The sequence below is a fragment of the Acidimicrobiales bacterium genome (genome assembly GCA_040219515.1).
Lineage (GTDB): Bacteria > Actinomycetota > Acidimicrobiia > Acidimicrobiales > Aldehydirespiratoraceae > JAJRXC01.
The window spans coordinates 1-57,671 of sequence record JAVJSI010000007.1; the positions used below are offsets into that span (position 1 = coordinate 1).

Annotated in this window: 53 protein-coding genes and 1 tRNA gene (1 of these 54 running past the window's edge); 27 read left to right on the top strand and 27 right to left on the bottom strand. The window is 68.6% G+C overall.

What is annotated here, in order from left to right:
• Positions 1 to 184: 184 nt before the first annotated feature.
• Together RIB98_04475 and RIB98_04480 are read left to right on the top strand one after the other, a co-directional pair.
• The gene (locus tag RIB98_04475) at positions 185 to 1,258 is read left to right on the top strand and encodes a saccharopine dehydrogenase C-terminal domain-containing protein (GenBank protein ID MEQ8840213.1); all 1,074 of its coding nucleotides are present in this window, start codon (positions 185 to 187) and stop codon (positions 1,256 to 1,258) included.
• Positions 1,255 to 2,241: an NAD(P)-dependent oxidoreductase gene (locus tag RIB98_04480; protein ID MEQ8840214.1), complete on the top strand. Its 987-nt coding sequence runs from the start codon at positions 1,255 to 1,257 to the stop codon at positions 2,239 to 2,241. The genes RIB98_04475 and RIB98_04480 overlap by 4 nt, the downstream gene beginning before the upstream one ends.
• A 9-nt stretch (positions 2,242 to 2,250) precedes the next feature.
• Here the strand turns inward: RIB98_04480 and RIB98_04485 are convergent, their stop codons facing one another.
• The 10 genes from RIB98_04485 to RIB98_04530 all read right to left on the bottom strand — a co-directional run bounded on the left by RIB98_04485 (position 2,251) and on the right by RIB98_04530 (position 15,386).
• Positions 2,251 to 3,486: a cytochrome P450 gene (locus tag RIB98_04485; protein ID MEQ8840215.1), complete on the bottom strand. Its 1,236-nt coding sequence runs from the start codon at positions 3,484 to 3,486 to the stop codon at positions 2,251 to 2,253.
• A gap of 37 nt (positions 3,487 to 3,523) precedes the next feature.
• Positions 3,524 to 4,072 (bottom strand): hypothetical protein, encoded by a 549-nt coding sequence (locus RIB98_04490; protein ID MEQ8840216.1) that lies wholly within the window; start codon positions 4,070 to 4,072, stop codon positions 3,524 to 3,526.
• Between the two features lie 50 nt (positions 4,073 to 4,122).
• Positions 4,123 to 5,694 (bottom strand): Ppx/GppA phosphatase family protein, encoded by a 1,572-nt coding sequence (locus RIB98_04495; GenBank protein MEQ8840217.1) that lies wholly within the window; start codon positions 5,692 to 5,694, stop codon positions 4,123 to 4,125.
• A gap of 92 nt (positions 5,695 to 5,786) precedes the next feature.
• Entirely contained in the window at positions 5,787 to 6,764 is a 978-nt protein-coding gene (locus RIB98_04500; GenBank protein ID MEQ8840218.1) for an NADPH:quinone oxidoreductase family protein, read from the bottom strand.
• Between the two features lie 21 nt (positions 6,765 to 6,785).
• A complete protein-coding gene (locus RIB98_04505) occupies positions 6,786 to 8,531 on the bottom strand; it encodes an amidohydrolase family protein (GenBank protein ID MEQ8840219.1) in 1,746 nt (581 codons plus the stop codon).
• 43 nt (positions 8,532 to 8,574) lie between these two features.
• On the bottom strand, positions 8,575 to 9,633 hold the full coding sequence (locus RIB98_04510) for an alpha/beta hydrolase (protein MEQ8840220.1): 1,059 nt from the start codon (positions 9,631 to 9,633) through the stop codon (positions 8,575 to 8,577).
• A complete protein-coding gene (locus tag RIB98_04515; protein ID MEQ8840221.1) occupies positions 9,606 to 9,995 on the bottom strand; it encodes a hypothetical protein in 390 nt (129 codons plus the stop codon). The genes RIB98_04510 and RIB98_04515 overlap by 28 nt, the downstream gene beginning before the upstream one ends.
• Positions 9,996 to 10,032: 37 nt before the next feature.
• The gene (locus RIB98_04520; protein MEQ8840222.1) at positions 10,033 to 10,887 is read right to left on the bottom strand and encodes a TauD/TfdA family dioxygenase; all 855 of its coding nucleotides are present in this window, start codon (positions 10,885 to 10,887) and stop codon (positions 10,033 to 10,035) included.
• Positions 10,888 to 10,954: 67 nt separating this feature from the next.
• On the bottom strand, positions 10,955 to 14,053 hold the full coding sequence (locus RIB98_04525) for an AAA family ATPase (GenBank protein MEQ8840223.1): 3,099 nt from the start codon (positions 14,051 to 14,053) through the stop codon (positions 10,955 to 10,957).
• A 55-nt stretch (positions 14,054 to 14,108) separates the two neighbouring features.
• Positions 14,109 to 15,386 carry a hypothetical protein gene (locus tag RIB98_04530; GenBank protein ID MEQ8840224.1) on the bottom strand — a complete coding sequence of 426 codons (1,278 nt, stop codon included), beginning with the start codon at positions 15,384 to 15,386 and terminating at the stop codon, positions 14,109 to 14,111.
• 140 nt (positions 15,387 to 15,526) lie between these two features.
• Here RIB98_04530 and RIB98_04535 point away from each other — a divergent pair, with 140 nt between their 5' ends.
• Positions 15,527 to 18,139, top strand: coding sequence for a hypothetical protein (locus tag RIB98_04535; GenBank protein ID MEQ8840225.1), 2,613 nt, complete (start codon positions 15,527 to 15,529; stop codon positions 18,137 to 18,139).
• Between the two features lie 72 nt (positions 18,140 to 18,211).
• Positions 18,212 to 18,547, top strand: a complete 336-nt coding sequence (locus RIB98_04540; protein ID MEQ8840226.1) for a site-2 protease family protein — start codon at positions 18,212 to 18,214, stop codon at positions 18,545 to 18,547.
• 34 nt (positions 18,548 to 18,581) lie between these two features.
• Here the strand turns inward: RIB98_04540 and RIB98_04545 are convergent, their stop codons facing one another.
• Positions 18,582 to 19,364 carry a DM13 domain-containing protein gene (locus RIB98_04545; GenBank protein MEQ8840227.1) on the bottom strand — a complete coding sequence of 261 codons (783 nt, stop codon included), beginning with the start codon at positions 19,362 to 19,364 and terminating at the stop codon, positions 18,582 to 18,584.
• 55 nt (positions 19,365 to 19,419) lie between these two features.
• Complete coding sequence (locus tag RIB98_04550; protein MEQ8840228.1) at positions 19,420 to 19,548, bottom strand: type II toxin-antitoxin system VapC family toxin; 129 nt, start codon at positions 19,546 to 19,548, stop codon at positions 19,420 to 19,422.
• 36 nt (positions 19,549 to 19,584) lie between these two features.
• On the opposite strand from RIB98_04550, the gene RIB98_04555 reads away from it, so the two are divergent.
• The 3 genes from RIB98_04555 to RIB98_04565 all read left to right on the top strand — a co-directional run bounded on the left by RIB98_04555 (position 19,585) and on the right by RIB98_04565 (position 23,009).
• Complete coding sequence (locus RIB98_04555; protein MEQ8840229.1) at positions 19,585 to 21,036, top strand: sulfatase-like hydrolase/transferase; 1,452 nt, start codon at positions 19,585 to 19,587, stop codon at positions 21,034 to 21,036.
• Between the two features lie 128 nt (positions 21,037 to 21,164).
• Positions 21,165 to 21,710, top strand: coding sequence for a hypothetical protein (locus RIB98_04560; GenBank protein ID MEQ8840230.1), 546 nt, complete (start codon positions 21,165 to 21,167; stop codon positions 21,708 to 21,710).
• A 165-nt stretch (positions 21,711 to 21,875) separates the two neighbouring features.
• On the top strand, positions 21,876 to 23,009 hold the full coding sequence (locus RIB98_04565; protein MEQ8840231.1) for a GGDEF domain-containing protein: 1,134 nt from the start codon (positions 21,876 to 21,878) through the stop codon (positions 23,007 to 23,009).
• On the opposite strand, the gene RIB98_04570 is transcribed toward RIB98_04565, so the two are convergent.
• The 6 genes from RIB98_04570 to RIB98_04595 form a co-directional block, all read right to left on the bottom strand.
• Positions 22,906 to 23,238, bottom strand: coding sequence for a zinc-binding dehydrogenase (locus RIB98_04570; GenBank protein MEQ8840232.1), 333 nt, complete (start codon positions 23,236 to 23,238; stop codon positions 22,906 to 22,908). The genes RIB98_04565 and RIB98_04570 overlap by 104 nt on opposite strands.
• A gap of 83 nt (positions 23,239 to 23,321) precedes the next feature.
• Positions 23,322 to 23,663, bottom strand: a complete 342-nt coding sequence (locus RIB98_04575) for a PRC-barrel domain-containing protein (GenBank protein MEQ8840233.1) — start codon at positions 23,661 to 23,663, stop codon at positions 23,322 to 23,324.
• 69 nt (positions 23,664 to 23,732) lie between these two features.
• Positions 23,733 to 24,458, bottom strand: coding sequence for an S-layer homology domain-containing protein (locus tag RIB98_04580; protein ID MEQ8840234.1), 726 nt, complete (start codon positions 24,456 to 24,458; stop codon positions 23,733 to 23,735).
• Positions 24,459 to 24,784: 326 nt separating this feature from the next.
• The gene (locus tag RIB98_04585; protein MEQ8840235.1) at positions 24,785 to 25,453 is read right to left on the bottom strand and encodes a protein-L-isoaspartate(D-aspartate) O-methyltransferase; all 669 of its coding nucleotides are present in this window, start codon (positions 25,451 to 25,453) and stop codon (positions 24,785 to 24,787) included.
• 67 nt (positions 25,454 to 25,520) lie between these two features.
• Positions 25,521 to 25,661: a hypothetical protein gene (locus tag RIB98_04590; GenBank protein ID MEQ8840236.1), complete on the bottom strand. Its 141-nt coding sequence runs from the start codon at positions 25,659 to 25,661 to the stop codon at positions 25,521 to 25,523.
• 40 nt (positions 25,662 to 25,701) lie between these two features.
• A complete protein-coding gene (locus RIB98_04595; GenBank protein ID MEQ8840237.1) occupies positions 25,702 to 27,852 on the bottom strand; it encodes an acyl-CoA dehydrogenase in 2,151 nt (716 codons plus the stop codon).
• A gap of 221 nt (positions 27,853 to 28,073) precedes the next feature.
• On the opposite strand from RIB98_04595, the gene RIB98_04600 reads away from it, so the two are divergent.
• Together RIB98_04600 and RIB98_04605 are read left to right on the top strand one after the other, a co-directional pair.
• Entirely contained in the window at positions 28,074 to 28,508 is a 435-nt protein-coding gene (locus tag RIB98_04600) for a universal stress protein (GenBank protein MEQ8840238.1), read from the top strand.
• Positions 28,509 to 28,587: 79 nt separating this feature from the next.
• Entirely contained in the window at positions 28,588 to 29,007 is a 420-nt protein-coding gene (locus RIB98_04605; protein MEQ8840239.1) for a CBS domain-containing protein, read from the top strand.
• Positions 29,008 to 29,039: 32 nt separating this feature from the next.
• Here the strand turns inward: RIB98_04605 and RIB98_04610 are convergent.
• Both RIB98_04610 and RIB98_04615 read right to left on the bottom strand, forming a co-directional pair.
• Positions 29,040 to 29,113: transfer RNA gene (locus RIB98_04610), tRNA-Val, on the bottom strand.
• A gap of 44 nt (positions 29,114 to 29,157) precedes the next feature.
• Positions 29,158 to 29,613 (bottom strand): cupin domain-containing protein, encoded by a 456-nt coding sequence (locus RIB98_04615; GenBank protein ID MEQ8840240.1) that lies wholly within the window; start codon positions 29,611 to 29,613, stop codon positions 29,158 to 29,160.
• Positions 29,614 to 29,701: 88 nt separating this feature from the next.
• Here RIB98_04615 and RIB98_04620 point away from each other — a divergent pair, with 88 nt between their 5' ends.
• The 5 genes from RIB98_04620 (at position 29,702) to RIB98_04640 (ending at position 33,813) form a co-directional block, all read left to right on the top strand.
• On the top strand, positions 29,702 to 30,298 hold the full coding sequence (locus RIB98_04620; protein MEQ8840241.1) for a TetR/AcrR family transcriptional regulator: 597 nt from the start codon (positions 29,702 to 29,704) through the stop codon (positions 30,296 to 30,298).
• Positions 30,299 to 30,403: 105 nt separating this feature from the next.
• On the top strand, positions 30,404 to 31,963 hold the full coding sequence (locus tag RIB98_04625) for an alpha/beta fold hydrolase (protein ID MEQ8840242.1): 1,560 nt from the start codon (positions 30,404 to 30,406) through the stop codon (positions 31,961 to 31,963).
• A 75-nt stretch (positions 31,964 to 32,038) separates the two neighbouring features.
• Complete coding sequence (locus RIB98_04630) at positions 32,039 to 32,551, top strand: hypothetical protein (GenBank protein MEQ8840243.1); 513 nt, start codon at positions 32,039 to 32,041, stop codon at positions 32,549 to 32,551.
• Between the two features lie 66 nt (positions 32,552 to 32,617).
• Entirely contained in the window at positions 32,618 to 33,178 is a 561-nt protein-coding gene (locus RIB98_04635; GenBank protein ID MEQ8840244.1) for a sigma-70 family RNA polymerase sigma factor, read from the top strand.
• Entirely contained in the window at positions 33,175 to 33,813 is a 639-nt protein-coding gene (locus RIB98_04640) for a hypothetical protein (GenBank protein ID MEQ8840245.1), read from the top strand. The genes RIB98_04635 and RIB98_04640 overlap by 4 nt, the downstream gene beginning before the upstream one ends.
• A 31-nt stretch (positions 33,814 to 33,844) precedes the next feature.
• On the opposite strand, the gene RIB98_04645 is transcribed toward RIB98_04640, so the two are convergent.
• Positions 33,845 to 35,251, bottom strand: a complete 1,407-nt coding sequence (locus RIB98_04645) for an amidase family protein (protein MEQ8840246.1) — start codon at positions 35,249 to 35,251, stop codon at positions 33,845 to 33,847.
• A 158-nt stretch (positions 35,252 to 35,409) separates the two neighbouring features.
• Positions 35,410 to 35,814, bottom strand: a complete 405-nt coding sequence (locus RIB98_04650; protein MEQ8840247.1) for a VOC family protein — start codon at positions 35,812 to 35,814, stop codon at positions 35,410 to 35,412.
• 22 nt (positions 35,815 to 35,836) lie between these two features.
• Here RIB98_04650 and RIB98_04655 point away from each other — a divergent pair, with 22 nt between their 5' ends.
• Positions 35,837 to 36,157, top strand: a complete 321-nt coding sequence (locus RIB98_04655) for a hypothetical protein (protein MEQ8840248.1) — start codon at positions 35,837 to 35,839, stop codon at positions 36,155 to 36,157.
• 20 nt (positions 36,158 to 36,177) lie between these two features.
• Positions 36,178 to 36,834, top strand: a complete 657-nt coding sequence (locus tag RIB98_04660) for an HAD family hydrolase (protein MEQ8840249.1) — start codon at positions 36,178 to 36,180, stop codon at positions 36,832 to 36,834.
• Positions 36,835 to 36,847: 13 nt separating this feature from the next.
• Here RIB98_04660 and murF read toward each other — a convergent pair whose 3' ends face one another.
• Positions 36,848 to 38,281 carry a UDP-N-acetylmuramoyl-tripeptide--D-alanyl-D-alanine ligase gene (gene murF / locus RIB98_04665; GenBank protein ID MEQ8840250.1) on the bottom strand — a complete coding sequence of 478 codons (1,434 nt, stop codon included), beginning with the start codon at positions 38,279 to 38,281 and terminating at the stop codon, positions 36,848 to 36,850.
• 33 nt (positions 38,282 to 38,314) lie between these two features.
• Here murF and RIB98_04670 point away from each other — a divergent pair, with 33 nt between their 5' ends.
• The gene (locus RIB98_04670) at positions 38,315 to 39,469 is read left to right on the top strand and encodes a D-alanine--D-alanine ligase family protein (GenBank protein ID MEQ8840251.1); all 1,155 of its coding nucleotides are present in this window, start codon (positions 38,315 to 38,317) and stop codon (positions 39,467 to 39,469) included.
• A gap of 55 nt (positions 39,470 to 39,524) precedes the next feature.
• Here the strand turns inward: RIB98_04670 and RIB98_04675 are convergent, their stop codons facing one another.
• On the bottom strand, positions 39,525 to 40,136 hold the full coding sequence (locus tag RIB98_04675; protein MEQ8840252.1) for a TetR/AcrR family transcriptional regulator: 612 nt from the start codon (positions 40,134 to 40,136) through the stop codon (positions 39,525 to 39,527).
• A gap of 242 nt (positions 40,137 to 40,378) precedes the next feature.
• Here RIB98_04675 and RIB98_04680 point away from each other — a divergent pair, with 242 nt between their 5' ends.
• The 7 genes from RIB98_04680 to RIB98_04710 all read left to right on the top strand — a co-directional run bounded on the left by RIB98_04680 (position 40,379) and on the right by RIB98_04710 (position 50,402).
• A complete protein-coding gene (locus tag RIB98_04680; GenBank protein ID MEQ8840253.1) occupies positions 40,379 to 41,854 on the top strand; it encodes an MFS transporter in 1,476 nt (491 codons plus the stop codon).
• Positions 41,855 to 41,941: 87 nt separating this feature from the next.
• The gene (locus RIB98_04685; GenBank protein MEQ8840254.1) at positions 41,942 to 42,676 is read left to right on the top strand and encodes an alternative oxidase; all 735 of its coding nucleotides are present in this window, start codon (positions 41,942 to 41,944) and stop codon (positions 42,674 to 42,676) included.
• Between the two features lie 51 nt (positions 42,677 to 42,727).
• Entirely contained in the window at positions 42,728 to 45,160 is a 2,433-nt protein-coding gene (locus tag RIB98_04690) for an HAD-IB family hydrolase (GenBank protein ID MEQ8840255.1), read from the top strand.
• Entirely contained in the window at positions 45,150 to 46,766 is a 1,617-nt protein-coding gene (locus RIB98_04695; GenBank protein ID MEQ8840256.1) for a lactate racemase domain-containing protein, read from the top strand. Before RIB98_04690 ends, RIB98_04695 begins: the two co-directional genes overlap by 11 nt.
• The gene (locus tag RIB98_04700) at positions 46,763 to 47,686 is read left to right on the top strand and encodes a lysophospholipid acyltransferase family protein (protein MEQ8840257.1); all 924 of its coding nucleotides are present in this window, start codon (positions 46,763 to 46,765) and stop codon (positions 47,684 to 47,686) included. Before RIB98_04695 ends, RIB98_04700 begins: the two co-directional genes overlap by 4 nt.
• 71 nt (positions 47,687 to 47,757) lie before the next feature.
• On the top strand, positions 47,758 to 49,464 hold the full coding sequence (locus RIB98_04705) for a sulfatase-like hydrolase/transferase (protein ID MEQ8840258.1): 1,707 nt from the start codon (positions 47,758 to 47,760) through the stop codon (positions 49,462 to 49,464).
• Between the two features lie 62 nt (positions 49,465 to 49,526).
• A complete protein-coding gene (locus tag RIB98_04710; protein MEQ8840259.1) occupies positions 49,527 to 50,402 on the top strand; it encodes a TIGR03619 family F420-dependent LLM class oxidoreductase in 876 nt (291 codons plus the stop codon).
• On the opposite strand, the gene RIB98_04715 is transcribed toward RIB98_04710, so the two are convergent.
• Both RIB98_04715 and RIB98_04720 read right to left on the bottom strand, forming a co-directional pair.
• A complete protein-coding gene (locus RIB98_04715; protein MEQ8840260.1) occupies positions 50,399 to 50,914 on the bottom strand; it encodes a hypothetical protein in 516 nt (171 codons plus the stop codon). The genes RIB98_04710 and RIB98_04715 overlap by 4 nt on opposite strands.
• Before the next feature lie 17 nt (positions 50,915 to 50,931).
• Positions 50,932 to 51,663, bottom strand: coding sequence for a GntR family transcriptional regulator (locus RIB98_04720; protein MEQ8840261.1), 732 nt, complete (start codon positions 51,661 to 51,663; stop codon positions 50,932 to 50,934).
• A 44-nt stretch (positions 51,664 to 51,707) separates the two neighbouring features.
• Between RIB98_04720 and RIB98_04725 the strand changes: the two genes are divergently transcribed.
• On the top strand, positions 51,708 to 53,993 hold the full coding sequence (locus tag RIB98_04725) for an aconitate hydratase (GenBank protein ID MEQ8840262.1): 2,286 nt from the start codon (positions 51,708 to 51,710) through the stop codon (positions 53,991 to 53,993).
• 27 nt (positions 53,994 to 54,020) lie between these two features.
• Here the strand turns inward: RIB98_04725 and RIB98_04730 are convergent, their stop codons facing one another.
• Entirely contained in the window at positions 54,021 to 55,598 is a 1,578-nt protein-coding gene (locus tag RIB98_04730) for a hypothetical protein (protein MEQ8840263.1), read from the bottom strand.
• Positions 55,599 to 55,867: 269 nt separating this feature from the next.
• Between RIB98_04730 and RIB98_04735 the strand changes: the two genes are divergently transcribed.
• Entirely contained in the window at positions 55,868 to 56,791 is a 924-nt protein-coding gene (locus RIB98_04735; protein MEQ8840264.1) for a LysR family transcriptional regulator, read from the top strand.
• Positions 56,792 to 56,851: 60 nt separating this feature from the next.
• Positions 56,852 to 57,671, top strand: partial view of a carboxyl transferase domain-containing protein gene (locus tag RIB98_04740; GenBank protein ID MEQ8840265.1) — the 5' portion only. The gene runs 533 nt beyond the window's last position; only the first 820 of its 1,353 coding nucleotides appear in the window; the start codon lies at positions 56,852 to 56,854; its stop codon lies beyond the right edge, outside the window.

Consider the following 57,671-nt stretch of genomic DNA (forward strand, 5'->3'; position numbering starts at 1 on the left):
CCCCGGCTGCGAAATCCCCGCCCGCCACTGCGACATCGACCACACCCACGACTGGGACCACGGCGGCCACACCGTCCACCACAACGGCAAAGCCAAATGCAGCTACCACCACCGCAACCACAAACACGGCGCCGGATAGACGACCGCGCCGCTGGTACCGTCGCCCAAGGCACGGGGGTGACCAGTGAGTGATCTCGAGACAGTGGCGGTGTTGGGACTCGGCAAGGTCGGGCTCCTCGCCGCGCGCCTCCTGCACGACGCCGGGTTCACCGTGGTCGGCCACGACCTGCGGCAGCCGGCCGACGACCAGCCGTTCGCGGTCGGGGTCACCGACGTCGCCGACACCGAGACGCTGGCCACCGCGCTGGGCGGGGCCGATGCGGTGCTGTCGTGTCTGCCGTATCACCGCAACATCGACGTGGCCGACGTGGCCCACCGCCTCGGCATCCACTACTTCGACCTCACCGAGGACGTCCCCACCACCGAGCACATCCGCACGTTGTCCGAGACCCACTCGGCGTTGATGGCGCCGCAGTGCGGGTTGGCCCCGGGGTTCGTCGGCATCGTTGCCGCATCACAGATCGAGCGCTACGAGACGTGCCGTTCGATCCGGATGCGGGTCGGTGCGCTGCCGGCCCACCCGACCGGGTTGCTGGGCTACGCGTTCAACTGGTCGCCCGAAGGAGTGGTCAACGAATATCTGAACGACTGTGAGGTGATCGAGGAGGGTGTACGCAAGACGGTGTCGTCGATGGAATGGCGTGAGCCGATCTATGTGGCCGGCACCCGCCTCGCGGCGTTCACCACGTCGGGCGGGCTCGGCACGATGTGCGAGACCTACCACGGACGGGTCGACAATCTCGACTACAAGACCATGCGCTACCCGGGCCACATGGACCTCATGAACTTCTTCTTCCACGAGCTGCTCATGCGCGAGCGCAGGCAGTTGGCCGGCGAGATCCTGACGAATGCGAAACCGCCGGTCGACGAGGACGTGGTCTACATCCACGTGTCGTCGGAAGGTCTGCTCGACGGACAACTCAAGCGCATCGAGTACGTCCGCGACTTCCGGCCCCGTGACATCGCCGGACAACGGCGCACGGCCATCGCATGGACCACCGCAGGGTCGGTCAGCGCCGTCATCGAGATGGCGCGCGACGGCATCGTCCCCGGGCAGGGGTTCCTGCGCCAGGAGGACATCTCGTTGGAGGCGTTCAAGACCACCCGCACCGGGACGCTCTTCTCCGGGCCGCCATGATCGACGACGCGGCCCCTGGAATGCCGGCAGGAAGCGGCGACGTGTTGTTCTGCACCGACACGTGTTGGCAGGAACACGGCGACGCCATCCGAGCCGTCGCGCCCGACATCGAGACCGTGCTGTTGTCCGGCGATGCACCGGTGAGTGAGGCCGACCGGGAGCGGATCACGGTGGCGTTCTTCTCGCACGATGCCTGGCCCGAGCGGGCCGCCGACTTCATGGGGGTCGCGCTGCGTGCGCCGAACCTGAAGTGGCTGCACTCGATGTCCGCCGGGGTCGACAGCCCGGTGTTCGCCATGTTTCGCGACAACGGGGTGCGCCTCACCAACTCCTCCGGTTCGAGTGCCGCCCCGATCGCCCGCACGGTGATGATGTATCTCCTCGCACTCGCTCGTGACCTGCCACGGATGATGCGTGCGCAGACGCGAGGCGAGTGGGAGTGGGCCCGGTGGACCGAACTCGACGGGCGACGCGTGGCGGTGCTCGGCTACGGGCCGATCGGCCAGGAGGTCGTGCGACTCGCCACGGAGTTCGGAATGGAACCGGTGATCGTGCGCCGGGCCGCCCACGGCGACGAGCCGTGCGAGACCCGAGCGCTGTCGGACCTGACGGATGTGGTGGCCGGCGTCGACGCCGTCGTGGTGGCGCTGCCCCTCACCGACGACACCCGCGGACTGGTCTCCACCGACGTCATCGCCGCCATGGCGCCCCACGCCTTCTTCGTCAACGTCGGCCGGGGCGAACTCGTCGACCAGACGGCCCTGACCGATGCACTGGCCAACGGGAGGTTGGGAGGGGCCGGTCTCGACGTCACCGATCCCGAGCCACTGCCGCCGGACGATCCGCTCTGGTCACTCCCGAACGTCATCATCACGCCGCACAATTCGGGCAGCACCGATGGCACGAGTCGCCGGGCCGCCGAGCGCTTCCTCGTCAACCTCGCCGCCTGGACGACCGACGGGACCCTGGTGTCCGAGGTCTGAGCAGACGAGCTAGACGGGCCCCGGCGCCAGCGGCACCGAGCTGTAGCCGCGCACCGTGGAGGTGTGGACCCACTCGATGCCGGCAGCGTCGACCTCCCAGTCGCCGAGCCGGGTCACCATCGCCTCGAGACCCACCCGGCCCTCGAGTCGGGCCAACGCCGCCCCGATGCAGAAGTGGGCGCCGTAGCCGAAGGACAGGTGGCGGTCGATCCTGCGATGGATGTCGAAACGGTCCCCGTCGGGGAAGTGGCGCGAGTCGCGATTACCGCTGCCGTTGATCAGCAGCAGGTTGGCTCCCTCGGGCACGGTCCCGCCGTGGAACTCGACGTCACGCATGACCCGACGACCCTGCACCGGCGATGGCGCCTCGTAGCGCAGGATCTCCTCGATGGCGTTGTCGATCAGCGACGGGTCGTCACGCAGCTCGCGGCGCTGATCGGGATGATCGGCCAGCAGCACGCTGGCCCAGCCGAGCATGCGGGCCACCGTCTCACTACCGGCCCCTGCGATGAGCGCGACATAGCCCATGATCTCTTCGTTGGTCAGCAGGCGCGTCGAACCGTCGAGCTCCTCGCGTTCGTGGGTGGCGAGCACCGTCAGGAGGTCGTCGGCCGGCTCCTTGCGACGTTGCTCGCAGATCTCGGGGATGAGATCGAACACCGCGCCGCCCAGGTTCTCGCCCTCGACGAGTCGGCCGCTGCCTGCGGTGGTGTCCTCCGTGATCGCGAGCGTGTGGTCGACAGAATCGCGCATCGTGGTCTCGAGTCCCTCGGGGAACCCGAGCAGGGCGAGAATCACCGTGGGCGGCAGGAGGGACGAGAAGCGGGTCACGAAATCGAAGGTGGACAGCCCCTCGACCGGGTCGAGCAGTGCGTCACAAACCCGGCCGATGCGCGCTTCGAGGCCGTCGATGCGCCGGGGAGTGAAGGCCCGGCTCACGAGTTTGCGCAGCAGCGTGTGCTCGGGCGGGTCGCGAAAGATGAACATCGGCATGGGGAATTCGTCGTCGCTCATCAGATCGAGCGTGGTGCCGAACCGCGACGCGTAGGTCTCGGTGTCGAGCAAGCACGTCAGCACGTCGTCGTACCGGGTGAGGGCCCAGAAGCCGTGTCGCTCGTTGTGGAAGAGCGGCGCCTCGTCCCGCATGCGGCGCCAGACATCGTGCGCCCGCTTGTCGATCTCGAAATCGAACGGGTCGTACGCGATCTCCCCCATGGCCGTGTCCCCCATTGGCGCGTCGCTCATGACGCGTTCGTAGCACGGCCTCAGCCGTCAGGGAAGCTCAATCGGTCTCGGCTGGCTCGGTCAGATGCAGCGTCGGCGCCACGCCGGCGCCCTGAGCGAACGCATCTTGTGACAACGGCTTGTCGAGCACCGATCGCACCGCGCTGGCCAACGACGAGTCGTCACCGAGCACCACATCGCTGGACGCCGATGACTGACCGTCGCTCGGCAACACGATGTCGGTGATGTTCGCATGTTGGAGGACATCGAGGATCGCAGTGCCGATCGCCGGGGACGTCGACTGCCAGACCTGCAGGCCGCGTCCGCCGGAAGATGCGCCGGCACGCGCGGCCTCCATGCCCGGCATGTCGTCGAACGCCGAGTCGTTCGCCTCGTGCAGTCCTCCTTCTTCGTCGGGACGCCACGACTCCAGGCTGCGGTCGAAGAGCACGATCGCCCCATCGGAGCCGGCCATCTCGAGGGCGTGGTCGAAGGCGATGCGCGCATCATCGTTCTCGGGCGGCAGCACCAGCACACGGCGGCCGTTGGCGGTCGCCGAAGTGTCGGTCGAGGAGGAACGGGCGTCGGGCGAGCGGGACTCGGTCATGGAGAGGAGCTACCCGGCCTGCCCCCGGTCGAAACCCGCAAGGGGAACGATCAGGCCGCCGACGGCTCGAAGCGGATCTCGCGACCGAGGCTGCCGGCCAGCAGACCTGCTCGCTCCTCGGCAGTGAAGACCTCGAGATCAGCCGTCGTCCCGTCATCGAGTTGCAGCCCGATGTCGACACGCGTGTCGCCGATCTCGGTCGTGACACCCTGCACCACCCGCCGATACGTGCGATCGAGACCGATACCGACACGCAGGAGCCCGGCCAACACACGCACGGTGTGCTGATCCGACTCGGGCAAGGCAGCGAACTCGGCGTGGCGAGGGCGGGGCTCGCTCTTGCGGTGGTAGCGGGCCACCAGGGCGATCAACTCGAGCTCCTGCTCGGTGAAACCCACCAGCTGCTCGGAGTGACGGATCAGGTAGTACGAGTGCTTGTGGTGCGCGGAATGGGCGATGAACCGGCCCACGTTGTGCAGCACGCCGGCCGCCTCGAGGATGGCCCGCTCGGACTCGCCCAACTCGTGCACCGACGCAGTCTGGTCGAACAGCGCCAACGCCAGGTCCGTGGCGTGTTGGGCATGGGCCACGTCCTCGTCGTAGCGATCGGCCACCGCGAACACGCTCTGGCGCCGCAGGTCGGACAGGTGGTGCAGCGCGTCGCCGCCGCCCGTGCGTCGGTTGAGCCGATCGAGCACGACCCCTTCGCGCAGCGCGTTGGGCGAGACGACCATCTCCTGGATCTCGAAGGCCTTGAACAGCTGACGCAGCAGCAGTGCACCGGCGACGATCACATCCACACGGGCCTCGTCGAGACCGGACATTCCGATGCGATCCTCGGGCCGGGGATGGGCGAGCAGCTCCGCCACCACGGCCTTGACGCCGGCGCGGGTCAACACCAGGTTGTCGACCGTTCGCACCGAACGACCCTCGATCCGCGCCGCCATGGTCGCGATGGTCTCGATGGTGCCCGAGCAACCGATCGCCACCTCGTGACCGCGCGCCGTGACCTCCTTGGCCACGGGCACGAGGAACGAGGTCACGTGGGCCCGCAGCCGCTTCACGCCGTCGTCGGTGACCACACCGTCGGGGACGTAGCCGTCGGTCAGGCGGATGTGCCCGAGCTTGAGCGAGCGCACCAGCAGCGGGGACTGACCTCGCCCCACGACGATCTCGGTCGAACCGCCGCCGATGTCGATCACGAGATGGTTCTCGGCGCCGACGGCGACAGCGCTGATCGCGCCCAGGTGGATCAGCCGCGCCTCCTCGACCCCGGCGATGACCTGGAGGCGCACGCCGGTGCGCTGCCGGACCTGTTCGAGGAAGGCTCCCGGGTTGTCCGATTCGCGCACTGCGCTCGTGGCGAGCGCCACCACTTCGGCGTCGTGGCCTTCGGCGATGCGGGCGAATCGGTCGATGGCTTCGATGGCTCGCTCGACTGCGTCGGGGTCGAGCGTCTTCATGTCGCCCTTGCCCGAACCGAGCCGGACCTTCTCGCGATCGCGGGCGATCACGTCGAGTGGGCCGTGCACCGTGGGTCGGGCGATGACCATGTGAACGGAATTGGTCCCGACGTCGATCGCGGCAAGGGGCCGACCAGCAGCGGGAATCGAATCCGACACAGGCTGGACCCTATGCGAATCAGCGGGGAAACAGCGCTGCCGTCCGGTCCTGGAGGTGAGCAGGCGGCGGTCCACGGGCGGCGAGCGGTCACTCAGGTCGCCATCACCTGTTTCCCGATCACCCTGCGGTCGGCGAGGGCCTGGACGGCGCGTGGGAGGTCGTCGAAGACCACGGTGGCGGATACGGGGTTGCGCAGTTGTCCGTTCGCCGCGAGGTCGGAGAGCGATGCATGGATGGCGTCGAGTTCTGTACGGGCGAGACCTCCGGCAAAGACGCCGAGCACACTGGCGTTGGCCACGACGAGCTCGTGCGTGTTCATGGTCGGCCACCGGCCGCTGGCGAACCCCACTGCGAGCAATCGTCCGTTGCGAGCAAGCGCCTTGGCCGCGTTCTCGGCCAGTTCACCGCCGACAGGGTCATAGATCAGATCGATGCCTCGCCCATCGGCGGCCTTGCGTAGGCCCTCGGCGATCGGGCCGTCACGATGGATCACCGTCATGTCCGCGCCCAGGCCGCGGCAGAACGCAGCCCGCTCCTGGTCGCCCACGACTGCGATCACGCGAGTCCCGAGGGCCTTGCCGACTTGCACTGCAGCGATGCCGCTCCCGCCGGCGGCACCGAGAACGGCCAGGGTTTCTCCGGCGGCCGCCCGCCCCCGCTCGACGAGTCCGATCCAGGCAGTGTGATGCGGGATCCAGAACCCGGCCGCCTCGACCTCCGACAGCCCGACCGGCACCGTGAATGCCGTGTCGGCGCGCACGAGACACTCCTCGGCGAACGAGCCGTGACCGGCGTAGAACATCGACACGGCCATTACCCGGGCACCGATGGCGAGGTCCGTCCCCTCGCCCACCGCGGTCACCTCGCCGACGACTTCCTGGCCCGGAGTGAATGGCAGCGCGGGAGTCATCGGATAGCTGCCACGGCACATGAACACGTCAGGGAGACCGATTCCGGCCGCGATCACGCGGACGCGCGCCTGGCCCTTGCCGGGGGTGGGCGGTTCGATCTCCACCCGCCGCAGGACCTCGACCGGCTCACCGATGCCCTCGACCTGCCACGCCTTCATTGCATCAGCTTTTTCATCGCATCAGCTTCCGCTCATCGCGAGGAACCTGCCGTAGGAGCGACTCGTCCCGAGATCCTCGGCCGCCTCCGCTCCGTGCCACGCGAGGTTGCCGTTGACGAAGACGGCCCGCACGGTGTCGTCGTTGCGACGCACCAGCCGCTGGAGACCATCGAAGCCCGTCATCGCCTCCTCGTGTATCGCCTCGACCTCGTCGTCGAGTCGCTCCGGGTCGATGACCACGATGTCGGCCCGATCGCCGACCCGTAGGCGACCGGCATCGATGCGGTGGAAGTCGGCGATGTCGGCGGTCAGCTTGTGGACGGCGGCCTCGATCGACATGAACGGGCGACCGGCGAGCTGTGCGTCACGCACCCGCTTCAGCATGCGCAACGGGTAGTTGTAGAACGCCATGTTGCGGAGATGGGCGCCGGCGTCGGAGAAGCCGATCATCGCTGCCGGATGCGACATGATCCACTCGAGGTGTTCGGCGTCGCCGTTGGCGACCACGCTGTACCAGCGCAGGTCGTTGCCGAAAGCCACCTGGAGATCGAGGAACGTGTCGAGTGGATCCTGGCCGCGAGCGGCGGCAACCTCGGCAAAGGTCCGACCGTCGAGCGATGCGTCGGGGCACGAGACGATACGGGCCTCGCTCAGGTCGCGGTGGTAGGCGCGAGGCGCCACCTTCGAGTTCCACTGCTTGGTGAACATCTTTCGGAACACGGGCGCGTTCATGAGCTGGCGACGAGCGTCGAGGTTCTCCAGATGAAGGGCCTGGGTGCCGGCGCCGAACTCCTCGAACACGGGGTTCTCGATGCCGTCGGTGTAGATGTCGAACGGCGTCGGCAGTGCCTGGAATCGGATGTGCGCGCCGAGGTGCCGGTTGTAGCGGTCGGCCAGGCCGCCCATGAGGCGATAGGCACCCATCGCCGGCGGCGCGTCCATCATGGTGAGCAAGGACGAGCGCAATGCCCGACCGGCCCGAGGCCGACTGAAGTCCAGCAGCGGGCCGATGGTCCAGCGGGTCTGGAGGTTCGGGATCGCCTGGAATACCCCGTCGCGGGCGCGGACGACCTCGGCCAGGGCCCGGTACTCCTTGAACTTGGCGAAGACCGACGGCGTCGGTCGGCTCCGGAACCGCTCGCCGCCCATCTTGTCCCACGGCAACAGATTGACCGAGAGACCGAGCAGCCCGGCGTCCATCGCCTGATCGGTCAGCGCGCTCAACTCGGCCATCTCCTCGTCGTCGGGCCGAACGCTCGCGTCGAGGCTCCTCTCGATGCCCATGACCGACGAGCGGGCGGTGGAGTGGCCGAGCATGCCGATCAGGTTGGGGCCCAAGGCCAACGAGCCGAGATGCTCGACGTACTCCGCCGGATTCGTCCAGTCGACGATCTCCTCCAGCAGCGGGAGCACGGTGTCGCGAGGGATGCCCTCGACCCGGCAGAACGTGTCGGCCATGTCCTCGGGCTCACCGACCACCAGCGACAGCCCGCACGAGCCGATCAACACGGTCGTGACGCCGTGGCGAAGCGACTCCGACAGCGACGGGTCGACCTCGACCTCGGCGTCGTAGTGCGTGTGCAGGTCGATGAACCCCGGCATCACCCAACAGGCTCCGGCGTCGAGCGATTCGGCATCGCCCGGCGCGTCGAGGGCGGGGCCGATCTCGGCGATCGTGCCGTCGGACGACACCAGCACGTCGGCGATCGCCGGCGCCGCCTCGCTGCCGTCGAACACCGTGCCGTTGCGAATGATCGTGGGCCTCATCGGCCGCAACACTAGGCCCGCAGTCGGATCCGTGTACCACGCGTCAAGGACCGGATCCCACCGCCCGGTCGACGAACTGCTCGAGTGAACGCTGGTTGCGGGTGTCACACTCGATGTTGTGACCGCATTCGGCCACGGAGTCGTACCACGATGACGATGCGTCGGAGTTTTCGGCCCAGGCCGAGGCGGCGGCGGCACCCTGGCTGACCGAGTCGACCAGGTCGTCGTCCTCGCCGTAGACCCAGTACGCGGGCGGGAGGTCGCCGTCCAGATAGCCGAACAGGCTGGCCTCGACGAGCTGCTCGGACTCGCACGGGTCACAGCCGAGCAGCGCTTCGGTGAGGCCCTTCGCCCACGGGTGGGGAGATTCGTAGAACGCCACGAGGTCCGTCGGACCCACGGCGGACACGACGCCGGAAACGGTCGACTCGAATTGCGCCTCCGATGCCGTGAGGTCCGTGGGCTCGAACCGGCCAGGGGTCGCGGCGACGATCGACGCGAGGTGACCGCCGGCGGAGGTTCCGAACACGACGATTCGGTCGCCGTCGATCAACCCCTCCTCCTGCGAGTAGACCCGGAGCCATCGAAGTGCCCGCTTCACGTCTTCGACCGATGCAGGAAAGGGGTGCTCGGGAGCAAGGCGATACCCCACCGACACCACGGCGTAGCCGCGCTCGACGAATCGCAACGCCATCGACGGAACGGGCGCCCGCTCACCGCCGACCCAGCCACCCGAATGGAGGTACATCACCACGGGGGCTGACGGCTGCGCCGGGAGGTAGAGGTCGAGTTTCTGCGCGGGGGCGTCCCCGTAGGCCACGTCGCGCATCGTGGTGTGGGCGTCCGGCGCGACATAGTCGGCCGGCAGGACATCGGCGTCCTCCGCCAGCCGCAGATCGCCGGGTCTCGGGTCGGGAACCACGACGACACACGCGTTCACCCCGGGCGCCGCGGTGTCCGAGCATCGGGGACTGTCGGCTCCCCCGAACACGGCGCAGGCACCGGACAGCAACACGACCGACGCAACCGACGCGACCGACAACCGACCACGACGGGACGGACGGCGCCGGTCGCTCACTTCTTCGGCTTCGTGACGGTCCAACCCCGCCGGCGAACCTCGAGGACCAGGGACTTCGTCGAGGCGGTGCGGATGACTCGTTCGGACTCGGTCATCGGTTCGGCCGTCGAGGCCGCGGGGGATGCTGCGGCGCTGGGCTCCTCGGCGACCGTGACCTCGGGGACGTCGCCGGCCGCGGCGGCGGCTTCGTACTCGGCGGTCTGGAGCTGGTCGATGAACTCGGCTGCTTCCTCGGTCGTGAACTTCCCGCCGGCCTGGCGCTGGTTGAACCCCATCGGCCCTCGGGCATCGCGAAAACCGGCATGGCCGGCGTTCTCGAGCAGCTCGAGCAGATCCTTGATCTGTCGACCCGACGCCGGCGGTCCGGCGCTCTGCCCAAATCCCATGCTGCAGTCTGGCCCACCCGGCCCGAACTCGTGCCGCTCAGCCAGTCAGCGCGTCGCGACCCACTCCCACATACGTGTCGGCGGTGGCCAACGCGGCGATGCGATGCACGACACGGCGTTCGCTCGCGTCATTGACCGCGTAGTGCTGGACCGCTTGCTGGTCCCACAGCAGCAGGTCGCCTTGGGTCCACCGATGCCGGAACGCGAACTCGGGCTTTTGCATGTGACGCAGGAGCATGTCGAGAAGCATCTGCGCCTCGAGTGGCTCGATGCCACGGATGAAGCGGGTGTAAACCGTGTTCACGGTCAACCACTTCCGGCCGGTCACCGAGTGCTCCTTCACAACCGGGTGGCTGTGGATCAATCCCTTGCCGAGAGCGTCGGCGACGAGCGGCCCGAGGTCGCGGCCCCGTTGCCAACCGAGCTCGTAGAGCGAGCCGTAGTCATGCACCGCCTCGAGCCCGTCGAGCAGCTCCTGGAACTTCGGTGAGAGTCCTTCATAGGCGAGCGCGGTGCTGACGAACGCGGTGTCGCCGCCCGTCACGGGGATCTGTTTCCCGTGGAGCAGGTTCACCAACGGCGGGTTCTCGAGGAAGGTCTCGTCAGCGTGCCACATGCTCGCCGTGTGACCGGCTTCGGAGTCGATGACCGTGATCTCGGGAACGGTCGGATGGTCGCCGAACTGGTCGGTCTTGTTCTCTTCGAGCGCGCCGAAACGACGGGCCAGCCGAAGGTGCTGTTCGGGCGTCATGTCGGCCGCCTCGACCGACACCACCTGATGAGCGAAGAGGGCGTCGGCGACCCCTTCGATCGTCGCGTCGTCGAGCCCGGCCCGAAAGTCGATCCCCTCGATCCGCGCGCCGATGTTCGTGCCCACCTTCTGGACCTGCATCGCCGACCCCTTCCCGTGTCAGTGCGCAGTCTGGCGGCTCCCACGCCTCTCGACCAGACGGGCGTCGTCAACCCAGCCGGAACGCCGCTGCGGCACCGGGCGAGTAACGGCAGAATCGGCCGGTCACGATCGAGTGGCGAAGATGCTCGGCCACCTCAGGTTCCTGCTCGGCGACACGGTCGATGGCCCGGGTGATGGCCCGCTGCACGTTGATCCGCGCCTTCTCGGTCGGATCGCCCATGTTCCTCGCCCGCCCCCCGAGCCCGAATGCGGCGATCAGTTCCTGCTCGAGGAACTCGATCTCGTCACGAGCGCGTTCGGCGACGCCGGTGTCCGCGTTCTGGACCGCGTCCTCGAGGGTGGTGGTCAGTTCCTGGTAGCGCCGTTGATACGCCGCCCGGGCCCGGGCGTCGAGCTTGGCGCCACTGTGACCCTCGAGGACAACCGCGCGCCCGCCCGCGGTGGCGTAGAGATCGAGCACGTGCCAGTCGACATCGGGGCGTGTGATCAGCGCATCGAGATAGTGCATGCCCGAGGAGTGACGCACCAGACCTGCGCGGTCGCCACGTCCCACCCGCCACACGTCACCCTGACGGACGAAGACTCCGGCACCGTCATCGTCGGCGTTGGTATCGACGCCGTCGGAATCGACGCGGGAGACCTCGTAGTCGCCCACCAGGAGCACGTCAGCGCCCATCTTCAGCCGCGTCCGGATCTCGTCGGCCACGGCCTGGTGCTGTTCGGCCCGTGCGCGGTCATCGAGACGAGCGTGGGCGACGGCGAGGGCGGCGTGGCTGCGCGCCGACCACGGCTCGGCATGCATGCGATCGTGGGTCACCAGGCTGCGCTCGAGTCGACCCACCGCCTCCGCGTTGCGGCCCATTCGCAGACACAGCAGGCCGAGCAGCCGGTCGACGGCGCCGACCCAGGGTGCTGCAGCCGCAGCGGCGCCGACGCACTTCCCGGAGAACGGCTCGAGTGCCGCATGGATTTCGGGAACGAGCGGATGGTCGACGGCCGCCGCCGCCTCGGCCACCATCGCCATGGCGACGGTCCAGAGCAGGCTCGGCGTCTCGTCCGACAGAGAGACGAAGGATTCCTCGATCAGGGTGGACGCGACCTCGCGCTGCCCGCTCATCGCCTTCGCCAACGCGACCGCTCCCCGCAGGGCAGGGTCGGCGATCGCCGGCAGCAACGGCTCGAACTCGGCGAGCGTCTCGGCCAGAAGCCCGGTGTCCCACCGGAACGCGATGCGGACGAAATCGAGCGACGGGGTGTCGACCCCCAGGTAGGCGAGCTCCTTGGCAACGTCGTCGAGGATCTGTTCGGCATCCACGTAGCGACCCTCGAGCGCCGCGACACACGACTGAGCGAGGGCGAGGTGCTCCCGGCCCGCAGCCGAGGTGGGCTCGCCGGCGAGGAGCGCCATGGCCCGCTCGCGATCCCCGGCCGCCAACGCGTCGCACAGCGCCAGGCGTTGCGCCCGGGTCGTGAGCTCGATGTCGGCCACCCGGTCCGCAGCTCGCAGGGCAGCTTCGGAATCGATCCGTCGTTCGGAGAAGCGGTCCGGGAACACCATCAGCGCCCGCCGCCGGGCCAGGTGCGCCTCGGCCAGCACGAGCGGGTCGCCGTAGACCTTCGCCGCGGCGACCGCGCGATCGGCCGACGCGAGGTCCGTCGGCTGCAGGCCCCTGATCTCGGCCGCAGCCACCCGCGCGGTGTCGAGGACGGCTTCGTCGTGGGGGTCGGCGGACTCGCCCAGCCAGGCCGTTGCCAGACGGGCCAGGGCATCGGCATCGAGCACCGAGGGATTCGGCTCTTCCCACCAGCGCAAGCGGCTGTAGCCACGCACCACCTGCCGCCGTATGTCCGGGTCGGGGTCGAACGATAGGTCGACGATGGCGGCGAGGCGCTGCTCGGCCTCGGAAATCCGACCCGCCCGACCGAGCACATCGGCCTCGTCGACCAGCACCCGCGCGAGCGTCGCGTCGTCACCGATGTCGGCGAGGATGGATGCCGCGAGCGCGAAGTGTCCCGCCGCTTCTGGCAGGGCACCGATCGACCGTTCGATCCGACCGGCGTTCCATGCGGCGTCGGCGGCATCAGGCCCGCGGGTCTCCGACGCGGCGCGGCCGAGATGGTGGGCCAACACGATCGGTCCTGCCCCGGTTTCCTTCAGCACCGAGGCCGCACGGGCGTGCAGCTCGAGCCGCCGACCCGGCTCCAGGTCGCCGTAGAGCAGCTCGCGCAGCAGGGCGTGGCGAAACGAGACCTCCGAACCGTCGATCGCGATCACGGCGCCGGTCGGTGCTCCGCCGAGATCGGGATCGACGCCCGACGCGACCATCTGCCGCAGCACGGCGCGGTCGGTGGTGCCCAGTACGGCGAGCGCTTCGAGCCACGGCTGCATGTCGGCACCCATCGCGTCGATCTGCTCACGGAGCAGCGCGACCACATCCGACGGCAACGATGCGGAGCCCTCCGAGGCGAGGGCACCGTGTTCGAGCAGGCGTTGCACGAACATCGGGTTGCCGCCGGTTCGATGGACCATGGCGGCCGCGGTCGCCGAGTCGAGGCTCATCCCAAGCTCCTGGGCCAACTCGACGACGTCGTCGAGGGTGAACCCGTGCAGGACGATTCGCTGGCCGCGTAGGGCATCGGTCGCCTCGGACCCGGGCCGGCTCGATGCGACGATCCATGCCCCGCGTGATGCCGGGCGACGGCTGAGGTAGGCGAGCAACTCGAGCGCGGTCGGATCGGCGGCGTGCATGTCGTCGAGCACCAGCAGAACCGGTCGCTCGTTCGCCGCCTCCTGGAGCCAGAGGGCCACCGACCGGAACACCTCGAGCTTGTCGCGCATGGCCCGCTCGGCTTCGATGCCCGATGCCACCACCGACTGGCCGGGATCGATGCTGCTCAGCGCGTCGTACCAGGGCCACAGCGGCGAGGCCCCCTCCCACTCACCGGCGACGCCCCAGCCGACGCGGATACCGCGAGCGGCAGCCATGTCGGCGAGGGCGTGGAGAACGGTCGACTTCCCGATGCCGCCGGGTCCGGTCACGAGAACGACACCCGATCCACCCGGCGCGTCGAGGTACTTCGCCAGTCGCCGGAGCGGCCCCTCACGACCGATCAGGTGGGTCGCGTCGTGCCCGGTTTCCGCCACGGCAGCGACAGTAGCCTGCCGCTCACTCCCGGTGAACTCGGGGAAGAACGCTGTGTCAGCCCGGTGCGGGTGCCAGAGCCACCCCACCCTGTCCGCTGGTCAGCACGACCTCCCCGGAGCCGAGGTCGATGACGAACAGCCGGATCCCCGGCTCGTCGTACTCATCGAGCCCGCAACACCCGGAGACGACCGCAAAGCCGTCGCCGATGAGCACCGAGTCGATCAGCCAGACGTCGGCAAGTGCACCGACGATCAACTCGGCATGGTCGCCCTCGATCGCGAAGATCCGGTCGCCTCGACTGGCGCCGTCCTCCTGCTGGAACACGTCGTTGCCGAACACACGGACCGGCCCACGAGTGGGTAGGGCGATCCCCTCGTCGAGCAGATCGCCATCCGGCAACGAGTACCGATGCATCGTGTCACCACCCTCGACCACGAGCAGCTCGTCGTCGGTCAGCAGCGGCTCGCGGGTGTCCATCAGCGCCGATGGCGGGACCGAAAAGGCGATCTCGCCACTCGAGCGATCGATGACGTGCACGTCGGCCGCTCCGTCGCGGTAGCCAACGGCGACATTGGTGGCGTTCGCCGTCATGGTGAGAAGCGGCACGGCGTCGTTTGCGGGGAGCAACACACGCCCACGTTCCGAACCACTGATCGGATCCAGCTCGACGACCTCGTCGTCTCCGGTGGGCCGGTCGATCCCGACGAACAGACCGTCGGCGTCGCCGGCGATGGCGAACACCACGCCGTCGGGGACGAGGTCGGCCACCGCAACGGAGTCGATGTCGCCGGTCGTGTAGTCGAAGCGGCTGACGCTGGCGCCGTCTCCGGAGATCGTCCACATCCAGTCGGTGTCGGCAACCAGGCGATTGCCGGCCATGGAGGACCCACCGTCGGCGAACTCGAACCGGGGACCCTCCATCGACGTCTCGTCCAGGGCGTTCGGCGCCAGGTTGTCAGGCACCCGGCCGGGGAGGAGTTCCTCGACGCCGCTCTCCCACCAGATCCGAATTCCGGCGTAGGGCGAATCGGGGTCCGGGTTGTCCGCCGCATCGAGCTCGCTGAGCACATCGCCGGCGATCTCCTCCAGCTCCGGATCGCCAAGATCCAGATCGAGGCCGCTCCCGTCCGTGCCGGTGTCGGAGTCGTTGCCGTCCGCCGCCGTGTCGCCCGCGTCCTGAGCGTCGCTGCCCGGCGCGGTCGCGGAGTCCGATTCCGAGCCGCCGCAGGCCGCCGCAGCCAGGCTCAGAACGAGGAGGACGACTCCCACCCGCCATGCGGGGATCGGCCGTCGGAGGTCGCGCTTGTCATGCATGACCAACGGGCGTTCCATCGAACGGAACATCGTTCACGCTCATGGAACGCCCCGTTGTCATGCGCGCGAACCGAATCACCGGAACCGTCCCCGCGACCGCCCGAGCTCGAGGCCTGGTCACACCGAGGACAGGCCGACGAGCCGGCCACCGAACGCTCGTGGCAGTCGTGGCGCTGATCCTGCTCACCGCGGCAGGCTGCGGTGGGAGCGACAACGGGGCCGAAGAGTCTCCCACCAGCTCGTCGCCGGCCACCGCCGGGGAAGCGAATCCGCGCACCTCGCCGGCGGAGGTGAGCCTGTTCACCGTCGATCGGGTGAGCCCGCCCCGGATCGTCGAGTTCGTGGCCGAGGACGACGGCATCCTGACGACCCTGCTGGACGACGACCGGGACGGGCGCTACGAATCCATCACCACCACCGACGGCGACACGACGCGGGAGGCGCGCGACACCGATGGTGACGGCGTGTTCGACGAGCTGGTGGTCGACAGCGACGGCGACGGGACGCCCGATCAGGTGGCGGACGATGAGGTGGCCGCCGAGATCGAGGCGCCGTTCTCGCGCGTTGCCGCCCTCCTCGAGCAGGTGCCGGGGCCCGACCCGGTTCGCGCGCTGACCGATGTCGACGGCGACGGTCAACCCGACCGTTTCGACCTCGACGAGGACGGCGACGGCATCGTCGAACAGCGCCTGGAGGATCTCGACGGCGACGGGGTCTTCGAGAGCCTCCAGCGAGATGTCGACGGCGACGGGACGTTCGACACCGACGAGAGCACCGAACGCCCGGACGCACCCCAGCCGCAGCTGGTGTCGGTCTCGACGGCATCCGATCGACCAGCGGGCACGGTACTGACGCTCGCTGCGGCGAGCCCGCACCGTCCGGGTCCGCTCGCCCAGACCCGGACGTCCACCCGTCAACGCGACACCGATGGTGACGGGTTCATCGACCAGTGGGAGTGGGACACGAACGGCGACGGACGGGCCGATCAGTTCGAGCGTGATAGCAACGGCGACGGCTTCGTGGATGTCTGGCTCCAGGACACCGACTACGACGGGCGCTTCGAAACCGTCCGGATCGACGAGAACTACGACGGCATCGTGGACACGACGACGACCGACGGCGACACCGAGATCACGGTCATCCCGCCGGGCGGAGAGACCGCTGGGTCGGGCAACGGCACCGATCTCGGCGATTCGAGCGCAGGGACCGACATGTCGGCGACCAACGATTTCGACGACGACGGTGACGGCCTGGTGGACCGTCGAACCCGGGACACGGACGGCGACGGCATCGCCGACCAGACGTTCTACGACACCAATGGCGACGGCGATTTCGACCGACTCGACATCGATGCCGACAACGACGGCGTGCCCGAGCAACGCGTCTACGACACCGACGGCGACGGCATCGGCGACGAGGCCCAGTTCGACACCGACGGCGACGGCAGGTACGAGGTCGTCGAGATCGATGCCGACGGCAACGGCGTCCCCGAGAAACGCGTGTACGACACCGACGGAAACGGCGTCGGCGACACGGCGCAGCTCGACACCGACGGCGACGGCATCTTCGACACCATCGAGATCGATGCCGACGGCAACGGTGTCCCGGAGGAACGGATCCGCGACACCGACGGCGACGGCGTCGGCGACGAACGGCACCTCGACACCGACGGCGACGGCCGAGCGGACACCGTCGAGGTCGACCGCGACGGCAACGGCATCATCGAGCAACGTGCCATCGACACGAACGGCGACGGCGTTGCCGACGAGGTCCTCATCGACGACGACGGCGACGGCATCTTCGACCGCCGGGAGTACGACGCCGACGGCGACGGTCGACCCGAGCAACGCGATCGGGACCGCGACGGCGACGGCAGGTACGAGGAGCAGTACTTCGACGAGGACGGCGACGGGAACTTCGAGCGGCTCGACATCGATGAGGACGGCGACGGTTTCTACGAGCGACGGGTCCGTGACACCGACGGCGACGGCTGGGGCGACACCATGCAGCTCGACACCGACGGCGACGGGCTGTACGACCTGATCGAGATCGACGCGAACCACGATGGTGTCGTTGAGCGGCGCATCTTCGACCGCGACGGCGACGGCAGGGGCGAAGAGGCCCACATCGACACCGACGGCGACGGCCGGTTCGACACGCGTGAGTACGACACGGACGAGGACGGCACCCCCGACCGCCGCGAGACCGATTTCGACGGTGACGGTGTGTGGGACGACGCACCGATCGATGACGAGGACGGCTCCGGCGGGACCACAGGGGGATCCAGCGGCGGCAGCAGCGACGGTGACGAACCGCTCTGCGTCGCCGGCGCGTGGTCGCTCGATACCGAGAGCTACGCCCGTTCACTCGCCACGGCGCTCGAGAACGCCGGGCTCTCGGGTGCCACCCGGGCGCCGACCGGATTCGCCAGCCTTCGGATCGGTGAGCGGGGTGCCGCCACGGTCACCTACGACAACCTGAGGGTCACCCTCGACGCCGATCCCGTCTCCATCGAAGTCTGGTTCAGCTGGGAAGCAACGGGCAACTTCAGGGTCGAGGACGAGTCGACCACCGCTTCCTTCGTCGGCACCGAGGATCCCGAAATCGTGGCGCAGTTCACCCTCGGTGGTCAGCCGTTCGACATGAGCGACATCGACATCGTCGAGGACTACTTCGTCGCCCCGTTCGGCCCCTACACGGTGGAATGCAGCGACACAGAACTGGTCATGACGCCCGACGACCCCGCCTACGTCCAGGTCTGGACGCGCTGATCACAGCCACGGGGCCGAACCGGTCTGTGCTCAGGCCGCCGAGACGTCGGTGCGGGGGAAGTCGGGGTGGCCGTGGCGCTCGTTGCCGGCGACACCCTCGCCGGGGCCGGTCTGTTTTCGTTCGGTTCCCTGAGTCTGCCGCTGGCGGTGTTCAACCTCTTCCCCGCCTTCCCGCTCGACGGGGGTCGCATCTGCCAGGCCTGGATCTGGCGACGAACAGGTGGTCGCAGTGCCGCCACCCGGCGCGCCGCGGGCGCGGGCCGGATAATCGGCGCGGCCATGATCGGACTCGGACTCCTGGAGGCGTCTGCCGGCGGCTTGCTCGGTGGCCTCTCGTTGCTGATGCTCGGCTGGTTCCTCCGCGAGGCGGGGCAGGTGGGAAGCCGGAGGGGCGCGCCCTCGTCGTGATCGTGGCCGGTCGATCCCGACCAGCGCACCGAGATCAGACGCTGATCGTGGCGCCGACGAATTCGACGGTGAAGGCCTCGCACCACACCAGGGCGGTGTACGCGCCGTCGAGCTCGGTGCCGGCCGGCAGGTCGTAGCTCTGATCGCCGACGTTGCCCTTGAGCGCACCGAGATGGACCGAACCGGCGGCCAGCGAGGTCTGGCCGACACCCGGCACGAGGTAGACCTCGAGATCGGGTCCGTTCTGGATGTCGAAGTTTTCGAACCGCAATACGAACGAACCGTCGGGGTTCTCGAAGATCCCGGCGTCGCCCGACCCGGAGTGGCCGGCGAGGCCCACGAACTGGCCGGCGCCGAGCAGCACGGGTCCCGCCGGCGGTTCGGCGGTGGGTGACGGCTCCTCGGTGGCGGTCGGATCCGTGACGGTCGGTTCTGTCGCAGTCGGTGCACTCACGTCGGACTCCGCAGGCGTTGCTGTGGGTGCGGATTCGACAGGATCGGCGAGCTGATCGGCGATCGACGTGGAGAACTCCTCGTCGACGACATCGTCGATGAAGTAGGGCGAGATGAGCCACCAGTTGACGGCCAGGAACGGCACGAGCAGCAGCACGACGCGGGCGAACGGCGGTACCCGCAGCCGCAGCATGACCACGAAGGCGATCGCCGCGAGGACGGTTCCGCCGACCGTGAACAGGACGGCCCGAGCGTTCTCGAACGGGGCCTCGATGATCTCCGGTTCGAGGATCACCAATACGAGCATGAGTGCGGCGATGATCGCAGCGACCGCGATCTCGAGACGAGTGATTCGTTGGACCATGATGCACAAGGGAACGCCGCGGACTCGGCGATCGTTCCCGAGTCCCGGAAAACCGTCAGGCTGCGGTGACGTCGGTGCGGGCGAAGTCGTCACCCAAGAAGAGCAGCGGCTGTCCGAGCTCGCGAGCGAGGGCGTAGGAGAACGTGCGCTTGTCCCGTTCCCTGCCCGGTCCTACATTTCGCACTGCCCGGCAGGACGCACGGCCTCACAGGAGACGCGCATGAGTTCCAGACCCAACGTCGTGATCTTCATGCCCGATCAGCAGCGGGCCGACGCCGTCGGGGCGTTCGGCAACACCGTCGTGCAGACGCCGAACATCGACGCACTGGCCGCCCGCGGCATGCGTTTCGACAACGCGTGGGGGCAGCATTCGGTGTGCGGACCCAGCCGGGTGTCGCTGATGACCGGCTGGTATCCGCACGTGGCCGGTCACCGCACGCTCGACAACCTCCTGACCGAGAACGAACCGAACATGCTCCGTCTCCTGCGCGACGGCGGGTATCAGGTGTGTCTGGCCGGCAACCGCGGCGACGTGTTCGCCGCCGGTGTCACCGAGGCGAGCACCGACGTGTGCGGCTACATCGTCGAACCCGCCGCCAATCTGTTCGAGTCGCTCTCGATGGCCCATCCCGAGGGCCATCGCATGTTCCAGGCCTTCTACTTCGGGCGTCAGGGCGACAAACCTCGGCTCGACGGCGACGAGGCAGCCGTGCAGACCGCCATCGCCTGGATCGACGAGGTCTCGAGCAGGGATCAACCCTTCGCCCTGTGGGTGCCACTCGTGAATCCGCACCCGCCCTTCATGGTGGAGGACCCCTGGTTCTCGCTGCACGACCGGGCCGACGTGCCGCTGCCCATCCCCCGCGACGCAGGTGTGGGCAAACCCGGTTTCATGGCCGAGTACCGCCGTCGCTACGGCTGGGACGAGCTCGACGAAGCCGACTTCCGCGAGATCACGGCCACCTACTACGGCATGGTCAGTCGCACCGACGATCAGCTCGGCCGTGTCGTGCAAGCCGTCGACCGGGCCGGCGAGCTCGACAACACGATCTTCGTCTATCTCACCGATCACGGTGAGTACCTCGGCGACTTCGGCCTGGTCGAGAAGTGGCCGTCGGGCCTCGACCCCTCGCTGGTCAGGAATCCGCTGATCGTCGCCGGCCCCGGCGTGACCGAGGGAAGTGTGTGCTCGGCCGGAGTCGAGCTCATCGACGTGCTGCCCACGCTGCTCGAGGTCGGGGATATCGAGTCGAGCCACACCCACTTCGGTCGCAGCCTCACCCCCCTGTTCGCGAACCCCGGCGCCGAGCATCGGGCCCACGTGTTCAGCGAGGGCGGCTTCAGTCCCCAGGACGTCGACCTCTTCGAGGCGGCCGGGTGGATCTACCAGCACAAGGCCGACATCCAACGGGAGCTGCCGGAGCTGGTCGGCAAGGCCCAGGCCATCCGCAGCCCGCAGTTCACCTACGTCTACCGCCAGTGCGAGTCCGACGAGCTGTATCTGCGCGACACCGATCCGCACGAGATCGTGAACGTCGTCGACGATCCCCGCCACGGCGACATCCTCGCCGAGCTGAAAGGACACCTTCTCGACTGGCTGGTCGCGACGTCCGACGTGATCCCCTGGAACGCCGACCCGCGATTCCCGGAGATCCCCCACGGCTGGCGCTAGCTGTACTCGGACACCGATGGCGAGGACCGAAACACCTTCCGTCGCGAAAGGTGGCAACCTCGGGAACCGCCCGCCCGTGCGATACGTCGTATCGGCGGGCTGAGCGCCCGGCCGAGAGAGGATTCCTGATGACCCGATTCGCCCACACTTCGTTGCTCTGTCTGTCTCTGTTGCTGGTTGCGTCGCTGGCATCGTCCTGTGGCGACGACGGCAACCCCGTCGACGCCGGCGACGACCCGTCGGGAACCGGTGATGTCCCTTCGGACGACGGCGATGATCCGCCGACCGACGAGGGACCGCTCGGCGCCGGCCCCTACCCGATCGCCGACCTGACGATCGAGTACGAGCACGCGTCCGCCGGTGTGACCAGCACCTACCGGATCACCTGCCTCGGCGACACCGCAACGGTCGACGGCGACGATGTCGGCGTCACCGATCAGGCCGCCTGCACGGCGCTGGCCGAATCAGCCGTCCAGGCACGACTCATTGACGGCGTTCCCACCGATCGGCTCTGCACCGAGAACTACGGCGGCGACGACACCGCGACCATCACCGGCCGTATCGACGACGTGGCCGTCGACACCACCGTCGACCGCGCCAACGGTTGCGGCATCGACGAATGGGACAACCTGCTCTCCGACCTCCTCCCGGCTCCGATCGGCGTCCAGGAGTAGTGCCGGCCACAGGTCGTGGCGGCGTACATGGAGGCGAACGCCTCGTTGGTCTCCCACGGGTCGTCGTCGATGAGGTCAAGTTCCGCGCCTCTCGGCCGATACGCGAACCAGATGACCACGATGCCCGCAGCACATGCGGCCGAGAGACGGTCGCGACTCTCGTCGATGAGACGCGTCTCCATCGCGATGTTCGTCGGAGGCGGGATCACGAGCGGCATCGCCGTGTGGACGACGCAACAGACCCCGCAGGCACAGATGGCTCAGAGTTGCTTCGCCGGGATCCTCTTGGTCTGCGGCGTCGGGATCGCGCTCATGCCGGGGGTGACACGCCCTGCCCTGGAGGCGGCGGCGCTCGCCAGCATGACCCTGGTAGGCGTGCTCATCGCGCTGTCCGAACCCCTCGGTACGGCACCGATGTTCTTTCTGTGGCCCGTCGCGCTCCTTGCCAACTTCTCCTCGCCGCGCCTCACGGCTGCGGGATACGGCGTCTCGGTCGCCGCTCTCGCGGCCGGGCTCCTCGTCAATGATGGCGCCACGCTTCGAGTCGACACCTTCATCGGCACCACGACCTCGCTCGGTCTGATGGCATGGCTGATTTCGTCGATGACGACGAAGGAGCGGCAACTTCGGGCTGAACTGGCGTTCGCCGCCGAGACCGACCCGTTGACCGGACTGCTCAACCGCCGAGCCTTCTACCCGCAACTGGGACGACTCATCGACGACGCCGCCTCCGGCGATGGGCGACTCGCGCTGGTGATGTTCGACCTCGACCACTTCAAGGCGATCAACGATCGGTTCGGCCACGCAGTCGGCGATGACGCGCTCCGGCACGCAGCCGAAGCGCTACGGGGCGCAACACGACAGTGTGACCTGATCGCCCGTCTCGGTGGCGAGGAGTTCGCCGTTGCACTCCCGGGCGCCCAAGTCGGCGATGCGTTGCGCTATGCGACACGCGTCGCCGAGGCCATGAACCAGGTACCGAATCCCGTGGAGTGCCTTGCCACCAGCGCCGGCGTCAGTCTGCTCGACGACTCGATCGACTCGACCGATGTCTTCCTCGCCCGCGCCGACGAAGCCCTGTACTCCGCCAAGGTCGCCGGACGTGGCCGACCGGGAACCTGGGGTCCTGCCGGCATCACGATCGGCGAGCCGTTCGTTCCGACGACCCCGCCCGAGCCGTCGACGGAAGGGCACGCTACGGCCGCGGCCGCGCTTCGACGACCGTTCGCCCCATCGTCTCTCGCCGTTCCTGACGTTCCATCGCCTCGGGAAGGTCATCGAAGCCGATCGTCGACGTGACCACCGTGCGCACCGCGCCGGTCCGGATGAGCTCGAGGATCTGCTCGTGGGCCGCGATGCCCTCGGTTCGAGAGGGCCAGTTGAGCCCGGTGGTCAGCTTCGCGACGAGCGGATCGGGGCTGTAGGCCAGGCAGACGCCGCACAGGGAGAAGTTGCCGTAGATCGCCGGTTGAACCGACATGGCGGCGCCGTCGGTGGCGACATCGCCGCCGACCGAGTCGAGCGCCACGTCGACGCCGCGACGTCAGCGACGGATCCGCTGAAACGAGGACTTCGCTCGTGCCGAGAAACCGGGGACCGAGTGCCCGTTCGTCACCAACCGTACGGGTGGTAGTACTCCTGGTACGGAGCCCGGTTCCATTCGGCGAAGCTGCGGTCGAGGGACTCGTCGAGGTCGGGCGCGTCCTTCACCTGGTCCTTCGTGAGGTTGACATAGACCTTCTCGTCGTCGTAGTCGATGCGGTCGACGACTCCTGCCGGCAGGAGTCGTCGCTTGCCGAAGATCCAGAATCCGGTGTCGACCACGAGATGGTCGCGGTCGGTGGTGTTCTCGTCGACCGAGCCGATCGAGCCGTCAGTTGCTTCGACGTCGAAGCCGGTGAGGTCGCGTTGAGGCTGCCCGATCGTCGCTCGGTAGAACCAGAGATTCGTCACTGTCGTACCTTCCTTCCGTGATGTGCTTCCGTGATGTGCTTCCGTGATGTGGTCGGATCGTGTTGCGCTTCAGGACCTGAGCTTGACGTCGGCGGTGAGCACCATGTCATCGAGGCGGAACGTCGACGATCCGTCCTCCGATCGAGCGACCACACTCACCGTGTAGGTGCCGGCCGGCAGCTCCTCGGAGATACGAGTGGCTGAGCGTGCCTCCCAGGACTCGAGCGTCTCCGACCCCATGTCGGTGCTGTCGAAGGCGAAGACCGGAACGCCCAGCGGCGTCAATCCGTCGCGCAGGATGTTGACCTCGCACCAGTCAAACGAGCCGTCGCCGCCGTAGCACGCCGACTCCGCGGAGAAGGTCGCGACGATCACCCCGGTGTGGCCGGCCGGTACGGTGACGGTCGCATCGAGGCCGAGATCGACACTGCTGGTACTGGTGATGTCGACGTCGTCGGTTATCTCGTCGCTGGCGAACATCCCGACGAGGTCGTCGACACTCAGGGCGCCGACGCCGGCTTCCACCCCGGCCAGACCGGGCTCCACGATGTTGTCGTTGTAGCGCTTGAGGAACGTGACAGCTTCGCCACGCGTCACTTCATCGTCCGGTGCGAACAGGTTCGGCGACACGCCAGTGGTGATGTCGTTGGCGGCTGCCCACTCGACGGGTTCAGAGAAGAATCGATCGTCGGCGACGTCGTCGAAAATGTGAGTCGCCACTGCCGTGGCCGGCGCCAGGAGCGCCAACGCGGCGACAACGAGGGCGAGTCGCCACTTGGTGATGGTGATGGTCATGGAGCCTCCTTCGTCGTGCCTGCCCATCTGGCCGCACTCCGCGCCCATACCCGACCCGGCGACACCGTAAACATGGGTGTTCCCCAAACCCCGACCTGATGGCGATCGCTGTTGTCTGCGGCGCGATCACGGGTCGGTCGGCAGCGGCGTGCAGTCGGTCGGTGCGGCGATCCGGCCGGCGAGCGACATGGCTGCAGCCATCCTCCGGACCGTCCCGGCCACCACGATGATGTTGCTCACGTCCATGTCTGCCTCCGGTCGTCCATGGCGAGGGTGCGACCCCCACCGCCGGTGCATCATGCGGAGACTCCTCGTTACGTCCGACCTCACCTCCCACCGGGGTGACCCTCGGCGCCCTCGACCCAGCCATGCTCGCCGATGAGGGGCACGAAGCGCACCGCTCCGAGCTCCTCGTCGATCAGATCGTCGCCTTGCCGTCGAAGGCGAACCAGCCGCTGTTCGCGGTCCTGGCCACCGACGGGGATGACGAGGCGACCACCGTCGACGAGCTGGTCGGTCAGATGTCGGGGAACGTTCGGGCCGCCGGCCGTCACCGAGATCGCGTCGAAGGGCGCCGCGTCGGGCCACCCCAGGGTGCCGTCCCCGACCACGACGTGTACGTTGTCGTAGCCGAGGTCCTCCAGTCTGGCGCGCGCCTTCTCCGCCAGTGGCCGATGCCGCTCTATCGACCAGACCTCGTGGGCGACCCGACCGAGAATTGCCGCGCCGTACCCCGATCCCGTGCCGATCTCGAGCACCCGGTCGCCGTCGCCGATCTCGAGCGCCTCGGTCATGACCGCAACCACATACGGTTGGCTGATGGTCTGACCCTCCTCGATCGGCAACGCCGAGTCGTCGTAGGCGAACTCCACCATCTCGGATGACACGAACTTCTCCCGAGGCACGAAACGAAAGGCGTCGAGGACCGCCTCCCCCGTGATCCCTCTGGCGGCGATGGTGCGTTCGACCATCGTCGAGCGAGCTTCGTCAGTCATGGCTCCCAACTACCCGAGTCGCACCGGATCCAACCGTCGACGCCACGCGTCGTGTCGGAGCGTGGCATCAGCCGCCACCGGCCGTGACGTGATCGACGACCACAGCGTCGCCGCCACCGACGGTAGCGGCCGCGGCCGGGTCGTCCTCGAACAGGTCGGTCGCACGGGTGAGGACCAGACCCTCGGGGAGGTGCGGGGTCTCGTTCATGTCGGTTTGCCTGTTGTGTCGGGGCGAAACGGACGTCGCCTCACTTGATGAGCGGGTCTCGGGGAAGCCCGAGAATTCGCTCACCGATCTGATTTCGCTTGATCTCGGAGGTCCCTCCCGCGATCGACATGCCTCGATGCATGAGGACCATCATGTTGCTCATCTCGCCGGCTCCGTCCATGAAGAGGGAGTCGGCGCCGTTGAGTTCGGTCAGGATCGCGGCGGCCTCGTGGCCGATCTCCGACAGCACCAGCTTGGTCATCGCGCCCTCCGGTCCCGGACCGGCTCCCGACACGGCACGGTTCGCTGCGCGCAGGTTGAGCAGGCCCATGGCCTGATGCTCGGCGATGTAGCGACCCACGCGTGCTGCGCCACCGGCGAGGCGCTCCGGATGGGCGTCGAAGGCGCTGACGAGCGCCTCACCGGGCATCGACATCCCGCCGCCACCACCACCGATGCTGACACTCTCGTTGCCCAACGTGGCGCGTGCGACGGTCCAGCCACCGTCGACGGGACCGACCACGTCGTCGTCGGCGACGAAGACATCGGAGAAGAACACCTCGTTGAACTCCGAGTTGCCGGTGGTCATCTTCAGAGGCCGCACCTCGACCCCCTCGGCGTGCATGTCGATGACCATCGTGGTGATGCCGTCGTGCTTGGGCACGTCGGGATCGGTGCGCACCGTGGCGAACCCCATCCCCGCGACATGCGCGCCCGAAGTCCAGACCTTCTGACCGTTCACCAGCCACCCGCCGTCGACCCGCGTCGCCTTGGTCTTCACGCCGGCGGCATCCGAACCCGCGTCGGGCTCACTGAACAGCTGGCACCAGATGACCTCCTGGCGCAGCGCGGGGAGGACCCAACGGTCGAGCTGGTCCTGCGTGGCGTACTGGATGATCGTGAGGATGTTCCACGCGGTGATGCCGTAGCCGGGTCGTTGGACTCCGGCCTTCTCGAACTCCTGCTCGACCACGAGCTGCTCGACGGCACCCGCTTCGCGACCGTAGGGCTTGGGCCAGTGCGGCATCACGTAGCCGGTCTCGATGAGGCGGTCCCGCTGCTCCTCGGCGCTGAGACCGGCGATGCTCTCGGCGAACGCCCGCACCTCGGCCCGGATCGGCTCGGACTCCGGCGGGAGCTCCACCTGCTTGCCCCGACGCACGCCCCGCCGGGTGAGATCGGTGAGATCGGCGGCGGCGACGTCGGCTTCGAGAAGGGCAAGCAAGGTCGTGGCCCGCCGCATGTAGAGATGGGCGTCGTGTTCCCACGTGATGGCGATGCCGCCGTGCACCTGGGTGTTGAGGTTGGCGCAGAGGTCGGCCGCCGGCGCGGCCAGCGTGGCTGCGACCGCGGCGGTGTACGACAGCTGATCGCCGCCGGTGGCTGCGGCCTTCGCCGCGTCCCACACCGCCGACGTGGCCATCTCGGTGGCCACCACCATGTTGGCGCAATGGTGCTTCACGGCCTGATAGGTGCCGATCACTCGGCCGAACTGCAGCCTTTCCTTCGCGTAGGCCGCCGCGAGTTCGGTGCACTCGCGGGCCATGCCCACGGCCTCGGCCGACAGGATGAGGCGCGACACGTCGATCAGCAGTCGCCCCGCCCCGGCGATGAGCGTCACCGGCGCGCCATCGAGCGTCACCCGGGCCGACCGACGCGACGGATCGAGATTGGCGGGCACATCGACCACGACCCCGGGTCCCGGTTCGACCAGGGCCACGTCGTCACCGGCGACGAAGGCGAACAGCTGACCGAGACCGCCGCCGAGGACGACGGCGGAGCCCGTTGCGGTGCCCCCGTCGACCACGACCGAGCCTCGCGGGGCGACGCCTGCGACCATCGAACCGTCGACGAGGCCAGGGAGCAGCCGTTGCTTGGTGGCGTCGTCGCCGGCCATGTCGATCAGCGCGCTCACGATCACGGTCGGCACGAAGGGGCCGGGCGCGACGGCGCGGCCCATCTCCTCGACCACGACGACCAGCTCCTCCATGCCGAACCCGGACCCGCCGCGTTCCTCGGCGACGTGGAGCCCAAGCCAGCCCAGCCCGGCGAGTTCGTCCCACCAGGCCGGCCGTACCTCCTCCGCTGCGTCCAGCAGCGCCCGGGCCGCGCCGCGGGCGTCTCGGGCCCGCAGGAAATCCGACGCAGTGTCGGCCAGGGCGCGGTGGTCCTCGGTGATCGCGATCGACATGGGTCCTCGGCTTTCTGGGCCCGCGGCGGGCCGGCGGTGACCACGATGCGTCGGGCGAACCTCCTCCGGCAATTCGCCGTTCGCCGCCGAAGCGGACGCAGCGATCCGAGCCCGAGGTTGCAGACCCGAGAGTCGAACCGACGAGTCAGGACCTTGTGCTCTGTTTCGTTCGCAGTCGACGAACGAGTGTGGGTTCACCCGACGAACAAGGGACGTTGCCGATGATGGAGCCGAAGAAGATCCTCGTGCCCTCCGACCTGTCGGAGCGATCCGAGGTCGGCATCGCCTACGCGGGGATGTTGGCCCGACACCTCGGCAGCGAACTCGTGGTCATGGTCAACATCAACCTTCCGGAGCGTGCCATCCTCGAGGAGTCCGCCGGGTCAGAGCCCCTGTCACTCGAAGAAGCCGCTCGGGCCGCACTCCGTCGCGCCGCGGAGAAGAATGCACCGTCGGTCACCTCCTCGTTTGCCGTCGGGTTCCGCGACTTTCCGGCCGAGGGGATCCTCGACGTCGCAACCCACGAGAACGTCGACATGATCGTCATCCCCAGTCACGGGCGGTCGGGCATGACCCGATGGATGCTCGGCAGTGTTGCCGAGAAGATCGTCCGAGGCGCCGACGTGCCCGTCGTCATCGTCCCTGCCCGCGATTGAGCCGGACGCCGGCCGGACGAGTTGGCCCGAAGGACCTTCGACCCTGTCTCCCACCGCAGACCGACGTCAGGCTGGGGCCATGAAACACAAGCCCCAGTTGTCCGACGTCATGACCCGCGAGCCCGAGACCGTCCACCTCGGCCAGCCTCTGTCGGACGCCTACGCCCTGCTCCAGCGCCGCGAGTACCACCACGTCCCGGTGGTCAACGGCGACAAGCCCGTCGGCATGATCTCCTCGACGGACATTCTCAAGCTGGTCTACGACGTGGAGAACAACGACGAGCGCATGCTCCGCACCATGCTCGACCACCAGTTCACCCTCGAGGAGACGATGTCGACCGATCTCGTCACCGTGCGCAACGGCGAGTCGGTTCGCACGGTCGCCAACCACCTCTCGACCGGTGACAACCACTCGGTGCTCGTGCTGAACGACGATGGCGGCCTCGAGGGCATCGTCACCAGCAGCGACCTGATCCGCAACCTGGCCGAACTGCTCTGACGTCGACGACTCGCGGCCCTGAGTTTTTTCGGTGGGCGATGGGGGACTTGAACCCTCGACCTCTGCCGTGTGAAGGCAGCGCTCTAGCCAGCTGAGCTAATCGCCCGGAGCCGACGACGATACCGCCTTTCCATCACCCCTACACCAGGTTCAGCTCATCGGTGGGCCGACGAACTCGGCATCGTACGGCGCGACCGCGGCCACGAGCTTGGGCACGTCGACCTCCTTGGGATCGGGGATGCGGGTCTCGAGCGCCGGGTCGCCGGCTTCCACATGGAACCGCTCGAAACCACCGGGAGTGTTGATCTCGAGGACCTTCGCTCCCTCCGCGCCCGACAGGAACGTGTGGGGCACGTCCCGGGGCAGGAACACGGACTCACCCGCCTTCAGAAGCCGCCCAGGCCCGTCGGCCGAACCGCAGCGGATCTCTCCCTCGAGCACGTGGAGTACCTGGTCCTCGCGGTGATGAACGTGCAGCGGCGGCGACCAATCAGCCGGATACCAGTGCTCCATCATCGACATCGCGCCACCCGTCTCCTCCGCGTCCACGAGCACTCGCATGAATGCCCCTTCGAACCAGACGTCCTTCGTTCCCGTCGTTGCCACGCTTCGGCCCTTCCCTTCAGTTCGTTGTGAGACAAAGGTATACTCATGAGACAGCCGTCGCAAGACACGAATCTCACGGAGGTTGCGCATGGCCCCTCGCACGAACCAGAAGGCCCGCACTCGCCAGGCGATCACCGACGGCTGCGCGGAGCTCCTCGACGAACAGTCACCGACGACGATCGATGACATCGCGGCCCACACCGGCATCTCTCGGGCGACCATCTACCGCTACTTCGCCAGCAGCAGTGACATCGTCTGGCACGTGATGTCCGACCGGGAGATCGAGTCGTCCGAGTCGGTCGCGACCGCGGCAGGACCCGACCCACTCGACCGCATCGTCGCCGCCGAGAAGGCCGTGAACGACTACATCTTCGCCAACCCGACGAGCGTGCGGCAGTTCGAGGCCAGCGTCGTGCAACGCGTGCTCGACGGCACCGCTGATGCCGACGATCGTCCCGCCCGACGGTTGCGCTACATCGACGCCGCACTCGAACCGCTCGTCGGGGAACTCGACGACACCGCCCTGCGCCGCCTCCGCCACGGTCTGGCGCTCGCCCTCGGCACCGAGGCGTTCATCGCGCTCGTCGACACCTGCCGACTCGACGACGACGACGCACGCGCCACCGCCGCCTGGGTCTGCCGCGCCCTCGTCACCCAGGCAATGGCCGACGCTCCGACCCCCTGACCAGCGTTGTCGGGGTCAGACCCCCGTTGCAGTTCCCGTTGCAGTTCTCACGCCGTTCACATTGCCGATGCGCGGGCGAGACACACGGTTCCTACGTTGCGATCCATGATCTCGGCGACGACGTTGGTCAACGGCCAGCTTGCGCACTACGCCACCGGTGGGCGCGGCCTGCCGGTGCTGTTCCTCCACGGCTGGGGGCTCGACCATCGCGCCTACCAGCGCTCGCTGCGAAGGCTGACGGCGCGCAACTGCCGCGTGATCGCCCCGTCGCTGCCCGGTTTCGGCGGCACCGCCGGGCTCCCCCTGCACGACCAGTCACTGCCCGCGTTCGCCCGCTGGGTCGACTCCTTCCTCGACTCGATCGACATCGACGAACCCGTCGTCGTCATGGGCCACAGCTTCGGCGGCGGCATCGCCACGATGTTCGCCCACGACCATCGTCGCCGGGTGCGCCATCTCGTCATCTTGAATTCGGTGGGTGACCCCGATGCGTTCTGGTCGAGTGCCAAACGCCAGGGGCTCGGCGACCTGTGTCGATCGGTGATCGACCCGGTGCTCGGCACCCTCTCCCCCTCCGGCCGAGGGGCCCGTGCTCGCCACGCCCAGCGGCTGTTTCTGAAGAATGCCACCCGCGACCCACTTCGGGTCGCGTCCACCGCCCTCGTCGCCGTCTCGGCCGACCTGCGCGGTGAGATGGCGAACCTCGCGGCGGACGGCCTTCCCGTGACCGTGTTGTGGAGTGACCGTGACGGCGTGATCCCCATGTCTGCGTTCGACACGTTCTGTTCCACTTTCGGCGCTGAGGGACAGGTCGTCCGCGGCGGCCACTCGTGGCTGCTCGCCAGCCCGGACGCGTTGGGCGACGTGCTCGAGAACATGATCCACGTGCGAGCCACCGAGCATCGAGAAGAGACGACGGTCGCCTCGACCGCCGAACTGCGGGCGTTGCTGGCCGGAACGTCCCTGACCGGGCCGGCGGTCTCCCTCCTGATGAGGGGGGTCTCGCCGCTGTGGCTGCTCAGCGCGCCGGCCAGCGTGCTCGCTGCGGACCTGACGCTGTGTCATCCGCGACTGAAACCGGGCGAGGTACGGGCGGCGGTCCAGGCAGGCGGCTCGAGCGAGCATCACCGACTCACGGTGGTTGCAACCGATCGAGCCGGCCTCCTGGCCGACACGCTGGCCGTGCTCACCAACGAAGGCCTCTCGATCGAGTCGGCCTCCGCGATGACCTGGCCGGCATTGAGTCTGGCGCTGCATTCGGTGACCGTTCACGCGAAGGCGCCGGTGGTCCAGGAACGGTGGGATGCCATCGGGGCGCGCCTCCAGGCCGCCGCGGCCGGCCACCCGTCCCGAGCGTCGCTCGAGCCCGACAACTTCCGGCCCACCGGCGACACCGAGGCGGTCATTCTCGGCGAGAGCGGCGACAGCTCCTTCGTGCGGGTGACGGCACCGGACCAGCCCGGGCTGCTGCTCGCCATCTGCCGCTGGTTCGCCGACCACGGCCTGTCGATCGAGGCGGCCGACGTCTCGACCGCCGACGACATGGCCCGCGACACCTTCCTCGTCACCGGCGACTTCGACGTCGACGAGCTCGCCATCCACCTCGGCCGCCCCCACCCGAGCACCTTCGCCCGCCTCACCGCCCGCCTCCCCATCCCCGCCTGACCCGGTTGTGCTCGGCGGAACCGAACGGCGAACGGGACTTCCTGACCAGAAGTCCGCTCCTCGCTAGAGTGCGGGATGGCGCTCCTCGATCCCGGACCGGTTCAGAAATGGCTCGACGAGCAACACGGTGGCGACGAGCTGGTTGCGTTCACCCGCGTCATGACGCCGACCAACCATGAGATCGCCGATGTCGGCCCCGGCGGGGGCAGCGCCGGCGGGGGCAGCGTCGGTAGCACCGAGGCGACGAGGCAGTCGCTCGGTCTCGACCCGCAGAACAAGTCGTGGTTGCTTCATGGGCGAGCGGGGTTGTTGGTGGTCACGGCGACCCACTTCTATCTGCTGCGGCTCGGGGGGCTGAAGGAGAAAATCAAGGAGACGCTCTTCGATACGCCCCGGACCCAGATTCGTGTCACTGCGCTCGACCACACGATCGACCGGATCGATTGGCGGCATTGGCTGATCGAAGGGTTGCCCGATGGCGCGTACCTGCTGGAACCGCAGGTCCTCGGCAAGGGGGGCAAGCCGTCGAAGATCGCACCGGGATCCAACGCATTCCTCGCCCAGCTCGGCGACCAAGCGCAGCCGTAGCAACCCCAGGGGCCGCCCAGGAGTCGGCTCGGGAACCGAACCGGCTCGATGATCGTCGGAGAGTCGATGGACAGTCCGGGACACACCGATGTGGCACGCCGCGCCGCGTTCGAACGCGCCCTCGAGGAGATCTACGAACCGGTGCAGCGATACCTCCGTCGCCGTTGCGAGCCGCACGACGCCGACGAAGTCCTGAACGACACGTTGCTCACCATCTGGCGTCGACTCGACGACGTGCCCGCCGACCGTCGCCTGCCGTGGACGTACGCCGTCGCCCGACGGTGCCTCGCCAATCATCGCCGTGGCAACGTCCGTCGCCTCCGGCTCTCGGAGAAGGCGACGGCCGGCACGTCGGCCCTCCCCGCCGACGAGTGGACGACGGAGGCCGATGCCCTCCTCCACGACGCGATGGGTCGGCTTCGCGAGGACGATCGAGAGGTCATCCGGCTGTGGGCATGGGAGCGGTTGGGGCCCCGCGAGATCGCAGAAGTGCTCGAGACCACGCCCAATGCAGTCAGCGTGCGGCTGACGAAGATCCGCCGCACGCTCGAATCCGAGATTTCCGGAAAGGATCGAGCCCCGGCCGGACATGAACGAGTTGACGGCAACACGGAGGAGGAACGGTGAACGAAGACGACCTTCGCAACCGGCTCGGGCGACTCGACCCGGCATCCGACGACGTGGCCGTCGAATCCCTGACGACGCCGTCGTCTCGTGCCCGATTGGAGCAGATCATGAACACCCCCACGTCCCCTGAAACCGACCGCCCCGACGTCCCGCCGGACGCACTGGCCATACCCGCGTCCAGCGGCCGTTGGCTCGTCGCTGCCGCCGCCGCACTCGTGTTGCTGGTGGTCGCAGGCTTTGCCATCGCCAACCTCGGCGATGACGATGGCAGCGAGGTCGCCGCCGAGCCACCGCTCGAGCTCGACCTCGGCGCAGATGACCCCATGGCGTCGTGCCTGCGGGCCGAGCCGGAGATTCTTGCTGAGATGTCGCCGGCCTTCGCCGGCACCGCGACGGCGATCGAGGGCGAGACGGTCACGCTCACCGTCGACCGCTGGTACGCCGGTGGCGATGACGCCACCACCGTCGAGCTCCAGGCTCAGCCAGGAATGGAAGCGTTGATCGCCGGCTTCTCGTTCGAAGTCGGCGAGCAGTACCTGATCACGGCCACCGACGGCACGGTCAACTTCTGCGGCTACAGCGGCCCCGCCACGCCTGAGTTCCTCGCCTTCTTCGACGAGGCCTTTCCCGCCTGATGCAACGGGGGTCTGACCCCGAATGCAACGGTCAGATCGGGGCGATGGGGTCGAAACCGAGGAGGTCCTCGATCCAGGCGGTGGTCGTGAGCGTGCCGAGGTCGTCGTTCTGATGGCCGACGATCTGCAGGCCGACCGGCATGCCATCGGCGGTGAAACCGGCGTTGGTGGTGCCGGCTGGCCGCCGGGTCACGTTGAAGGCATACGTGTAGCTCACCCACGACTGCGTCTCCTCACCACCGATGGTCCCCTGGCGCTGCGACACCGGGGTGTGGCCGGCGACCGTCGGCGACACCAGTGCATCGAAGCCGGCCATCTTGGCGGCGAGGCCGAGCGACAGCGCCTGGGCCTGCTTGCGGGCGTCCTCCACTGCGTCGGACGTCAACATCTCGTTGGCGAGGGTCAGCACTTCCCGGAGCCCCGGTGTGACCAGATCGAAACGATCGGGATCGCTCATCACCTCACGGAAGACGGGCACCATTCCGCCGTAGAAGAGCAGCGCGAACGGACCGATGACGTTCTCGATGACCGGGCCGATCTCGACCACCTCGACGCCCGCGTCCTCCACGCGGTCGACGGCGGCGCGGCACACTGCGTGGATCTCTTCGTCGGGCGCCTGGCCCTCGATCGAAGGCGCCCACAGCACCCGCTTCGGTGCCTGCGGTGCGGCCAGCGCTTCGCGATAGCACCGGGCCGGAGCATCGAGCGAACGCAAGTCGCCCGGCGTGGGACCGCAGACCACGTCGAGAGCCAGCGCAACATCGCGAATGCGACGAGCCATCGGCCCGACCGTGGTGAGGTCGGCGGCTCCCATCGGGGCCGGCCCGCTCGGCACCCGCCCCTGGGTCGGCTTGTGACCCGACAGGCCGGTGAGCGCCGAGGGAATCCGGATCGAGCCGCCGCCGTCGGACCCCGTGGCCAGCGGCACCATACCCGAGGCGATCGCCGCCGACGTGCCACCCGACGAGCCGCCGGGCGAACGTGCCGTGTTCCACGGATTCACCGTGGCCCCGAAGACCGGGTTGTAGGTGTCGCCGGTCCATCCCGTCTCCGGCGTGTTCGTCTTCCCGATCACGACGCATCCCGCGGCGCGCAGCCGGGCGACCTCCGTCGCGTCCTCGGTCGCCGGTTCCGTCTCACCGACGACCAGCGAACCCCTCGAGGTGACGAAGCCCTTCGCGTCGGCGAGATCCTTCACGCCGATCGGGATCCCGGCGAGGTGCCCGACGTCCTCGCCGGCGGCCAGTCTCTCGTCGATGCGAGCGGCCTGGGCGCGCGCGTCGGCGGCATCGACCGCCACGAAGGCGTTGAGTACCGGGTTGACCTCGTCGATGCGGCGCAGGGCGGCCTCGGTCACATCGCCGGCCGACAACTCACGGTCACGCACCCGTCGAGCCAGCTCTTGCACGGTCAGGGAACGGAAATCAGGAACAGTCATCTCGGGCCACTCTTCGCTCGCACGGTCAACGGCGACGTTACGCGACCCGCACCCCCGTTGCATTCGGGGTCAGACCCCCGTTGCAGTTGGGGTCTGACCCCGGCAACGCTGAGCGTTGCTTGGAGTTCGGCTGGCGCCGAACTCCGCGGATACAACGGTCAGGGATTGTGGCGGTCGGGGCCGTAGTGCTTGAGTTCGACGGTGTTGCCGTCGGGATCCTTCACATAGATACCGGTGCCGTAGCCGGCCGATCCCCAGATCCGCATGGGGCCGCCGACCACGTCGAATTCGCCCGACGCCGCCACTGCCTCGAGGTCCACGTCGTCGGCCACTCGCATCGAGAAGTGGTCGACGTTGGTGCCCGTGCGCTCGGCGACGAAGAGGTCGATCACCGTGTCGGCGTTGAGCCGCATGGACAGGAACGGCACGTCACCGGCCCGCCACTCGGCCTCGCGCTCCGGCGCGAGGCCGAGCTTGTCGCGATACCAGGCGAGCGAGCGCTCGGGGTCAGCGACGTTGAGCACGACATGGTCGTGACCGAGAATCCGCACCGGTGCAGTCATGGTCCGACGCTACCCTCGCGCCATGCCGCTGGTCAGCTGTCCGCACTGCGACGAGGACGAGAACCTCGAGGGCGCCAGCGTCGACGGCACGATCACCATCACCTGCGGCGAGTGCGGTGCCACGTGGGATCGCGACATGACACCCCGGTGCACCACCTGCGACAGCCCCGACGTCCGAGAGGCGCTCCAGGCGATCCTCGACAAGTCACGCGGCACGCAACTCTCGATCCAGTCCATGAAGGTCGTCTGGCTCTGCCCCGACTGCGACGCCGACACACTGCGCCGCTATCTCGACTCGAACACGCCGCTGCCGCCCGACCAGATGCCCGTCGACCCGAAGTAACGATCGTGGCGTACCGGGCGGTGTTGTTCGATTGGATGCTCACGCTGGCCGACTACCCGCAGCGAGAGGTACTGCTGCGCCGCGCTGCGGCGATCATCGGACGCTCGATCAGCGACGCCGCCGTCGAAGAACTTCTTGTCGGCATGGCTCGGGCCGACGCCGATTCCGAGGTCGTGGAGGCGATGTCTCGGTGCGACTGTTCGGCGGCCGAGCACGAACACGCGGAAATGCTGCATTTTCGGCGGTCCGGGCTGGACGAGGAACTCGCCAGGGCGTGGTACTCCCTGCTCGGCAGGCCCGGAACGCACCCGATCTATGCCGAAGTGCCAGCCCTTCTTCACACCCTCGCCTCGCACGACGTCCGCGTGGTCGTGATCAGCGACATCCACGTCGACCTGCGGATGCACGCACGAGCAGCCGGCATCGAAGCGCTGGTCGACGGCTGGGTGCTGTCGTACGAACACGGCGTGCAGAAACCGGATCTACAGATCTACGAGCTCGGACTCGACGTCGCGGGGGTCGATGCCAGCGATGCCCTCATGGTCGGCGACCGTCATGTCGCCGACGGCACCGCCTCGCTGCTCGGCGTCGACTCGCTCATCCTGCCTGCTCGGCTGGAGCGCGACCCACTGGTCATCGACTCACGCCTCGACGGCGTTGCCCGCCTTTCCCTCTGAGGAAATCGAGGCATCAGGCCGACAGGAGTTCGACGAGCCGCTCGAGACCCGCAACGCGCGAACCCTTCACCAGGACGGCGTCATCGGGTCCGATCGGCTCGCCCAGCGGCGGATCGGCCAGAAGCTTCATCGCCTCCGGAACGTCACCGGCCAGGTCCGCCCCCGGGTCGGTCGAAGGGGCCGGATCGAGTCCGGCCAGATAGTCCGGCGCGTCCACCGCGATGACATGGATGCCGAGCTCGGCTGCGAGTCGACCCATGCGTGCGTGCTCGGCCGCGGCGATGTCGCCGAGCTCGGCCATCTGTCCCAGGACGGCGAAGCGGCGGCCGCGGGCAGGGACGGGGAGGGCCGCCAACGACCGCAGCGCGGCCTCGACCGACATCGGGTTCGCGTTGTAGGTGTCGTCGATGATCCGCGTCCCCAGGGCCGAACGAACGAGGGCCATCCGCATCGGCGACAGCACCGGTCGGGCGAGCCCCGCCGCCACCGTGTCGAGTGACACGCCGACCGCCAGCGCCGCCGCTGCGGCGGCGAGTGCGTTGTCGACCAGGTGTGTTCCCCGGGCACCGAGCACCACCTCGACGCGGCCCTGGGGCGCGACGAGCGTGAACGTCGGCACCAGCTCGTCGTCGAGCACCACGCCATCGGCATGTACGTCCCCGCCGGGGCCGAAGGTGACCACCGCGGCCGAGGTGCGAGACGTCATCGCCGCCACGAGGGGCTGACTCGCGTTGAGCACCGCCACGCCCCCGTCGCCGGCGGCCGGCAGAGCCTCGATCAGTTCGCCCTTCGCCTCCGCCACTGCCTCGACCGAGCCGAACTCGCTCGTGTGGGCCGCGCCGACCGTCGTCACGATGCCGACCGTGGGCCGACCGACGGAGCACAGCCGCGCGATGTGGCCGATCCCGCGGGCGCCCATCTCGAGCACGAGCGCCTCGGTGTCATCGGGCGCATTGAGGATGGTGAGCGGTACGCCGATCTCGTTGTTGAACGACCGATGGCTCGCATACGTCGGCCGGTCGAGCGAGAGAATCGCCGCCAGGAAGTCCTTCGTCGTCGTCTTCCCCACCGACCCGGTGATCCCCACGACGACCCGTCCGTCGAGCCGAGCCCGCCCAGCGGACCCGAGCGCGGCCAGCGCCGCAGCCGTGTCGTCGACCTGCACGATCACCATCGTCGCGTTCACCCCGACGAGATCGGTGGCCGGCCGCGACGACAGCGACACCGCCGCGCCCGAGGCACCCACGAAGTCGTGGCCGTCGCGTTCGGCCAGCAGCGGCACGAACAGAGCCGGCTTCGAGATTGCCGGCTTCGGGAGTGCCGACACGTCGCCGGCCGCCTCGATCTCCCGGCTGTCCTGGGTGACCACGTCGATCACCGTGGACGGATCACCGGCCACGACCTCACCATCGACGGCCTCAGCGATCTCCGCGGCGATCCAACGCATGTGGGAAGTGTGGCACGACTACCGTCGGGGCCAGTGCCTACCCCGAAGCCAGACAAGATCCGCCTCGTCGTGCTCTTCGGCGGCCGCTCCGCCGAGCACGACGTCTCCTGCGTGTCCGCCCGTCACGTGCTGGCCGCCGTCGACCCCCGCCGCTACGACGTCGAGCCCATCGGCATCACCCGCGACGGCGAATGGGTGCTCGCCGAAGACGCGATGAAGGCCCTTGCCGAGGGTGCCGCGAGTCTGCCCGAACGCCTCACCGCCCGGGGTCCGGAGGTCGACGCGTTGCCGCTGTTGGCCAACCCCGGCGCGTCGGCCACCTCCTCGCCGACCGTGGTGCTCCCGGTGCTCCACGGCCCCATGGGCGAGGACGGCACCATGCAGGGCCTGCTCGAACTCGCCGGCGTGCCCTATATCGGCGCCGGCGTGCTCGCCTCGGCGCTCTGCATGGACAAGGTGAAGGCCAAAATCCATCTCGCCGCCCACGGCATTCCGCAAGGCCGATTCCGCTGGCTGACCGTCGACGCCGACGAGTTCGGCGGCGTCCGCGGAGCCGACGGCAGCCCGTCGACGGTCGCCGACGAGGTCGCGGCGGCGATCGCCGAGCTCGGACTGCCGCTGTTCATCAAGCCGGCCAACATGGGCTCGAGCGTCGGCGTCTCCCGTGCCACCACGGCCGCCGAGGCCGCCGCCGCCGTGGAACTCGCGGCCAGCTACGACCGCGAGGTCGTGATCGAGGAGGAGATCATCGGCCGCGAGCTCGAGATCTCGGTGATGGGCAACGAAGACCCCGTCGCCAGCACGGCGGGCGAGATCATTCCCGGCGCCGCGTTCTACGACTACGCCGACAAGTACGAGGACGGCGCCCGCCGACTCATCCCGGCGCCGCTCGAAGCCGACGAACTCGCCGAGATGCAACGACTGGCGATCGCGACGTATCGCGCCCTCGGCGTCGAGGGCCTCGGCCGCGTCGACTTCTTCCACGAGACCGACGGCAAGGGTGGCGGAGCGGGGCGGGGCTGGCTCGTCAACGAGCTCAACACCATGCCCGGCTTCACGCCAATCTCGATGTACCCCGAGATGTGGGCCGCCGTCGGCGTCGACTACCCCACGCTCATCGACCGCTTGGTCGACCTCGCCCTCGCCCGTCACCGCCGCCAGCAATCCCACACCCGCACCGACCACTAGATCCCGCCGGCCAACAGGCGAGCGGGACAGGTGTCTGACACCAACAGGACAGGTGTCAGGTGGGGGTGAGGGCGGCGTGGAGGAAGCGGATGAGTTCCTGGCGGCGGGCCACTGTCGAGCGCAACGATGCGGGGAGGCCCATTGCCCGCTGCACCTCGAGCTCCGTCGCCACCCCGACGACCGTGGAGTACAGCGACAGCAGCAGCATCGAGGCGTCCGACGAGCGGAGGCGGCCGGCGTCCATCTCGCGCCGGAGGAAGTCACGGGCCCGATCGACGCTCGGCGCCACGTGGCCGGCGAGTCGCTCCGCCGTGATCGACCCGGGCCGCGTCACCTCACGAACCAGACCGAGTAGTTCGGGACGTCGCACGGCCAGGCGGAAGACGTGGCGCACGATGGCTTCGACCTGTTCGATGCCCCGCAGACCCCGAGACGCTTCCGCCTCGAACACGCCGACGAGGTCCGCAGCCGCGTCGTCGATGACCGCGTCGAACAGCGCCTGCTTGGACGGGAAGTAGTAGAGGATCGTCTGCTTGCGCACGCCGAGCTGTTCGGCCAGCGCATCGAGCGAGGTCGCCGCGTAGCCATCGGTGCCGTAGGCGGCGAGGGCCACGGCGAGGATGCGCTCACGCGTGGGGGTCTCGACGGGGGTGTCAGAGACAGCCATGACCCGTGTCTACACCGGTTCTCTACCAATTGGTAGACATCGCTGCCGGATCAGAGCCGTGATTCGGGAGGAGCCCGACCAGACGCGTATCGCCGTCACCGGCTCGACCGGGTTCCTCGGCACGGCGCTGGTCGAAAGACTGTCGCGCGGCCGACGAAGGGGACCAGTCGTCAGGCACCTCCCCGATAGGTTGTCCTGATGGTCAGCGGTTGCGGAGCATTGTGACACCGCAGGCGGGATCGGTGGCGCTCGACAGCACCGACGGTCGCCTGGTGGTCGGCACGACAGTGGCCGGTTCGGCGGTGGCGATGCTGACCGCCACCGTGGTCAACGTGGCGCTCCCCGCCCTGGCCGATGACCTCGGCGCCACTTCGGGACAGCAGCAGTGGGTCGTCAACGGCTACCTCCTGACCATCGCGTCGCTCATCCTCATCGGTGGCAACCTCGGCGACCGCTACGGCCGGCTGCGGCTCTACCGGATCGGCACCATCTGGTTCGCCGCCGCGTCGTTGCTGTGCGCGGCCGCTCCGTCGGTCGAGGTGCTCATCGCCGCCCGTCTCCTCCAGGGCATCGGCGGGGCCCTGCTGACGCCCGGGTCGCTCGCCATCATCGAGGCCACCCTGCGGCCCGACGACCGTGGGCGCGGCGTCGGTCAGTGGTCCGGACTGAGCGGAGTGGCCGGCGCCGTCGGCCCGTTGGTGGGTGGACTGCTCGTCGACATCTCGTGGCGCTGGGTGTTCCTTCTGAACCTGCCGGTGGCCGCCGTGGTGCTGGTCCTGAGCCGGCGGGTGCCCGAGTCCATCGACCGCACCGCCCGCGACCAGCCCCTCGACATCGTCGGCGCGGGACTTGCCGCGTTGTTCCTCGGTGGCGCCTCGTTCGCCATGATCCAGGGTCCGACCGGCGGCTTCGGCACCCTCGACTGGATTGCCGTCACCGCGGCCGTCGGGAGCAGCGTGATCCTCGTCGTCCACGAACGACGCCAGTCCCACCCCATGGTCCCCGTCGACCTCTTCACCATCCGGCCCTTCGTCGCCGCCAACGTGGTGACGCTCCTCGTCTACGGCGGAATGGGCGTGGTGTTCTTCCTGCTGTCGATCCAGCTCCAGGTCGCCCTGGGCTGGAGTCCGATCGCCGCGGGCGCCGCCCTCCTGCCGGTCACCGCGTTGATGATGATCCTGTCCTCGCGCTTCGGCGACCTGGCGCAACGGATCGGTCCCCGGTGGCCGCTCACCTTCGGTCCCGTCCTGATCGCGGGCGGGATGCTGCTGCTGGCCGGGGTCGGCCCCGGGGACACGTACGCGACGAGCGTGCTCCCCGGCGTTCTCGTCTTCGGTCTCGGCCTGGCCGCGTCGGTCGCCCCGGTCACCGCCACGGCCCTCGGCAGCATCCCCGACGAGCGCGCCGGGGCCGCGTCCGGACTCAACAACGCCATCAGCCGATCGGGCCAGCTGCTGACCATCGCCGCGGTGCCGCCACTCGTCGGCCTGACCGGCGATGCCCTCGGTGACGCCGGCGAACTCGCCGCCGGATTCCAGAACGCGATGTTCGTCGGCGCGGGATTCGTCGTCTCCGGTGCGGTCGCCGCGGCACTCCTGTTCCACTCCGACGACCTCGATGCCGAGGCCGGCACGGGGGACGACGGCGCCACCGACGTCCACGACTGTGGGGTCCGCTACCACTGCGGAGTGGAGTCACCGCAGCTCGTACGGCACTAGCCGGAGTCGGCGTCGTACTCGTCGGGGAGCTCGTCCGCGTAGGCTCCGACACCGAGCACCCATCCGCGATCGCGAGAGGCCGGCTCCATGACCGACACCCCCACCCCCGAACCGCACGCCCCGGGCGGACCGGTCGCCCAGATGCTGCGCGACCGCCCCCCGGTGGGGCCGATGGCGCGACTCGAACACGACGAACTCGCCGCCGTCCAACGAGACGTGCTCGCCTCCCCACGGCGCGACTACTCGGTCGCGTCCAGGGCGCTCTTCCGGGTGATGGACGAGGTGTACGGGCCCGAGCGCACGCTCGAGAAGTTCCGCGTCCTCGAGCTGGTGGCCCGGGTGCCGTACCAGGCGTGGGAGAGCGTCGCGTACGTCGCCATGACCCACACCTCGAAGCGTCCGGGGTTCGCCCGACGGGTCTACGACCGCGCCAGGGTCGCGCGCATCGAACAGGACAACGAGCAGTGGCACCTCCTGATCCTCGAGGAACTCACGAAGGACGAGCCTCGCCACTGGCTGCGGGGGCGGGTGATCCCCCAGATACTCGCCGTCGTCTACTACCAGCTCTCGTGGATCCTCTTCGTGGTCCACCCCCGGTCGAGTTATCGCCTCAACGCCGACTTCGAAGACCACGCAGCCCACGAGTACGCGGCGCTGGTGGAGGAGACGCCTCGCTTCGAGCACGAGCCGTTCCGAAGCGACTTCGAAGCCGACTACGGCGCCTTCGACAATGTCGCCGATCTGTTCCGGCAGATCTGCCACGACGAAGTGCTGCACCGCGAGGAGAGCGAGACGATGATGAGCAGGGCCCGCTACGGCTGATCCGGGCCCGTTCTCTACCAATTGGTAGAGATGGCTGCTAGAACTGGACCCGTGATTCGGGAGGAGCTGAACCAGACGCGTATCGCCGTCACCGGCTCGACCGGTTTCCTCGGCACCGCGCTGGTCGAGCGACTCCTGCGGGGCGCGCCCGGCTGCGAACTCGTCCTTCTCGTGCGACCCGGTCGCCGGGGTGCGCAGCATCGCGTCGACCGCGACATCCTTCGCAACGACGCGTTCGACCGCCTCCGGGCCGAGCTCGACGAGGCCCGGGAGCGCGACCCCGAAGCCGAGACGTTCGACGACATGTGCGCCCGGCGGGTCTTCGCGGTGGCCGGCGACGTCGGCACCGACGGGCTCGGCCTCGACGACGACGGAATGGCCCTTCTCTCCACCTGTGATCTCGCGATCCACTCGGCCGCCACCGTCAGCTTCGACTCCGCGCTCGACGACGCGGTCGAGGTCAACCTGATGGGCCCCAGCCGCGTCGCTCGGGCGCTCCAGGCCGCCGCCGCAATCCGCACCGAGCCGACGCGCACCGGCCGCCCGCCCGGCGAACCCGCCCACCTCGTGGCCGTGTCGACCTGCTACGTCGCCGGCAGCCGTCGCGGCAAGGCACCCGAGGAACTGGTCGACGAGTCGCCGTTCTTCGTCGACGTCGACTGGCAGGCCGAGGTCGACAACGCCCGCCGCGCCCGCATCGAGAGCGAACGGGCCAGCCGCACCCCTGCCCGCCTGGCCGAGCTCGCCAAGGACGCCCGCCGCCAGCTGGGCGCGGCCGGCACACCCGCGCTCTCCGAGAAGGTCGAGCAGCTCCGCCAGCGTTGGGTCGGCCAGCAGATGACCGACGCGGGCCGAGCCCGGGCCAGCTCACTCGGGTTCCCCGACGCCTACGCCTTCACCAAGGCGCTCGGCGAGCGGGCGCTCGGCGAGACCCGCGGCGACGTGCCGGTGAGCATCGTCCGGCCCTCGATCATCGAGTCGGCGCTGGCCGAGCCGGAGCCCGGATGGATCCGCGGCTTTCGCATGGCCGAACCCGTGATCGCGGCCTACGCCCGTGGCCTGCTCGTCGAGTTCCCCGGCGTTCCCGAGGGAACGGTCGACGTCATCCCCGTCGACCTCGTGGTCGCCACGATCCTCGCCGTCGCGGCGCGGGGACCCGAGTTCGATGACAAGGGTCGACACACCCCCGACGTCGTCCAGATCGCCTCGGGTGGCGCCAACCCGCTCAAGTACGGCCAGCTCGTCGACCTCGTGCAGGCCTGGTTCACCGAACGCCCGGTCTACGACGAGTACAACCAGCCGATCTCGATCCCCGACTGGCGATTCCCCGGCCGCGGTCGGGTGTCGAAGCAGCTCAAGCGAGCCCGCCGCGCCCTCGATGCCGGCGAGCGGGTCCTCGAGGTGTTGCCGCTCCGGGGAAAGCACGCCGAGCTCGGCGCCGAGCTCGAAGAGCGCAAGGAACAGCTCGAACGGGCCAGCGGCTACGTCGAGCTCTACGGCGCCTACGCCGAGTGCGAGGCGATCTACCAACTCGAGCGTCTCTACCGCCTCTGGGGGTCGCTCGACGCCGACGACCAGCGTGACTTCCTGATGGACCCGGTGGCCGTCGACTGGCCCACCTACATCAACGAGATCCAGCTGCCGTCGACCGTGAAGCAGGCCCGCCTCAAGATGGCCCCGGGCCGCAAGGTCAGCATCAGCCGCGCCGACCGCATCCGCAAGAACGTGCTGTCGACGGACCGCCAGCTCGCCGTCTTCGATCTCGAGAACACCCTGATCGCGAGCAATGTCGTCGCCAGCTACGCGTGGCTCGCCACCCGTCATCTCGACACGCCGGACCGGCTCCGGTTCGCCGCGAAGACGATCCGGGAAGCACCGACCCTGCTGTCGCTCGACCGGGCCGACCGTTCGGATTTCCTGCGCTACTTCTACAAGCGCTTCGACAAGGCCACCGTGGCCCGACTCGACCGCGACGCCATGGAGATGATGAGCGACCTGCTCATCACCAAGTCGTTCCCCGATGGCATCCGCCGGGTGCGCGAACACCGCCGCCTCGGCCATCGCACGCTGCTCATCACCGGTGCCCTCGAATTCGTGGTCGAACCACTGCGTCCGCTGTTCGACGACATCGTGGCCGCCGAGATGACCGCCGTCGACGGCGTCTACACCGGCCGCCTCCGCGGCGTCCCGCCCACCGGCGAGGCGCGCTACCAGGTGCTCGTCGACTACGCCGACGAACACGGTCTCGACCTGCGCGAGTCCGTCGCCTACGCCGACTCGTCGTCGGATCTGCCCATGCTCGAGGCCGTCGGCTTCCCCGTGGCCGTCAACGCCGAAACCAAGCTCGCCTCGATCGCCCGCAAACGAGGCTGGCTGATCGAGCACTGGTCCAAGTCCGCGGGCGCCCCCAACCGGGTCGTCCCCATCGGTCCCCGCACCCATCGCGGCCCGATCCGCAACCGAAGAGAGAACAATGCCGTCTGACCCGAGGAACCGTGCGCCCCGTCCGGGCTTCGTGCTCGATGTCGACCGGTCGACGCCGCCGATCCTGTTCCACCACGGCGAACAGTTCCGGCTCGAGAAGCTCCCCGCCGATCGCAGCCGCGTGATCTACCCGGCCGAGCCCCTGCCCGGGCTGCCCGACCCCGACGAGTCGATCCGCCAGGCGCTGCTCAACCCGATCGACGACGACCCGTTGCCCACCCTGCTCACCCCGGGCATGAAGCTCACGATCGCGTTCGACGACATCTCCCTGCCGCTGCCGTCGATGCGCAAGCCCGACATCCGCCAGCGCATCATCGAGCAGGTGCTCGACATGGCTGCGGCGGCCGGGGTCGACGACGTCCACCTCATCGCCGCGCTGGCCCTGCACCGGCGCATGACCGAGGCCGAACTTCGCCACGCCCTCGGTGATCGGGTCTACGACGCGTTCGCACCCCAGGGCGCGCTCTACAACCACGACGCCGAAGACCCCGACGGCATGGTCGAACTGGGCCTCACCCGCCACGACGAACAGGTGACGATGAACAAGCGGGCAGCCGAATCCGACCTGCTCATCTACGTCAACCTCAACATCGTGTCGATGGACGGCGGCTGGAAGTCGACCGCCACCGGCCTGTCCGGCTACTCGGGCATCCGCCATCACCACAACGTGAAGACGATGCGCGAGTCCAAGAGCTTCATGGACCGTCACGCGTCCGAGCTGCACCACTCGAACTGGCGGCAGGGAGAGGTCATCAAGGCCCACGGGCCGCGCATCTTCCAGGTCGAGACCACGATCAACAACAACACCTTCGGCTACGACGGCCCCCTCCACGTGCTCCAGAAGCGCGAGTGGGAGTGGACGGCGCGCGACCGGGCCACGTTCATCGGCATGCAGAAGGGCCTCGACGCCATGCCCGCGTCGGCCCGCCGCAGGATCTTCCAGGGGTGGAAGGCTCCCTACGAACTCACCTCGGTGCAGGCCGGCGACGTCGAGAAGGTCCACGAGACCACCCTCGAGCACTGCTTCGCGCAGCACCTCGTGCCCGTCGAAGGGCAGACCGACGTGCTCACGTTCGGCCTCCCCTACATCTGTCCCTACAACGTCAACTCGGTGATGAACCCGATCCTGGTGATGTGTCTGGGGCTCGGCTACTTCTTCAACATGTACCGGGGCAAGCCCCTCGTTCGCGAGGGCGGCGTGCTCATCATGAGTCACCCCACCCCGTGGGAATTCCATCCCGTGCACCACCCGAGCTACATCGACTTCTTCGAGCAGGTGCTGTCCGACACGACCGACCCGATCGAGATCGAGAAGAAGTACGAGAAGCAGTGGGCCGAGGACGAGTGGTACATCCATCTCTACCGCAACAGCTACGCGTACCACGGCGTGCACCCGTTCTACATGTGGTACTGGGGTGCGCATGCGCTGCAGTACCTGGGTCGGGTGATCATCGTCGGCGGTGACCCGCGCTCGGTGCGCCGTCTCGGTTTCACTCCCGCATCCACGATGCAGGACGCACTGGAGATCGCCGCCGACGTCGTCGGTCCTGCGCCCACCATCACCCACCTGCACAACCCGCCGATTCTCATGGCCGACGTCACGTGAAGCTGCCGGCCGCGCTGTCGCCGCTGACGCGGTACCGGTCGCTCGGGTTCCCCTACCGCGCGCCGTCCACGCCTCGCGGCGTGGAGCCGGCCCCGACGGAGAAGTCGACCGGCGCGCACTACGACACCTCGTGGGCGCGGCGCATGCCGGCGCGGATGACGCGGGCCGCGATCGTCGACGGACCGATGCGGCTGATCGTCTCGGGCCTGGCCGCGCCCGACCGCCGCGGACTGGACCGCCTCGACACGCTCGAGGGTCCGGCGATCTTCGCGGCCAACCATCACAGCCACATGGACACGCCGCTGCTGCTCACCTCGATCCCGGAGCCGTGGCGTCACAAGCTCGTGGTCGGCGCGGCGGCCGACTACTTCTTCGGGACGCGGCTCACCTCGGCGCTGTCGTCGCTCGTGATCGGCGCAGTGCCGATCGAACGCAGCAAGGTGAACCGGCGCTCGGCCGATCAGGCCGCCGAGCTCGTCGACGGCGGCTGGAGCCTCCTGCTGTTCCCCGAGGGCGGCCGCTCCCCCGACGGGTGGGGCCAGCCTTTCCGTGGCGGCGCTGCGTACCTCGCTCAGAAGACCGGTCGCCCCGTCGTGCCCATCCACCTCGAGGGCACCGCCCGCATCCTGCGCAAGGGACGGTCGCTCCCGAGCCCGTCGACCACATCGGTCACCTTCGGCCGCCCGCTCGTGCCGCGCGACGACGAGAACGCCACACGCTTCGCGGCCAGACTCGAGGCCGAGGTCGGCGCGCTGGCCGACGAAGCGTCGACCGACTGGTACCGGGCCCGTCTGCGGGCCCACGCCGGCACCAGCCCGGATCTGACCGGACCCGACTCGGGCCGTTGGCGCCGCGCGTGGGCCCTCGGCGACCGTTCACGGGGCGCCGCGCGCCGCACCAAGCGCTGGCCGGAGATCTGACGCATTCGGCGTGAGCGCCCACTGTTCCTCCGAGTAGATGTACGCTGCGCGCAAAGAAGGAGCCTTGCGTGGTGGCAGAGCGTTGGGACCCGCAGCGGTGGCTGTCGACGATCGCGTTCGACCCCGGCTCGACGGCCGACGTCCGTGCCATGGCCGCAGCCAGCCTCACGAACAGCGCCGGCCGTACCCGACCATCGCCGATCTCGACCCGTACGGACCTGCTGGGCGAGGTGCTCGCAAACCGCCGGGTCTTCGGCGCCGTTGCGGCCGCTGCGGCCGGAGGTGAGCTCTGGCGGCGACTCGCAGCCGACGGCCCCGAGCGCGAGGACGCCGAACGTGCGCTCCGCGTTGCGGGAATCAACCGACGCAGCGTCCTGCGCGGTATCGCCGGCGCGGCGATGATCACGGGCACCTCGTCGTTGCTGGCGGCCTGCGACATGGTGCTCGTGCCGAGCCCCATCGTCACGAACGGCGTCACCCCCTCCACGAACCTGCTTCAGATCGTCATCGACGACCTGAACGACTACGTCGGGTTCCTCGGCGGGTGCCCCGGCGCGATCCACACGCCCAACCTCGACGCGCTCGCCGCCCAGTCGCTCAGCTTCGAGCAGTTCCACATCTCGGTCCCGATCTGCGCGCCGTCAAGAGCGACGCTGATGTGGGGTGTCGATGCGCCGACGCACGGCGTCTACGGCCTGTTCGAGAACATCAACCCGATCTACAACGCCTACGCCGCCTCCAACCCTGATCACCTGTTGAAGGTGCTGGGATCCAACGGCTTCAGGCAGGTCGGCGGCGGCAAGATCTTCCACGACAGGTTGGGCATGTACCTTCCGAAGTGGGACGCCTACTTCAAGAACAAGCATGTGGCGAACGTCGGGCCGATCGGTCCCGACTCGATCTGGTTCGACTACGGCACGCTGCCGTCCGGCGCGGCCCACCCCGACAACCAGCTCACCGATTTCCTGCTCGGCGAGATGCAAACCATCGCGTCCTCTCGTCCGTTCCACATGGCCGCCGGGTATCGCCTGCCCCACCTCGGCTGGATTGTTCCCCAGGAGTACCTCGATCTCTATCCGCTGGAGGAGGTGGTCGTCGAGGAGGTCGTGGACGACTGGGACGACATCGGGCCCATCGGTCGAGACCTCCTGGGCGACAACATCGCGCTCTACGACCCGGCGGTGACGCATTCGTGGCTGGAATGGGTGGAGCTGTACGGGAATCGGCAGGTCTACCTGCAGCACTATCTGGCATCGATCTCCTACGTCGACTACCAGGTCGGACGCCTTCTCGACGGCCTCGCCTCCCAGCCCTATGCCGACGAGACCGCCGTGACACTCGTGAGCGACAACGGCTATCACCACGGCGAGAACGCGATGATGCGCAAGGGCGCGCTCCGCGACCAGTCGACGCGTGTGCCGTTCCTCATCCGTCATCCCGACATCCCACCCCAAACGTTCACCACCCCGGTGAGCTCGTTGAACTATGCCCCGACCCTGCTCGGCTTGCTCGGAGTCGACGCGCCGAGCCAGATGGAGGGCGTCGACCTGCTCGAGCAGCTGCCGACCGGGTTCATCTCGTCCTACTTCGGCGGTCGAGACGGTCTCTCCATCTCCCAGAGCATCATCTCCACCGACAACCCCCGCTATCGGTGGGTGTTCCACACGGTCGAGCACGGCCATCCCCGCTACAACGACGGGGCGATCCCCGGCATCCCCGAGATCGAGGTCTACGACCGCCTCAACGACCCCGGCGAAACGATCAACCTGGTGGCCTGAGTGCGAATCGTCGACGCGGGCAGGTGAGGCCGGCCCACCTCGACCTGGCTACAGTCCGCCCCATGCGCTTCTCCCTCGCCGAGTCGATGATCGAACCCACCATGTACGCCCCGCTCGTACAGGCGGCCGAGGCGGCCGGCTACGACTCGTTCGTCGTCCCCGACTCGATCTGCTATCCCGAGGACGCCGAGAGCAAGTACCCCTACAACGCCGACGGCAACCGTGAGTTCCTCGAGGGCAAGCCCTTCATCGAACCGTTCTCGCTCATCCCCGCCCTGGCCGCGGTCACCGAGAAGATGCGGTTCACGACGTTCGTGGTGAAGCTCCCGATCCGCAACCCGGTGCTCGTCGCCAAGCAGGTCACCTCGGTCGGCGTGATCACCGGCGGCCGGTTCGGCTTCGGTGTGGGCACCAGCCCGTGGCGCGAGGACTACGACATCACCGAGGTCCCGTGGGAACGTCGCGGGGCCCGCATGGACGAGTGCATCGAGATCATCAACGGGCTCGCGTCGGGCGACTACTTCGGCTACTCCGGCGAGTTCTACGACATCCCCGCATCGAAGATGTGCCCGGTGCCCGACCAGCGGGTGCCGATCCTCGTCGGCGGCCATTCGAAGATGGCGCTCGCCCGCGCCGGGCGCCTCGGCGACGGCTGGATGCACGCCGGCGGCGACGCCGACGAGCTCACGAGGATGATGACGGTCGTCGACGAGCACCGGGCTGCGGCGGGCCGCGCCGACGAGCCGTTCGAGGTCCACGCGATCAGCATCGATGCGTATTCGCCGGAGGGCGTCGAACGGCTGGAGTCCGCCGGCGTCACCGACTGCATCGTGGGGTTCCGCGACGCCTACCAGCCCGGTCCCGATCCGCAGACGCTCGACGAGAAGCTGATGGCCATGCAGTGGTACGCCGACGAGGTCATCGCCAAGTTCCGCTAGGAAGCCCGACGACAATCGACGACGAGTTCGCTGAACCGCACGTCGTCGTCGAGCACGATCCGAGGGTCGGGCAGGGCCGCGAGGCGCACGACGAGACAGTCGGCGACCGCCGGATCCAGGCCGTCGGCAACCCGCCGCGCGATCTCGTCCTCCACGTCGTCGAGCGTGACGATCGGCGGCGCGTCGGCCACGGAGAGGGGGTCCTCGGGCAGTTCGCCGTCGACCTCACTGGGTGCGACCGCGGGTGCACAGTCCGCCGAGGTCGCGGAGAGCAGCAGGAGGTCGTTCTCGTCGAGCTCGGGGTCGAGCCCGGTCACCTTCCGCAGATCGAGTCGGCCGTCGAGCGCCGTCACGATGCAGGTCGCTCGCGTGCGGTCGACCCCATCGAGCACCATGACCTCGACCGCCTCGTCCAGTCCGAGCGTTACCGAACGGGCACACGACGTCATCATCGCGACACTCAGGGCCAGCATCATCAGAAACAGCAAGAACGACCCTGCGCGACGGCTCATGGCCGAGCCGTCGGCAGTCACTCGACCAATCTCAAGCCCGCGGGGCCATCTCCGGTGCCGACCGCCGGCAGTTCGGCGCTGAAAACGGTGAGGTGGCCGGGATAGACGTGCTCGCTGAGCAACACCGCGGCGCCGTCGTCGGACCGGGTGATGCGCTCGCAGACCAGCACCGGGGAGCCGGTCGGCACGTTGAGCAGGGCCGCATCGGTGGCCGATGCAGCCGAGGCCGCGATGGTCTGCTCGGCCCCGCGCACCCGCACGTCGAGCAGCTCGTAGAACGGTCGTGCCTCGACGTCGTGGCGGGAGAATCGGGTCGCCAGTCCCTCCGGGCACCACACGGTGACCCGCGCGAACGGTTCGCCATCGGCGAGGTTGAGCCGTCGCACCTCGAGCACGCGAGTCTCACCCAGCGCCTCCGCCACTCGGGCCGGCGCATCGATGAAGGCGAAATCGAGGACCTTGCGGGTGGACTCCGCGCCCGACGCCGCCAGCTGTTGTTCGACGGTGTCGAGCTCGCCGAGCGGCTGACGTACCGGATCGCCTTCGACGAACCAGCCGAGGCCCTGTTGCGAGTCGATCAAGCCGATCTCGCGGAGCTGTTCGAGGGCCCTCCGCACGGTCACCCTCGACACCGAGAACTCCTCGGACAGGGTCGCCTCCGACGGCAGCAGTCGACCCGCGGTGAAGCCGCCGGTGCGGATGCGGTCTCGAAGATCGTCGGCGATCAGCTGGTATCGGGGGGTACGCACACTTGTCTCTTACTTGTCTTGTCTTTTCCGCTAAGGTAGCAGTCATGGCAGCCGCAGCAAGTACACCCATCGAACTCATCAACGGCGTCTACGCCACATTGGACGAGCGCATCGGCGCCGCCCGTGCGCGATTCGGACGCTCCCTCACCCTCGCCGAGAAGATTCTGATCAATCATCTCGACTCGCCCGACCAGGAACTCGAGCGCGGTGACTCCTATGTCGATCTGCGCCCCGACCGTGTCGCCATGCAGGACGCCACCGCCCAGATGGCGTGGCTCCAGTTCATGACCGCCGGGCTCGACGAGGTGCAGGTGCCCACCACCACCCACTGCGATCACCTCATCCAGGCCCGCGTCGACGGCAAACGGGACCTGATGGCCGCAGTCGACAACAACGAAGAGGTCTACGACTTCCTCGAGACAGTGTCCGCTCGCTACGGCGGCGGCTTCTGGAAGCCCGGTTCGGGCATCATCCACCAGGTCGTGCTCGAGCAATACGCCTTCCCCGGCGGAATGATGATCGGCACCGACAGCCACACCCCCAACGCCGGTGGCATCGGCATGATCGCGGTGGGCGTCGGCGGCGCCGACGCGGTCGACGTGATGACCGGCTTCCCGTGGAACGTGAAGTGGCCCAAGCTCATCGGCGTGAAGCTCACCGGTTCGCTCAACGGTTGGAGCGCCCCGAAGGACGTCATCTTGAAGGTCGCCGAGATCCTCACCGTGAAGGGCGGCACCGGCGCGATCGTCGAGTACTTCGGTGAGGGTGCCAACAGCATCAGCTGCACCGGCAAGGCCACGATCTGCAACATGGGCGCCGAGATCGGCGCCACCACGTCCCTGTTCGCCTACGACGACGCCGTCGCCCGCTATCTGAAGAGCACCGGCCGCGAGCACGTGGCCGACGCAGCCGACGCCGTTGCGCATCATCTGCGGGCCGACGACGAGGTGCTGGCCGACCCCGCCGCCCACTACGACCAGGTCATCGAGATCGATCTCGACACGCTGACCCCCCACATCAACGGCCCCCACACCCCCGACCTCGCCCGCGAGGTCGGGGCGCTCGGCGCCGAGGCGAAAGCCGAGGGCTGGCCGCTCGAGATCAGCGCCGCCCTCATCGGCAGCTGCACCAACTCGAGCTACGAGGACATCACCCGGGCGGCCTCGATCGCCCGGGAAGCAGCGGCCAAGGGCCTCAAGTCCAAGACCCGCCTACTCATCACCCCCGGGTCCGAGCAGGTCCGCGCCACCATCGTGCGCGACGGTCTGCTCCAGGACTTCGAGGCGCTCGGCGCCACCGTGCTCGCCAACGCCTGCGGTCCGTGCATCGGCCAGTGGGACCGCTCCGAGGAGGAGGGCCACGTCGCCGGCGAGGCGAACGTGATCGTCACCTCCTACAACCGCAACTTCCCGAAGCGAAACGACGGCGACGCGGCCACCCTCGCGTTCGTCACGTCGCCCGAGACGGTGCTCGCGCTCGCCCTCGCCGGCACGCTCGACTTCGACCCGATCAACGGCACCATCACCAACGATGCCGGCGAAGAGGTCTCGCTCTCCACGCCGATCGGCATCGAACTGCCGGCCGCCGGGTTCGACCCGGGCGAGGACACCTTCGTCCCGGCCCCCGCCGACGGCTCCTCGGTCGTGGTGCAGGTCTCGCCCACCAGCGACCGTCTCCAGCTGCTCGAGCCGTTCACGGCGTGGGACGGCAACGACTACGAGGATCTGCCCGTGCTCGTCAAGGCGCAGGGCAAGTTCACCACCGACCACATCTCGATGGCCGGTCCCTGGCTCAAGTACCGCGGCCACCTCGAGAACATCTCGGGCAACCTCTACCTGGGCGCGGTCAACGCCTACCCGGGCTACGAGGTCGGCTACGGCAAGAGCCAGCTCGACGGATCGGTGAAGACCTTCCCCGATCTGGCCAAGGACTACCACGAGGCCGGCGTGCAGTGGGTCGTCATCGGCGACGAGAACATGGGCGAGGGCTCGAGCCGCGAACACGCCGCCATGGAGCCCCGGTTCCGCAACGGTGTCGTGGCGATCGCCCGCTCCTTCGCCCGCATCCACGAGACCAACCTGAAGAAGCAGGGCATGGTGCCGCTGACCTTCGCCGACCCGGCCGACTACGACCGCATCGACGAGGACGACCGCATCGCCGTACGTGGCCTCGCTGATCTGGCGCCCGATCAGCCCGTCACCGTCGAGGTGACCAAGCCGACGGGCGAGACGATCTCGTTCCTCACGAACCACACCTTCTCCCCCGAGCAGATCGAGTGGTTCAAGGCCGGGAGCGCGCTCAACATCATCAAGGCCCGCTCGGCGTCGTAGCGATCTGGGACGACCCGGCGACGGCGACTACGTGAAGATTCGCGTGCAGCTGTCGCCCGCCCAGAGGCCGGTGACGACGCCATCGGGATCGCGCGTGGTGGTCGTGCCGTTGAGCAGGCCACCCGATCCCGGGTTCGTCGCCGCGAAGAGGCCGACGGGATCGTCGGGAATCGCCGCAACCAGCTGCAGCGAACCGCCGAGGGTCACTTCGAGGAACCCGACCGTCGCGCCCACGCCGACGCCGCTGAAGGTGACGAGACCGTCAGGGTCGTCGTGGCCACTGGCGTACCACTGGGTGAAGCGGGCTTCGCCACTGTCGAGTTCGTCCTCGGTGAACACCACCTCGAGGTCGCCCCACTGCACGAAGCGGCTGCGGGCGCCATAGCAGAAGGCCGACTCCTCGAGCCCGGAATCGCGGTCCGGGTCACCGAGCAGGTCGGACAGCGCGGCGAACACCGTCGCCTCGTTCTGCCCGAACAGGACCAGGTCACCGCCCACGAGCTGGAGGCCGGTCTCGGCCAGCGTGACGTCGCCCGGCTCCCCGACCGGCACCGGGGTGGTGGTGGTCGAAGGCGGCTCGGTCGTGGTCGTGGTGGTCGTCGACGTGGTCGTGGCGGCGTCGGGATCGACCGTGGACGTCGTCGCGTCGGGGTCGAGTGTCGTCGACGACGGCGTCTCGGACGTCGTGGTGGCAACGGTCGTCGTAGTGACGAGCGTGGTGGTCTGGTCGGTGTCGGTGGCCGACGAGTCGCCCCCGCGGAACGCGACCAGCGCGATGATGATCGCGCCGACCAGTCCGAGCAGCACCACCGCAGCGATCACACCGCCCGAGATCCGTCGGTTCGGCGGCTCGTACCGGAGCGGTTCGGGCGACGGCGCCGACGACACCGCCGGAACCACCTGCGTCGGTGGCGTCGATGAGGAGATCGGCGCCGCCGGGACGGCGGTGGGCGCCGAGCGGGCCGGGGCCGGGTCGACGTTCTCGTCGGCGTCGCTCTCGTCCTCGTCCTCGTCGAACACCGAGATCGGACCCGTCGGCGGGTCGAGGGGTGGCAGCACGACCGGCGCTCGTGGCGTCACGGCCTCGCCGAGGTCCTCGCGGGTGACGAGCGGTGCCGCGGCCAGCGAGGCCACGCGTGCGGCGCCTGCAGCCACCGCGATCACCGAGTCGGCATCGCCGACCTGGGTCATGGCGGCCGAGCGCGGGACCGTCACCGTGTCGGTGATGCCGGCGGCCGCGGCGGCCGCGACCACCCGTTCGCGCTCGGGGCGGGCCCAGTCGTCGGGCACGACGATCGCCAGCCGACGCGGCGCCGCGCCCCCCGCCGCCGCGGCGCGGCCCACGACATGGTTGATCACTGCGCCCAGCGCACCGATCTTGCCGGCGGCGGCCCGCTCGAGTGGGTCGGTGACCGCAGGTCCGGGCGCGGTGAGCGCGGCCGCGCCGACCAGCACGGCGCCGCCGTCGTCCTGCGCGACGGCACAGACCGCTGCCGGTCCGTCGGCCCCGAGCTGGACGACGGTCGCCGGGTTTCCCGCCACTGCGTCGAGTCGGACCGCGGTGATGCCCTCGGGCGTGATGTGAATGCCGAGCGTGTCAGCCATTCGTGTCAGCCATCGTTTCGGCCATACGGAACAACCTCGGGGCGACGCACGGGGTGAGCGTAGTGGCTTCCAAAACGAAGAGAAGCGACTGGTTTGTTCTTGGGGGACAACCAGCCGCTTCTCGAAGCCTCGGATCATCAGGGGGACGAGATCCGGGCTGACTGACGTTGCGTTAGGGGGTAACGCTTCCGTCGTCGATAGAGCTATCTAACCATGTCCACCCCCATCTTTCCAACAGTTCTCGTGGATATGTGCCATCATTCACAGCGATGGATCTACGTCAGCTTCACGCCCTGCTGGCCGTGGCCGAACACCAGTCGTTCTCCGCGGCGGCCCGAGCCCTGCACACCGTGCAGAGCAACGTGTCCACCCACGTGGCCCGCCTCGAGCAGGAGGTGGGTTCGGTCCTGATCGACCGGGCCCAGGGCGAGCTGACCGTCGAAGGCGAGATCGTCGCCGACCGGGCGCGACGGATCCTCGCCGAACTCCGCGCCATCGAGGACGACCTCATCGCGATGCGCGATGACGTCTCGGGGCGGGTGCGCGCCGGCGTGATCGGCACCACCGCCCGCTGGCTGGTGCCGTCGCTGCTCACCGCGGTGTCGGCCGAGTACCCCCGGGTCCAGCTCCAGATCATCGAAGCCACGACGACCTCGCTGATTCCACAGCTGCTCAGTGACCGACTCGACCTCGCCGTCGTGAACCTGCCCGTCGACAATCCCGACGTCGACGCCCACGTGCTGTTCACCGAGGAGCGCATCATCATCGCGCCCACCGGACACCCGTTGGCGGAGAGCGAGCAAGTCGACCTGGCCGAACTCAGCCGCCACGAGATCCTGCTGCCACCGCAGGGCACGGCCTTTCGCGACGAAATCGACGCGGACGCGCGCCGTCAGCGGGTCGAGCTCACCACGCAGGCCGAGGTCGACGGGCTCCGTCTGCTGACCTCGCTCGCCTTCCAGGGATTCGGCCCCGCGCTCGTGCCGGCCAGCGCCGCGCCCTCGTGGCTCAGCGGCGAGTGGACCCGTGTCGCCGTCGAGGGCCTGTCGCCGCGCATCGTCGGTCTCGCGACACCACGCCGGTCCGCTCCGTCGGCTCCCACCCGCACTCTCGCCGAGGTGATCCGTCGCATCGTGCAGGTCGACGGTCCCGAACAGGGCCGCGTCACCCCCGCGCCGGTCGACTCGGCGTGAGATGGTAACCATCACCCGATGATCGATGTCGAAAGTCAGTATGAGCACCAGGCAGGACGGATGACCGATATCTCGACCGTCGACATCCGCGCCCGGGCCGAGGGGTTCGTGCGGGCCTCGGCCTCGGACTTCCACGGGCGCCGAGTCATGGTCGTCGATGCACAGGGTGACGACCTGGCGGGCGCACTGTCACCGAGCGACGGCCACACCATCGCCGCGGGAGCGCGCTACGCGCTGGACCAACGCCTGCCGCTCATCGTGCGACTCGCCTCCAGTGGCGCAAACCTCGAGATGGGCGTCAGCGCGCTCGACGGTTGGGGTGGTGCCGCCCGGGAGATGACCCGGTGTTCGGGCATCGTGCCGATGATCGTCATCGTCACCGGCCCGACCGTCTCGGGGCCGGCCCTCATGCTCGGTCTCGCCGACATCGTGATCATGGTCCGCGACGCCTATGCCTTCGTCTCGGGACCCACGATGGTCGAGCAGTTCACCGGCGTGCCGATCGACTCCGACGAGCTCGGCGGCGCCGCGGTCCACGGCCGCACGTCCGGCGTGGCCACCATGGTCGCCGAGGACCTGGTCGAGGCCGAGGAACTGGCTCGCGACCTCCTGTCGTTCCTGCCCGACCACACCGATGACCCGGCGCCACCCCATGTCTGCACCGATCCGGTCGGTCGTCTCACCCCCGAGGCCTACGACGTGCTGCCCGAGTCGGCCAACGGCTCCTACGACTGCCGCGACATCCTCGCCGCCGTCGTCGACGACGGCTACCTGCTCGAGCTGCACGCCGACTGGGCCGGCAACCTCGTCACCTGCTTCGCCTCGATCGGCGGCCGGTCGATCGGCATCGTGGCCAATCAGCCCCAGACCATCGCCGGCA

Excerpts from the sequence above, each read along its gene's own strand:
- RIB98_04480 (MEQ8840214.1), top strand. The coding sequence starts at position 1,255 with ATGATCGACGACGCGGCCCCTGGAATGCCGGCAGGAAGCGGCGACGTG.
- RIB98_04485 (MEQ8840215.1), bottom strand. The coding sequence starts at position 3,486 with ATGAGCGACGCGCCAATGGGGGACACGGCCATGGGGGAGATCGCGTAC.
- RIB98_04490 (MEQ8840216.1), bottom strand. The coding sequence starts at position 4,072 with ATGACCGAGTCCCGCTCGCCCGACGCCCGTTCCTCCTCGACCGACACT.
- RIB98_04500 (MEQ8840218.1), bottom strand. The coding sequence starts at position 6,764 with ATGAAGGCGTGGCAGGTCGAGGGCATCGGTGAGCCGGTCGAGGTCCTG.
- RIB98_04505 (MEQ8840219.1), bottom strand. The coding sequence starts at position 8,531 with ATGAGGCCCACGATCATTCGCAACGGCACGGTGTTCGACGGCAGCGAG.
- RIB98_04515 (MEQ8840221.1), bottom strand. The coding sequence starts at position 9,995 with ATGGGATTTGGGCAGAGCGCCGGACCGCCGGCGTCGGGTCGACAGATC.
- RIB98_04520 (MEQ8840222.1), bottom strand. The coding sequence starts at position 10,887 with ATGCAGGTCCAGAAGGTGGGCACGAACATCGGCGCGCGGATCGAGGGG.
- RIB98_04530 (MEQ8840224.1), bottom strand. The coding sequence starts at position 15,386 with ATGGAACGCCCGTTGGTCATGCATGACAAGCGCGACCTCCGACGGCCG.
- RIB98_04545 (MEQ8840227.1), bottom strand. The coding sequence starts at position 19,364 with ATGGTCCAACGAATCACTCGTCTCGAGATCGCGGTCGCTGCGATCATC.
- RIB98_04555 (MEQ8840229.1), top strand. The coding sequence starts at position 19,585 with ATGAGTTCCAGACCCAACGTCGTGATCTTCATGCCCGATCAGCAGCGG.
- RIB98_04560 (MEQ8840230.1), top strand. The coding sequence starts at position 21,165 with ATGACCCGATTCGCCCACACTTCGTTGCTCTGTCTGTCTCTGTTGCTG.
- RIB98_04565 (MEQ8840231.1), top strand. The coding sequence starts at position 21,876 with ATGAGACGCGTCTCCATCGCGATGTTCGTCGGAGGCGGGATCACGAGC.
- RIB98_04580 (MEQ8840234.1), bottom strand. The coding sequence starts at position 24,458 with ATGACCATCACCATCACCAAGTGGCGACTCGCCCTCGTTGTCGCCGCG.
- RIB98_04585 (MEQ8840235.1), bottom strand. The coding sequence starts at position 25,453 with ATGACTGACGAAGCTCGCTCGACGATGGTCGAACGCACCATCGCCGCC.
- RIB98_04590 (MEQ8840236.1), bottom strand. The coding sequence starts at position 25,661 with ATGAACGAGACCCCGCACCTCCCCGAGGGTCTGGTCCTCACCCGTGCG.
- RIB98_04595 (MEQ8840237.1), bottom strand. The coding sequence starts at position 27,852 with ATGTCGATCGCGATCACCGAGGACCACCGCGCCCTGGCCGACACTGCG.
- RIB98_04600 (MEQ8840238.1), top strand. The coding sequence starts at position 28,074 with ATGATGGAGCCGAAGAAGATCCTCGTGCCCTCCGACCTGTCGGAGCGA.
- RIB98_04605 (MEQ8840239.1), top strand. The coding sequence starts at position 28,588 with ATGAAACACAAGCCCCAGTTGTCCGACGTCATGACCCGCGAGCCCGAG.
- RIB98_04620 (MEQ8840241.1), top strand. The coding sequence starts at position 29,702 with ATGGCCCCTCGCACGAACCAGAAGGCCCGCACTCGCCAGGCGATCACC.
- RIB98_04625 (MEQ8840242.1), top strand. The coding sequence starts at position 30,404 with ATGATCTCGGCGACGACGTTGGTCAACGGCCAGCTTGCGCACTACGCC.
- RIB98_04630 (MEQ8840243.1), top strand. The coding sequence starts at position 32,039 with ATGGCGCTCCTCGATCCCGGACCGGTTCAGAAATGGCTCGACGAGCAA.
- RIB98_04635 (MEQ8840244.1), top strand. The coding sequence starts at position 32,618 with ATGGACAGTCCGGGACACACCGATGTGGCACGCCGCGCCGCGTTCGAA.
- RIB98_04645 (MEQ8840246.1), bottom strand. The coding sequence starts at position 35,251 with ATGACTGTTCCTGATTTCCGTTCCCTGACCGTGCAAGAGCTGGCTCGA.
- RIB98_04650 (MEQ8840247.1), bottom strand. The coding sequence starts at position 35,814 with ATGACTGCACCGGTGCGGATTCTCGGTCACGACCATGTCGTGCTCAAC.
- RIB98_04655 (MEQ8840248.1), top strand. The coding sequence starts at position 35,837 with ATGCCGCTGGTCAGCTGTCCGCACTGCGACGAGGACGAGAACCTCGAG.
- murF (MEQ8840250.1), bottom strand. The coding sequence starts at position 38,281 with ATGCGTTGGATCGCCGCGGAGATCGCTGAGGCCGTCGATGGTGAGGTC.
- RIB98_04675 (MEQ8840252.1), bottom strand. The coding sequence starts at position 40,136 with ATGGCTGTCTCTGACACCCCCGTCGAGACCCCCACGCGTGAGCGCATC.
- RIB98_04685 (MEQ8840254.1), top strand. The coding sequence starts at position 41,942 with ATGACCGACACCCCCACCCCCGAACCGCACGCCCCGGGCGGACCGGTC.
- RIB98_04695 (MEQ8840256.1), top strand. The coding sequence starts at position 45,150 with ATGCCGTCTGACCCGAGGAACCGTGCGCCCCGTCCGGGCTTCGTGCTC.
- RIB98_04710 (MEQ8840259.1), top strand. The coding sequence starts at position 49,527 with ATGCGCTTCTCCCTCGCCGAGTCGATGATCGAACCCACCATGTACGCC.
- RIB98_04715 (MEQ8840260.1), bottom strand. The coding sequence starts at position 50,914 with ATGAGCCGTCGCGCAGGGTCGTTCTTGCTGTTTCTGATGATGCTGGCC.
- RIB98_04725 (MEQ8840262.1), top strand. The coding sequence starts at position 51,708 with ATGGCAGCCGCAGCAAGTACACCCATCGAACTCATCAACGGCGTCTAC.
- RIB98_04730 (MEQ8840263.1), bottom strand. The coding sequence starts at position 55,598 with ATGGCTGACACGCTCGGCATTCACATCACGCCCGAGGGCATCACCGCG.
- RIB98_04735 (MEQ8840264.1), top strand. The coding sequence starts at position 55,868 with ATGGATCTACGTCAGCTTCACGCCCTGCTGGCCGTGGCCGAACACCAG.